Source organism: Longimycelium tulufanense, from assembly GCF_014645795.1.
Classification (GTDB): Bacteria; Actinomycetota; Actinomycetes; order Mycobacteriales; family Pseudonocardiaceae; genus Longimycelium; species Longimycelium tulufanense.
In genome coordinates this window covers 248,538-293,849 of the sequence record NZ_BMMK01000004.1, presented here as the reverse complement: position 1 = coordinate 293,849, position 45,312 = coordinate 248,538, and the positions used below count along the sequence as shown (strand labels likewise).

General features: G+C 67.3%; 46 protein-coding genes, 1 tRNA gene and 4 pseudogenes. 45 read left to right on the top strand and 6 right to left on the bottom strand.

The window, feature by feature from the left end:
* Positions 1 to 472: 472 nt before the first annotated feature.
* The 8 genes and pseudogenes from IEY55_RS07525 to IEY55_RS07495 all read left to right on the top strand — a co-directional run bounded on the left by IEY55_RS07525 (position 473) and on the right by IEY55_RS07495 (position 5,361).
* Entirely contained in the window at positions 473 to 694 is a 222-nt protein-coding gene (locus tag IEY55_RS07525; RefSeq protein WP_189055298.1) for a hypothetical protein, read from the top strand.
* Between the two features lie 6 nt (positions 695 to 700).
* A complete protein-coding gene (locus tag IEY55_RS07520) occupies positions 701 to 937 on the top strand; it encodes a hypothetical protein (RefSeq protein ID WP_189055296.1) in 237 nt (78 codons plus the stop codon).
* Positions 938 to 1,075: 138 nt separating this feature from the next.
* Positions 1,076 to 1,474 carry a hypothetical protein gene (locus IEY55_RS07515; protein WP_189055294.1) on the top strand — a complete coding sequence of 133 codons (399 nt, stop codon included), beginning with the start codon at positions 1,076 to 1,078 and terminating at the stop codon, positions 1,472 to 1,474.
* Between the two features lie 652 nt (positions 1,475 to 2,126).
* Complete coding sequence (locus IEY55_RS33285; protein WP_505735176.1) at positions 2,127 to 2,558, top strand: DUF8317 domain-containing protein; 432 nt, start codon at positions 2,127 to 2,129, stop codon at positions 2,556 to 2,558.
* A 58-nt stretch (positions 2,559 to 2,616) separates the two neighbouring features.
* Positions 2,617 to 3,249, top strand: a complete 633-nt coding sequence (locus tag IEY55_RS07510; protein ID WP_189055292.1) for a hypothetical protein — start codon at positions 2,617 to 2,619, stop codon at positions 3,247 to 3,249.
* Between the two features lie 84 nt (positions 3,250 to 3,333).
* Positions 3,334 to 3,633, top strand: a pseudogene (locus tag IEY55_RS31925) (histone-like nucleoid-structuring protein Lsr2); the annotation flags it as partial.
* Positions 3,634 to 3,848: 215 nt separating this feature from the next.
* Positions 3,849 to 4,169, top strand: a pseudogene (locus IEY55_RS31920) (histone-like nucleoid-structuring protein Lsr2); the annotation flags it as partial.
* 394 nt (positions 4,170 to 4,563) lie between these two features.
* Positions 4,564 to 5,361: an alpha/beta fold hydrolase gene (locus tag IEY55_RS07495; protein ID WP_189055286.1), complete on the top strand. Its 798-nt coding sequence runs from the start codon at positions 4,564 to 4,566 to the stop codon at positions 5,359 to 5,361.
* Here IEY55_RS07495 and IEY55_RS07490 read toward each other — a convergent pair.
* Positions 5,351 to 6,136, bottom strand: a complete 786-nt coding sequence (locus IEY55_RS07490; RefSeq protein ID WP_189055284.1) for a helix-turn-helix transcriptional regulator — start codon at positions 6,134 to 6,136, stop codon at positions 5,351 to 5,353. The genes IEY55_RS07495 and IEY55_RS07490 overlap by 11 nt on opposite strands.
* Before the next feature lie 373 nt (positions 6,137 to 6,509).
* On the opposite strand from IEY55_RS07490, the gene IEY55_RS07485 reads away from it, so the two are divergent.
* From IEY55_RS07485 to IEY55_RS07420, 15 genes and pseudogenes are all read left to right on the top strand, one after another.
* A complete protein-coding gene (locus tag IEY55_RS07485; protein WP_189055282.1) occupies positions 6,510 to 7,040 on the top strand; it encodes an XRE family transcriptional regulator in 531 nt (176 codons plus the stop codon).
* 42 nt (positions 7,041 to 7,082) lie between these two features.
* Complete coding sequence (locus IEY55_RS33280; protein ID WP_505735175.1) at positions 7,083 to 7,388, top strand: hypothetical protein; 306 nt, start codon at positions 7,083 to 7,085, stop codon at positions 7,386 to 7,388.
* Positions 7,340 to 8,173 (top strand): RecB family exonuclease, encoded by an 834-nt coding sequence (locus IEY55_RS07480; RefSeq protein ID WP_308424732.1) that lies wholly within the window; start codon positions 7,340 to 7,342, stop codon positions 8,171 to 8,173. The genes IEY55_RS33280 and IEY55_RS07480 overlap by 49 nt, the downstream gene beginning before the upstream one ends.
* Before the next feature lie 356 nt (positions 8,174 to 8,529).
* Positions 8,530 to 9,288 (top strand): AAA family ATPase, encoded by a 759-nt coding sequence (locus IEY55_RS07475; RefSeq protein ID WP_229686145.1) that lies wholly within the window; start codon positions 8,530 to 8,532, stop codon positions 9,286 to 9,288.
* Positions 9,264 to 9,677 (top strand): endonuclease VII domain-containing protein, encoded by a 414-nt coding sequence (locus IEY55_RS32935; protein ID WP_373289974.1) that lies wholly within the window; start codon positions 9,264 to 9,266, stop codon positions 9,675 to 9,677. The genes IEY55_RS07475 and IEY55_RS32935 overlap by 25 nt, the downstream gene beginning before the upstream one ends.
* Positions 9,678 to 9,692: 15 nt before the next feature.
* Positions 9,693 to 9,911: pseudogene (locus IEY55_RS32930) on the top strand (CHC2 zinc finger domain-containing protein); the annotation flags it as partial.
* 22 nt (positions 9,912 to 9,933) lie between these two features.
* Positions 9,934 to 10,593 (top strand): toprim domain-containing protein, encoded by a 660-nt coding sequence (locus IEY55_RS07460; RefSeq protein WP_229686144.1) that lies wholly within the window; start codon positions 9,934 to 9,936, stop codon positions 10,591 to 10,593.
* Positions 10,590 to 11,054, top strand: coding sequence for a hypothetical protein (locus tag IEY55_RS07455; protein WP_189055274.1), 465 nt, complete (start codon positions 10,590 to 10,592; stop codon positions 11,052 to 11,054). The genes IEY55_RS07460 and IEY55_RS07455 overlap by 4 nt, the downstream gene beginning before the upstream one ends.
* Positions 11,047 to 11,823 carry a metallophosphoesterase family protein gene (locus IEY55_RS07450; RefSeq protein WP_189055272.1) on the top strand — a complete coding sequence of 259 codons (777 nt, stop codon included), beginning with the start codon at positions 11,047 to 11,049 and terminating at the stop codon, positions 11,821 to 11,823. Before IEY55_RS07455 ends, IEY55_RS07450 begins: the two co-directional genes overlap by 8 nt.
* Positions 11,824 to 11,843: 20 nt before the next feature.
* Positions 11,844 to 12,440 carry a hypothetical protein gene (locus IEY55_RS07445; RefSeq protein WP_189055270.1) on the top strand — a complete coding sequence of 199 codons (597 nt, stop codon included), beginning with the start codon at positions 11,844 to 11,846 and terminating at the stop codon, positions 12,438 to 12,440.
* Positions 12,441 to 12,486: 46 nt separating this feature from the next.
* Positions 12,487 to 12,987 (top strand): D29-gp49 family protein, encoded by a 501-nt coding sequence (locus IEY55_RS07440; RefSeq protein WP_189055268.1) that lies wholly within the window; start codon positions 12,487 to 12,489, stop codon positions 12,985 to 12,987.
* A gap of 71 nt (positions 12,988 to 13,058) precedes the next feature.
* Entirely contained in the window at positions 13,059 to 13,223 is a 165-nt protein-coding gene (locus IEY55_RS07435) for a hypothetical protein (protein WP_189055266.1), read from the top strand.
* Positions 13,220 to 15,052, top strand: a complete 1,833-nt coding sequence (locus tag IEY55_RS07430) for a DNA polymerase (protein WP_229686143.1) — start codon at positions 13,220 to 13,222, stop codon at positions 15,050 to 15,052. The genes IEY55_RS07435 and IEY55_RS07430 overlap by 4 nt, the downstream gene beginning before the upstream one ends.
* A gap of 426 nt (positions 15,053 to 15,478) precedes the next feature.
* Positions 15,479 to 15,685, top strand: a complete 207-nt coding sequence (locus IEY55_RS07425) for a hypothetical protein (protein ID WP_189055264.1) — start codon at positions 15,479 to 15,481, stop codon at positions 15,683 to 15,685.
* A gap of 197 nt (positions 15,686 to 15,882) precedes the next feature.
* Positions 15,883 to 16,443, top strand: a complete 561-nt coding sequence (locus IEY55_RS07420) for an NUDIX hydrolase (protein WP_189055262.1) — start codon at positions 15,883 to 15,885, stop codon at positions 16,441 to 16,443.
* A gap of 2 nt (positions 16,444 to 16,445) precedes the next feature.
* Here the strand turns inward: IEY55_RS07420 and IEY55_RS07415 are convergent, their stop codons facing one another.
* Positions 16,446 to 17,729: a helix-turn-helix domain-containing protein gene (locus tag IEY55_RS07415; RefSeq protein ID WP_189055260.1), complete on the bottom strand. Its 1,284-nt coding sequence runs from the start codon at positions 17,727 to 17,729 to the stop codon at positions 16,446 to 16,448.
* Between the two features lie 337 nt (positions 17,730 to 18,066).
* On the opposite strand from IEY55_RS07415, the gene IEY55_RS07410 reads away from it, so the two are divergent.
* From IEY55_RS07410 to IEY55_RS07360, 11 genes and pseudogenes are all read left to right on the top strand, one after another.
* Positions 18,067 to 18,273: a hypothetical protein gene (locus tag IEY55_RS07410; RefSeq protein ID WP_189055258.1), complete on the top strand. Its 207-nt coding sequence runs from the start codon at positions 18,067 to 18,069 to the stop codon at positions 18,271 to 18,273.
* A complete protein-coding gene (locus tag IEY55_RS07405; protein WP_189055256.1) occupies positions 18,270 to 18,545 on the top strand; it encodes an HC3 family zinc finger protein in 276 nt (91 codons plus the stop codon). The genes IEY55_RS07410 and IEY55_RS07405 overlap by 4 nt, the downstream gene beginning before the upstream one ends.
* 98 nt (positions 18,546 to 18,643) lie before the next feature.
* Positions 18,644 to 19,081 carry an NUDIX hydrolase gene (locus tag IEY55_RS07400; RefSeq protein WP_229686142.1) on the top strand — a complete coding sequence of 146 codons (438 nt, stop codon included), beginning with the start codon at positions 18,644 to 18,646 and terminating at the stop codon, positions 19,079 to 19,081.
* A gap of 4 nt (positions 19,082 to 19,085) precedes the next feature.
* On the top strand, positions 19,086 to 21,245 hold the full coding sequence (locus tag IEY55_RS07395; RefSeq protein WP_189055254.1) for an aminotransferase class I/II-fold pyridoxal phosphate-dependent enzyme: 2,160 nt from the start codon (positions 19,086 to 19,088) through the stop codon (positions 21,243 to 21,245).
* Positions 21,246 to 21,353: 108 nt separating this feature from the next.
* Positions 21,354 to 21,620, top strand: a complete 267-nt coding sequence (locus tag IEY55_RS07390) for a hypothetical protein (protein ID WP_189055252.1) — start codon at positions 21,354 to 21,356, stop codon at positions 21,618 to 21,620.
* A complete protein-coding gene (locus IEY55_RS07385) occupies positions 21,607 to 22,125 on the top strand; it encodes a DddA-like double-stranded DNA deaminase toxin (protein ID WP_189055250.1) in 519 nt (172 codons plus the stop codon). The genes IEY55_RS07390 and IEY55_RS07385 overlap by 14 nt, the downstream gene beginning before the upstream one ends.
* Positions 22,122 to 22,550 carry an Imm1 family immunity protein gene (locus IEY55_RS07380; protein WP_189055248.1) on the top strand — a complete coding sequence of 143 codons (429 nt, stop codon included), beginning with the start codon at positions 22,122 to 22,124 and terminating at the stop codon, positions 22,548 to 22,550. The genes IEY55_RS07385 and IEY55_RS07380 overlap by 4 nt, the downstream gene beginning before the upstream one ends.
* Positions 22,551 to 22,880: 330 nt before the next feature.
* A pseudogene (locus IEY55_RS32515) lies at positions 22,881 to 23,000 on the top strand (DUF4244 domain-containing protein); the annotation flags it as partial.
* Positions 23,000 to 23,398, top strand: coding sequence for a TadE family type IV pilus minor pilin (locus tag IEY55_RS07370; protein WP_189055246.1), 399 nt, complete (start codon positions 23,000 to 23,002; stop codon positions 23,396 to 23,398). The pseudogene IEY55_RS32515 and the gene IEY55_RS07370, both read left to right, overlap by 1 nt.
* Entirely contained in the window at positions 23,395 to 23,745 is a 351-nt protein-coding gene (locus tag IEY55_RS07365) for an Rv3654c family TadE-like protein (protein ID WP_189055244.1), read from the top strand. The genes IEY55_RS07370 and IEY55_RS07365 overlap by 4 nt, the downstream gene beginning before the upstream one ends.
* Positions 23,746 to 24,703: 958 nt before the next feature.
* Positions 24,704 to 25,345 carry a bifunctional DNA primase/polymerase gene (locus IEY55_RS07360; RefSeq protein ID WP_189055243.1) on the top strand — a complete coding sequence of 214 codons (642 nt, stop codon included), beginning with the start codon at positions 24,704 to 24,706 and terminating at the stop codon, positions 25,343 to 25,345.
* Here the strand turns inward: IEY55_RS07360 and sftH are convergent.
* Positions 25,326 to 27,659 (bottom strand): DEAD/DEAH box helicase, encoded by a 2,334-nt coding sequence (gene sftH / locus IEY55_RS07355; protein ID WP_229686141.1) that lies wholly within the window; start codon positions 27,657 to 27,659, stop codon positions 25,326 to 25,328. The two genes, IEY55_RS07360 and sftH, sit on opposite strands and share 20 nt — an antisense overlap.
* Positions 27,660 to 28,049: 390 nt before the next feature.
* On the opposite strand from sftH, the gene IEY55_RS07350 reads away from it, so the two are divergent.
* From IEY55_RS07350 to IEY55_RS07320, 7 genes are all read left to right on the top strand, one after another.
* Positions 28,050 to 30,344, top strand: coding sequence for a sodium-translocating pyrophosphatase (locus IEY55_RS07350; protein ID WP_189055242.1), 2,295 nt, complete (start codon positions 28,050 to 28,052; stop codon positions 30,342 to 30,344).
* Between the two features lie 364 nt (positions 30,345 to 30,708).
* Positions 30,709 to 31,329: a hypothetical protein gene (locus IEY55_RS07345; RefSeq protein WP_189055241.1), complete on the top strand. Its 621-nt coding sequence runs from the start codon at positions 30,709 to 30,711 to the stop codon at positions 31,327 to 31,329.
* A gap of 116 nt (positions 31,330 to 31,445) precedes the next feature.
* Positions 31,446 to 32,030: a hypothetical protein gene (locus IEY55_RS07340; RefSeq protein WP_189055240.1), complete on the top strand. Its 585-nt coding sequence runs from the start codon at positions 31,446 to 31,448 to the stop codon at positions 32,028 to 32,030.
* 394 nt (positions 32,031 to 32,424) lie between these two features.
* Positions 32,425 to 35,136 (top strand): type I DNA topoisomerase, encoded by a 2,712-nt coding sequence (gene topA, locus IEY55_RS07335; protein ID WP_189055239.1) that lies wholly within the window; start codon positions 32,425 to 32,427, stop codon positions 35,134 to 35,136.
* A 350-nt stretch (positions 35,137 to 35,486) separates the two neighbouring features.
* Entirely contained in the window at positions 35,487 to 35,912 is a 426-nt protein-coding gene (locus tag IEY55_RS07330; protein ID WP_189055238.1) for a hypothetical protein, read from the top strand.
* 329 nt (positions 35,913 to 36,241) lie between these two features.
* A complete protein-coding gene (locus tag IEY55_RS07325) occupies positions 36,242 to 38,248 on the top strand; it encodes a bifunctional MFS transporter/dTMP kinase (RefSeq protein ID WP_189055237.1) in 2,007 nt (668 codons plus the stop codon).
* Positions 38,245 to 39,462, top strand: coding sequence for a DNA polymerase III subunit delta' (locus IEY55_RS07320; RefSeq protein WP_189055236.1), 1,218 nt, complete (start codon positions 38,245 to 38,247; stop codon positions 39,460 to 39,462). The genes IEY55_RS07325 and IEY55_RS07320 overlap by 4 nt, the downstream gene beginning before the upstream one ends.
* Positions 39,463 to 39,652: 190 nt before the next feature.
* Here the strand turns inward: IEY55_RS07320 and IEY55_RS07315 are convergent, their stop codons facing one another.
* Positions 39,653 to 40,444 (bottom strand): SDR family oxidoreductase, encoded by a 792-nt coding sequence (locus tag IEY55_RS07315; protein ID WP_189055235.1) that lies wholly within the window; start codon positions 40,442 to 40,444, stop codon positions 39,653 to 39,655.
* Between the two features lie 165 nt (positions 40,445 to 40,609).
* Positions 40,610 to 42,202, bottom strand: coding sequence for a hypothetical protein (locus tag IEY55_RS07310; protein WP_189055234.1), 1,593 nt, complete (start codon positions 42,200 to 42,202; stop codon positions 40,610 to 40,612).
* Positions 42,203 to 42,439: 237 nt separating this feature from the next.
* Here IEY55_RS07310 and IEY55_RS07305 point away from each other — a divergent pair.
* Positions 42,440 to 42,513 (top strand) — tRNA-Thr (locus IEY55_RS07305).
* 371 nt (positions 42,514 to 42,884) lie between these two features.
* Here IEY55_RS07305 and IEY55_RS07300 read toward each other — a convergent pair.
* On the bottom strand, positions 42,885 to 43,301 hold the full coding sequence (locus IEY55_RS07300) for a TIGR03668 family PPOX class F420-dependent oxidoreductase (protein ID WP_189055233.1): 417 nt from the start codon (positions 43,299 to 43,301) through the stop codon (positions 42,885 to 42,887).
* 70 nt (positions 43,302 to 43,371) lie between these two features.
* On the opposite strand from IEY55_RS07300, the gene IEY55_RS07295 reads away from it, so the two are divergent.
* The 3 genes from IEY55_RS07295 to IEY55_RS07285 all read left to right on the top strand — a co-directional run bounded on the left by IEY55_RS07295 (position 43,372) and on the right by IEY55_RS07285 (position 45,295).
* Positions 43,372 to 43,746, top strand: coding sequence for a hypothetical protein (locus tag IEY55_RS07295; protein WP_189055232.1), 375 nt, complete (start codon positions 43,372 to 43,374; stop codon positions 43,744 to 43,746).
* Positions 43,747 to 43,893: 147 nt separating this feature from the next.
* Positions 43,894 to 44,271, top strand: coding sequence for a hypothetical protein (locus tag IEY55_RS07290; protein ID WP_189055231.1), 378 nt, complete (start codon positions 43,894 to 43,896; stop codon positions 44,269 to 44,271).
* 43 nt (positions 44,272 to 44,314) lie between these two features.
* On the top strand, positions 44,315 to 45,295 hold the full coding sequence (locus tag IEY55_RS07285; protein WP_268239285.1) for a 2-hydroxyacid dehydrogenase: 981 nt from the start codon (positions 44,315 to 44,317) through the stop codon (positions 45,293 to 45,295).
* Positions 45,296 to 45,312: the final 17 nt, after the last annotated feature.

Genomic DNA, 45,312 nt, shown 5'->3' with positions numbered 1-45,312 from the left:
CCTTCCCCGAAACCATCTCAGCCGTGATCGCCCTACACTTCTACTCCCTCGCTGAATAAGCCTCTTTGTGCGGGGAAGCCGATTGTGAAATCGGCAATGGCGAGTGCCAGCGGGACGATGCTTGCGAGCTTGTGGAGGTGTGACAGTGTCGGAATTCATTGAGCTAATGGTGTGCGAAGTCTGCATTCACCTTCTCGCTAATGGTGAGTATGTGGACGGCACGGACGCTGCCGATAAGGCTGGACAAGGCATGGCGAAGAGGTGGCAGGGGTATCACCTGATTCCGGGTAGCGATGACTTTGGTTATTGCATGAGTTCCTGCGAGGGGTGTGGAAGCTCCGAGCACGGGAACCGGTTTCGGGCATTCGCGGACAAGTTTTGATCTCTGATCTAGGCGTCACGGCTCACCCGTGGCGCTGAATGAGGGATCAGTACCAAACGGAGTTAGGCGGAGGGAATGAGAATGTATACCATGGGTACTCGCGTCATGGTCAACGCGATGCTCGAAAAGTTGATTGAGGGTGGCGAGTCCTACGATACGTCCCTCTCTCCTAGAGACATGGGCGCGCTCTTGGTCGCTCTGTCGACGGCCGTTGGATTCGTAGGATGGAATGATTTCGATCCTGAGTACCAGGATCGCGCGGAAGACCTCTTCTCGTCCATCGCCGAGACTCTAGGTGTTGAGGGGTTCTGACACGCAATGAGAAACGTCAGCACACCTGCCGCCTTTGCAGTCGAATGGGTCGCAGGTGAAAGCGAGAACCTGTATCAGCTTATCAATTCGCGCGGAACCACCTCGCTGTTCTTTGGTATCCAACGTAAGGATACCGGAGAGTGGAGGACGATGTCGGTGCTTGATCCATCCCGGTACATGGACAAGCCACCCAAGAGCTTTCACGAGTTTGAGAAGGTAGCGCGTTCCTATATTGAGGCTTGAACCGCCGCGATACGCCGTGAGGCACGGTCCAGATGCTGTGTCTTCTGCCCGCCATCTAGGGGCTTGAGTGTGGTTGCCATGGGCACGTCGTGCACGTGCCCATCCATCCCCGCTCAGCCAACAGAAAGGAATGGTGCAGTGAGCGACGAAGCGAAGATTAGCAAGCTCGTCCAAAAGCTGCCCAAGCTGCCAATCTCGTGGGAGATCGGACGCTATGGGTACGACTGGATGGACGCGGTCGAGGAGTCAGGTTCGGGCTGGTTCGTCGTGCCGCTGTGGGGCTCAAAGGGTTGGAATCTCGGCTCGTGGCCGCACGTGATCGTTCTTCACTACAACGGCGATGAAGTGTACGGGGTTGCGACGTACGTCGAAGGCGATTTAACCATTCGAGCATATGCGACACCGACGCAACGTGAGGTTGCAACGGACATGATTGCCCACTTCTATTGGCTCCATAACGACAGTGGTCCGGAAGATTTGCCGGAGCGATTCGGGGATGTTCCGGCGAAGTACTTCGGCCCGTACCTGGGCTGGTAAGGCCACACGAGATTGATCCTTGACCACTCCGCCCCTGTTTCTAGGCAGGGGCGGAGGAGTGGGGGAATCAAGCCGATTACTGGAAGGTATGGCGCCTTGTACGTGAAGCGTGTTGCGAGGGATGGGGAAATTATCAGTATCAGGCTTCCGCATTCGGAAGTGTGCATGCACCTGCGGGTGGCCGGGCAGGTTCGACGGGTACAGGTGTTGGACCGAACGGCGCAGATTCTGAATGAGGATGGTACGCCGTTCTCCAGTCCGATTCTGTTGAGTGAGTCGGGGATCTTTGTCAACTACGACTCGAACCCCCGTACCTACTACTTCTTCGTGGAGGCGTGAATAATGCCCCGTTACCGGGTCTTCGTGGTGCAAGAGGAGCTTTACGCGGTCGACGTTGAGATGCCCGACGAGCGTTCCGCGAGACATGAAGGGTTCGACTTGGTGATGGACGATAAGAACAGGCATTTTTTCGATGTGCTGAAGCAGTCCGTCATTCACGTGGAGTGCTTGGACAACTAGCCAATTAGCAACGGAGTCGTTGTTTCTTTTCGAGAGCCTTGAGCGTGGTTGCCGTGAGCAGGTCGTTGCACCTGCTCACCCATCCCAGCTCAACGCGGGAAAATAGGTAAGCCATTGGGAAAGGGTTCATGCTGTGACCTGTCGCGGACTTCTTCTCGGCGTGTATAAGCATCAAGGCGCATCGTACTCGAACGGCGGAGTTTCATCTCGGGTGGACTCCGTCACGCTGACCCACGTTATCTACCGTGACAACTGGGGAGAGTACGGCAAGCCCTACCCGCTGGATCGATACTCGCGTGTGTTTTCTCCGAGCGATGATGCTCCGGGGTCTTGGCTCGTTCGCTGGTCGTGTGGAAATCAGTTCCTGGTTCCGGTCCCGGACGTCTGGTGTCGAATCATGGATGAGCACGGCAACCATGCGGTCGACGCCAACGAGTACAAGCGGTGGTTCTCACAATTCATGTTCGGTGGTTGCTTCGTCTCGTCAAGCGACAGCCGGTTTAGCGAGCTAATTGGGGGAAGAGGTACCAGCGCTCTTCGTCTGCATGACCGTACGGAGAGATAAGGCCCTTCCGGAGCGGCCCGAGGGGCGCACCAACCCTCGATACTTCGATGAGAAAGGCATGATTCCGGTGCCCATGAATGAACGGATGCAAGCAAAGATCAAGGCGCTTCTTGCTCTGATCGAGCATCAGAGAACCAGCGAGGAGGAACGGGACGCCGCACGTCGTGCGCTGAAGCGGATCAACGACCAACGCGAGAAGCACGAAAAGGCTTGGCCGACTGGGCGTCTCTACAACCCGGGTGCGTGGAAGGGCAGCAAGTACGAGCAGGCCAGGAACCTGACGCTGACAGAGATCGCAAGGCTCATCCGGGCCGATCTAAAGCTGGCGCGGAAGATCGGGCAAAGTGTTGATGATCCTGCCGTGCTTGCCGTGCCGGATCCGATTGCCGACGCCCCGGAACAGATCAAGTACAGCGTGCGGACGCGGTACTACTCGGGTGGTGGATCTATCGACCTGGTGATCAAGAACGTTCCCGAGATTTGGGGTTGGACGGTCGAGCCCCATCCGCTCTACGGGGAACAAGAGCGTTGGAAGATTGCCACGGCAGCCATGGCAGCGCTGTACCACGAAGTTGAGACCATTTACCACGCATACAACTACGACAACTCGGACGCCATGACCGACTATTTCGAGCGCCACTACTGGGGTCATGTCGAGACCGAGCCACGGATTCACATTCCGCGCCGGTAAGGCGGATGGCACTCGCTCGTTGAGCTAGCGACGCTGCCCGGATGTCTATCCGGGCAGCGTCATAGTCCCAACGAAAGGAGAGCAATGGCTACCAAAGTTGTCCTGATCGACGACCTGAACCCTGAGTTGGAGGCCGACGAGACGGTGAGGTTTGGCCTGGACGGCCAGATGTATGAGATTGATCTGACGGAGGAGCACGCGGACGCGTTGCGGGCGGCGTTGGCGGAGTTCGTGACGGCGGCCCGCCGTCTCGGTGGCCGTAAGGTTTCGTCTGCACCGGATCGCGGCAATCAGCGGGAGGTTCGGGCGTGGGCTCGCTCGCGAGGTTTGAAGGTTTCGGATCGGGGACGTATCCCGCGGGACGTGATGCTGGCCTATGAGCGGGAAGCGTCAGCGCAGGTGGTTCCGCTCGGTCACGCACACGGCGGGGAAGGCGGCGGCCAGGCTGCGGGAAAGACCGTGCAGGAGTCGAAGATGAGAAGGGTTCAGCGGCAGCGGGGTGCGGCCAAGCGCCGGGTCGGTGAGCAGCGCCGTGGTCGACGGGTGTAGTTGGGTCGCCAGGTGTGGTCCGCTACGAGTTCTGGAAGGAAGGGAGAGGTATGGCACGGAAGATCAGGGTGGAACTTGTTGATGACCTCGATGGGTCTGAGGCGACCGAGACTGTGAGATTTGGTCTCGATGGTGTGGTGTACGAGATCGATCTGTCGGCCGTGAATGCGGAAAGGCTTCACGCGGTCTTGGCCGCGTTCATTCCCCATGCGCGACGGATGACGGGGAAGTTGGGGCGGCTTGCGCAGAGCGGGACGCGGCCCGCGGTGATGGATCACGAGCAGAAGCGGGTGATCCGTGAGTGGGCACGGAAGGAAGGCTTGAAGGTGTCGGACCGGGGTCGCATCTCGTCGGAGGTGATGGAGGCGTGGACGGCCGCCCGGCCTGGGCACCGGGTGCGGGAGTTGCCGAAGTCAGCGCCCGGACGAGCCACGGAAAACCGTCGTCCCACGCTTCGGGTTGTCGCCCCAGTGGAGAAGGAAGCCCCGGTGGGGTCGGAGGCGACCAGGAGCCACGTCCCGGTCGAGCCGAAGCGTCCGCGTCGCCGACCGGCCGCGGTGCCGGTCCCCGTGTTCTCTGCAGCGGAGCCCGCGCCGAAGCCGATGCGGAAGCCGCGATCGGCGAAGGCATGAGTTCGCCGCTAGAGGATGTGAGCCAGTCCTCAGCAGTGCGGTGTGTTGCGCGGGGTGAGGTTACGGTCTGGGGGCTTGGAGCTAGGCCAGTCCGTACGCCGGCTGGGGCCGGCTCTGGAAGTCAAGGAGCAGGATGCCAACCGCAATCATTGATGGTCGATGTCTGTCCTACGAGGACACCGGTGGGGACGGACCGGCGGTCATCCTCGGTCACGGGTTTCTTCTGGATGGCTCGGTGTTTGAGCACCAGATGGCGGCCCTGTCACCACAGTGGCGCGTGATCGCATGGGATGCCAGGGGGCACGGTGGAACACCGGATGCCGAGGTCCCGTACACCTACTGGGACCATGCCCGAGACGCGCTCGCGGTGATGGATCACCTCGGGATCGAGCAGGCCGTCGTCGGCGGTGTGTCACAAGGTGGGTTTACCGCATTGCGGACCGCGCTGCTGGCGCCTGAGCGTGTCCAAGGCTTGATCTTGTCGGACACCGAGGCGACCGCCTGTCACCCGGCCGATAAGGAGGGGTATGGGCAGATGTTCGCGGCGCTGCGCGAGCATGGCCCGATCGACGACCTGGTGGTTCAGTTGTCGCGTCAGATTCTCGGGGAGCACCCGGCTGCCGACGAGTGGCGCGAGCGGTGGCGGCACCGCTCGCTGCCCCTCGGGCAGGCTGCGAACTGCCTGTTGGAAAGGGATGACGTCAGCGGGAGGCTCGCCGAGATCACTTGTCCGGCTCTGCTGCTGTGGGGTAGTGAGGATCAGTCGCTGCCCCGGGACCGGATGGAGCTGCTGGCTGACCGGCTCCCCGGAGCGACGCCGGTCCACGTGATCAAGGGTGCGGCCCATACACCGATGCTGACGCACGCGGAGGCGGCCAACCGGGTGTTGGTGGACTTCCTCAGCGCGGTGCCGGTTCGCGTTACCCGTTGACCCGGAGCCCGACGTAGAGCTGGAGGGCCTGGGTGGGGTCCGGGGTGGGGTACACCTCCGCGCGCAAGGTCAGTACCTCACCCCGGTCCAGGTCCCGCACCAGCATGTGTCGCTGATGCCGCCCCATCGATACTTCCTGACGGTTCCACATGGTGACGAACTCCGGGCAGCGGGACAGCGTGTGCAAGGTTTCGTCAAACAGCGGGTTCCGACGCCTCGCCATGTGGGCGCGGAACCACGAGACCGTGAGCCGCGCCTCGGTTTCCCACTCCACCATGATCCGCCGTGCCTGGGGCTCCTGGAAGAACCAGAGGAGCACGTTGCCGATGTCCGGTGCGTCGATCCGCCGGTAGATGCGGCTGTACTCGGCGTTGGCGTAGATCACGTTCCAGCATTCGTCGACATATCCCGCCAGGTGCGGAAGGTGGCTGTCGACGAGTTCGGTGTCCACATCGGCCGGAGTCAGTCGGGTGGGCGATGGCGTGGGCTCGGGAAGCTGCGGGTAGATCGCGAGGTCTCGCAGGTGCGCTCTCTCCAGCGGGGTCGCCTGGAGTGCGTCCGCGAGTCGCTCCACAACTTCCGCCGCAGGATTCTGTGCGTGCCCCTGTTCCAGCTTGATGAGGTACCCGATGCTGATGGCCGCCGTTGAGGCGAGCTGGGTGCGGCTGAGTCTGGGGCGGGGTTTGGGCGGCTGTCCGAGAACTTCCTGGGCTTCTCCCGAGGTACGTAGATGCCGGAGGAAGTCACTAAAGGTCGGTCGTCGGACGGTGATCATAGCCACAAGTTTAGGCGCGGATTGCGGTTAGGTTCCGGCAGGGTTGTTGCTGTATGTGGCGGTCGAAATGGTCGAAAATCTTACTAGCTGGTGACATGTTGATCACTGTCCGCGATCACCTCCCCTCCCAGGGGTATCCCTACCAGGGATACCCCTGGGAATAGTAGTTGAAAGGTTCGGTCAATGCCCTCCAGAATGTTGCTCGTCGCAGCACTATGGCCACCGGGTGTGATTGGGGGGTGTGACTTCATGAGAGGGTTGGGCGGCTAGGAGAGGGGGCTGGGCCGCACGGGCGGCCGTGTGGCGCGTCCAGAGACTTGACGTCTGGGTGTGGCCTGGCTACCGTCCACCTCCTTGGTAGGAGGTATCGCGCATGGCTCGTAGAAACCGCTCAGGCTTGACTCCGGAAAAGGTCGCCGCCTGCATGCTTCGCGGCGACACACAGGCGAAGATCGCGCGTGATCATGGTGTAAGTCCGCAGTATGTCAGTCAACTCAAGCAACAGGTGGGCGATAGGCTGAAGACACCACGCGAAGAGGCCCTTGAACATTTCCCGTGGAGGCCGGTTCCTCGAAGGTTCAAGAACTCGCATCCACTCAGGATGTTGCGTGACCACTTTGAGTACATGGCGACCGGAGGTCGAGACTTCAGCGATCGGCGTCTTCGGGAGCTGGCCAGTTTCTACAACTACCTGGAGCGGGAAGACGTCGTCGTGGAGTACGACCCAGAAATCCCGCCGCACGAGGTGGACAGCGTGGGCGGGTTTGCCTACCGGCGCCGGCAAGGAAGCGATGGGGATCTCCTCATCAGGGTGAACGAGTACACAAACTTGACAGAAAGGGGACGAAGGCTCCTCAAGTTCCCGAAGATACGACCAGAAAGTTCAACAACGATGTCACGCTGAAGGCCCTTGCCCTTCAGCTTTCGAGAGGACCACCGCTCACGCATGAGACCGAGGTGCCAACTCGCCACACTCGCCTACGAACCCATGTTCTTGGAAGCTCACCTCTGGAGTGGTAATAACGGTTTCAGGGAGCTGGGTGTTTATGTTAGCCCTTTGGTGGACTCCGCTGATCCATGGCTTCTTCCGGTAGCCGAGTTCCTCAGAATGACCTGCTTTGAGGAGACGTCCAGGATCACCGTTCCAGACGAAGAAATGATGTTTGGTCAGGCCGAGAGAATCACGTACCGTATCTTTCCGGAGTGCCCGGGAGACGTGCTGCACAACTGCATGATAGAAAGGCAGCGGTGACCGATTATAGATCAGCGAGCCAGCTCGGTGAGTTTAAGCTGTGCCCGGAGAGGTATCGCCTGCATCGGATTGAACGTGTCTGGGAGAGGCCCGCTGCGTGGCTCCCGCAAGGGTTGGCCGTACACGAAGCTGCGGAGGCATGGGAGCGGTCGGGGCGAACGATGAGCCTTGACGAGGCACACGAGGTTTACAGGGAGAGCTACACGAAGCACACCAACCGCCTGTGCGAGGAAACGCCCCGCTGGGACTATTGGTTTTCCTCGGGGCCGTATCATGGGGAAGCCGATATCGAACGCCGGCACCGGCTCGGCTTGGAACAGGTCACCCGGTATGTCCACTACTACACCGTCACCGCACCCCAGGAAGTCGTGTGGACAACTCCGGCCGGGGACCCCGCGATCGAGCTGGGGTTTGAGATCAACCTCGATGGCGTTCCGGTGCGCGGCTACCTGGACCAGGTGACCACGTGTCCCGCGCGTCCCACCCCCTGGCCTCGCGACCTGAAGACCGGCAATCTGCCGGGCGATGCGTTCCAGCTCGCCGTCTACGCGATCGCGCTTCTCCTCAACTACGGCATCTCCGTGACGATCGGTGACTACTGGATGGGTCGCTCCGGCAAGCCCACCCTTCCCTACGCGCTCACCGAGTGGACGGTGGAGCGGGTTACCGAGGAGTTTCACCAGATGGACGCCGCAGTGCGGGCAGGCAGGTTTGAACCGAAGCCGGAGCCGGCGAAGTGCCGCTTCTGTCCCGTCCAGGCGTCGTGCGCGTACGCCGCAGCGTAGCTTTTCTTGTGCCCAGTTACTTGATGTATGGGAGTTTGGATGGTGGGGGAGATCGAGGTCTCAGGTTTGAGGATTCGGCTGAGGTCCGGGGCGTGGCCATGGACGGCGAGCCGTGGTTCGTCGCGGCGGACGTGGGTGCGGCGTTGGGGATCGCGGCAACCCACCGCGCACTCGCGCCTCCATGAGGAACCGGCTGATTGTGCTTGCCGGGGGACGGTAGAAGGCCCAGGGCTGCCTGGCTCCGACGGGTGTGGGGCCGAGTCATTGTCAAGCTCGCGAGCCTGTAGAAGGGATCACCGATTCACAGCCTGATTCAGAGCCAGTTGGTACGGGGCGCGGCAGGGGAACCCCTTCCGGTGGTGTGGACGTCGTTGGAGGAGAAGGGCATCCGGTTCCTGCGCGGTCAGCTCGTGCTCGTCGCCGCGGGGCCGGGAACCGGAAAGAGCATTATGGCGCTCAACCTGGCCCTGCGCGGCGGTGTCCCTGCGCTGGTGTTCAGTGCCGACTCGGACGCATGGGTGCAGCTCACCAGATCCATGGCGATCCTGTGTGACCGAACGATCGAGGAGGCGTCCCAAGCGATCCTGGAGGACCGCATTCCCGGTGAGGACCGCGAACGCCTGGCGCGGGCACCGATCCGGTTGGACTACGACGCCAGCCCCGACACCGATGACCTGGAGGAAGCAGTGGAGAGCTACGAGGAGGTGTACGGCGACTTCCCACACCTGATCATCGTCGACAACATCACCAACGTTCGCGGAGGGGCGGATGACGACGATCCGTTCAGTGGACTGGAGTCCATCCTCGACTACCTGCATTCCATGGCACGAGCGACGAACGCGTGCGTGGTGGCACTGCACCACGTCACCGGCCCCTACGTCGACAGCGACAAACCTATCCCACTCTCGGGAGTCAAGGGGCAGGTGACCCGTGTGCCCGAGCTTGTGCTCACGCTGCACGGCGCGCTGAACGTCTCGCCGGTCAAGAACCGTTCCGGAAAGGCAGATCCCTCGGGACTCACCTACGCCGAACTGGAGTTCGTAGGTGAGCGAGCACTCGTCCGCGATCCCTCGCCGACGGCCGGCAGCCCGTGGAGTGCACCGTGGGGCGGGTGAGACGATGTCGGGACTGCCGCGGCGGGAAACGCCCCGCTCCCTACCCCGGCCCCCGTTGCGCCACCCATCACCGTGCGGCACGGGCCGCCCGTCGTCGAGCCGCCCACAGCAGGCACATCCAGCGGACCTACGGCATCACACTGGACGAGTACGAGCGATTGTATGAAGCACAAGGAGGTGCTTGTGCCATCTGCCAACGCGCCAAGGGGACCGGTCGGCGACGCCTCGCGGTCGACCACAACCACCGAACCGGAGAGGTACGAGGACTCCTGTGCGGGCCGTGTAACCGGGGTGTGCTGGGCCATCTCCACGATGACCCGGACGCACTCCAACGCGCCATTGACTACTTGATCAACCCACCGTCTCGGCGCGTTCTCTCAGCCAAATAACTTGATGTATGGGATGTGGATGGTTTGGATGACACATCGGTGTCTTCTGCGCCCATCGCCGTCGTGATCCGCCACTGGTTTCCCGGTTGGGAGCTCCCGCCGGACCGACGCGAATGGAACTCCTGCCTTTGCCCGTTCCATGGTGAGACACGCGCGTCTGCGTCCATTAGCTATCGGCGGGGCGCGTTCCGGTGCCACGGCTGTGGAATGAAGGGCGATGTGCCAACACTGATCCAACGATACGAGGAGGTGAGTTTTGCAGAAGCTGTGCGACGCGCAGCGGAAATCGCTGGTGGAAGCGACGACGTGCTACCACGCCAGTCTCGTAGGAAGTCCAGCAGAAGAGTATTTGGCCAAGGAGCGCGGACTGGCGATGGAGGAGGTCGGCCGGTTTCGCCTCGGTTTCGTGGCTGACCCGCTTCCCGGGCACGAGCGGTACCGGGGGTGGCTGGCGATTCCTTACCTGCGCTGGTCCCCGACCTCGGGGTGGACCGTGGTGGCGATGCGGTTCCGCTGCATCGAGAATCACGACCACAAGGAACACAGGCACAGCAAGTACATGTCCCTGCCCGGGATGACGACCCGCCTGTTCAACACCCCTGCGGTACTTCAGACACACGACGAGATCGGCGTTGCTGAAGGTGAGATCGATACTGTCACCGCCTCCGTCACGGGCGTCCCCACGGTCGGGGTTTCCGGTGCGGATGCTTGGCTTCGGCGGTTCCGTCGGATCTTTCTCGGCTATCGGCGGGTGTGGGTTTTCGCAGACGGCGACGTGGCGGGACGCAAGTTCGCCGAGCGCGTGTGCGGTGACCTGCCCAACGCACAACCTGTGACCTTTGCCGACAACGAGGACGTGAACTCGGTGTTCGCCGCGCACGGCAAAGCTGGCCTGTTGGAAAGGATGGGAATTTGACTTTCGAGACCGGTGAGCGAGTGCTCATCATCGCCGGGGAGGGCATCGGCGGCATCGGAGTCGTCCAGGGCCATGAACTCGGGGTGTATCTCGTGGACGTGGGCGGTGTTCTCCACGGTAAGCGCGCGGACGAGCTGATCCGCATCCTGATCGTGGGCGAGACCGAAGACCCCGACGAGGAGCGGGACGACGAGGAGGAGCTGGACGGTCCACCGTTCGGCCTGACGACCGACCAGCTCAGCGGATTCGTCGAGCGTTTCATCGTCCATTGCGTGTCCCGCGTCCGTGGTGTCGGTCGTGACCAGTACGCCAGGGCCGGGTTCCAGCAGTTCGAGGGCCTGTCCCCGGTCGAGGTTCTGGGGATGCTCCAAGAGGAAATCATGGACATCGCCAACTACGCGGCGATGCTCTTCATCCTCACCGACCGGATGCGGGGTGCTCTCGGGGAGACGAGTGACTAACAGCAAGCGCATCGTCGTGATTAGTGACCTTCAGATTCCTTATGAGGACCGCCGCGCCGTCAAGGCCCTTCTCCGGTTCCTCAAGGAGTACCAGCCCGACGAGGTTGTGCAGATCGGTGACCTGATGGACTACCCGCAGCCAAGCCGGTGGTCGCGGGGGACCGCTGCCGAGTACGAGGGGAGTGTTTTCAAGGACTCGGAGTACGCCCGGAAGAACTTCCTCGCGCCCCTGCGTGACGTATTTTCGGGTCCAGTGGGGGTGATCGAGGGAAACCATGATCTCCGGCCGCGCACCTACCTGTCGAGGTATGCACCCGCGCTGGCTGGTGCCGGAGCCTTCGACATGGAGACCCTGCTGGACTTCGACGGGTTCGGGATTCAGCGCCTGCCTGACTTCTACGACCTCGCCCCCGGTTGGGTCGTAACCCACGGCCACCTCGGTGGAATCCGTCTGAGTCAGATTGCCGGTAACACCGCCCTGAACGCGGCGAAAAAGTTCGGCGCCAGCGTGATGATGGGCCACACCCATCGGCTCGGGATGGGCAGTCACACCACCGGGTACGGCGGAAAGGTCACCAAGACCGTGACCGGAGTCGAAGTCGGCAACCTCATGAACATGAAGGCGGCCGGATACCTCAAGGGCGGTACCGGGAACTGGCAGCAGGGCTTTGCCATCGCCCACATCAACGACAAGAAGGACGTGCGTGTCGACCTGGTGCCCGTCCGCTCCGGTCGATTCACCGTCGACGGCGACATCTACTCAGCCTGACAAAGCAAAGGAGACCAGACATGGGCACTGTTGACGCTGGCCTGATCTACGGGGACGTGCGCCGCGCAGCCCGGGACGTGGCCACCGCATGGCCCGGCGTGATCGAGGCCGACGACGCCGAACAGGAGATCTGGGCCAAGCTCATGGAATCCCGAGACTACGTTCGGCAAGTCACCGACATGGATCCGCCGGACCGGTACAACGCGCTGCGCCGCATCGGAACCCAGGTCGCAGCCCAGTACCGCGAGGATTACGCCCGCTTTTCCGGGCAGGTCCACTACGGGACCGAGGAGGTCAAGGCCCTCCTGGAGGGCGGCGCGCTCACCCGTGGGCACACCGACACCGCCACCGAGCGGCTGGACCTGGGAGAGGGGCTTGAACTGCTCCGCAAGCGGAACCAGGGCTATGCCGATGCCCTCGTGGAGGCGTATCTGCTGGGCACCTACCCGCTGGTGACAGGCGCCGGCCGGAAGCGACTCAGCCGGGCACGGCTCGCACTGACCCAGGCCATGAACAACGTCCACCGCAACCGACGCACGGCCTATCAGGACGGACCCGGCACCCGCGAGGTCCTGAGCAACGACACCGCCCGATATGTCACCTCCCGGCCGCGGTAATCGCTCTCTCCGCCCACATTCGCCGAAATCTCACGAAGGGACATCGATGTCTGTCGACCCGTTCGCTGACCCTGCGCCCACCACCGCGACCAACGAGAACACCACCGTCAAGCCACCGTGGGACGAAGCCGCGGTGCCCGCGTCCACCAACGGCGAGGTCTCAGTAACCCTGAAGGGCGGCAGCGGTTATGACGCGCCGTGGATCGTGATCAAGGCCCCGACGGTTCAGGCCGCACGGGAAGCCCTGGACGACGAGAACAGCCTAAAGGCACTGATCGACAAGACCGCGGCCGTCGGCGCGTACTTCTCGGCCAAGGGTGGCGGGACCCCACGACCGCCGAAGCCGGCCACCGGAAGCCAGCCCCAGGGCAAGCCCCCGTACCAGCAGCCCCCGGGCGGCGAACAGCGCTACTGCCGCCACGCGGCCGAGCTGGGGCCGATGGTGTGGCGCTCCGGCATCAGCAACGCCGGCAAGCCGTATGCCGGCTGGTACTGCCCCAGCCGAGACCGCAGCGACCAGTGCCGGCCGCAGTACCCCACCAAGTAAGCGAGCCCACCAGGGGGAGGGGCCTTCCTGGCCCCTCCCCTTCCCCTCGCCCCTGCACCGACCGGAGCACCGTGCACGAGAACACCAACACCACCGAACTGACGAGGAAGCTGGCCTTGGCCGAGATCGAGCGCGACTCCTGGCAAGCGATCGCCGCCGGCTACCAGCGGCAATGGCTCGCTGCCGAGAAGGAGCTGGACGAACTTCGCAACGCCCTGCGCGCCCTGGCCAGATGAGATCACCCTGGGGGAAACAGTTGCGGCAGATCACCTACCACGTCCAGGGCGAACCTGTCGTGATTAACCAGGCTGAGCGTCCGGACGACCTTGACGAATTTCGCCACTTCGTCCGGCGCAACCTCCGCCTACTGGCCTGCGACAGCGAAACCACTGGCCTGGACGTCTACGCACACGGGTTTAGAGTGCGCCTAGTCCAGCTCGGCACACCACGCGAAGCGTGGGTGATTCCCATCGAACTGGGGGAAACCTTCACCCAGGACGTGCGCCGAACGCTGATGCACGTCGAGAAGCTTGTGTTGCACAACGGATCCTACGATCTCCAGGTCTTCGACCGGTGCCTTGGGATCAAGCTCGAACACCTGTGGCCCAAGGTCATCGACACCAAGATCCTCGCCCACCTCGTGGACCCGCGGGGCCGTGACGAGGGCGGCACCGGTCACAGCCTGGAAGCGCTCACCGCGCACTACCTCGACGAGAGGGTTGCCGAGCACGTCAAGGGACTCACGACCCGCCTCGCCTCCCGCTACAAGACCACCAAACAACAGATATGGTCCACAGTGGATCTCGATGACGAGGAGTACAATCTCTACGCGGGGATGCACCCGATCCTCGCGGCACGACTCCTCACCACCCTTCAGCCACTGGTTCCCCGATCAGCGCACGGCCTCGTTCCCTTCGAACACCGCATCGCCGAGATCTGTAGCTACCTGGAGCGAACCGGGTTCCTGCTGGATGTGCCCTACACCGAGGGCCTGTCCACGCAGCTACGCGAGGACGAAGAACGATACACCGAGATCGCCCGCAAGCACGGATGCGACAACGTCAACTCGACAGACCAAGTCGCCGACGTCCTGGAGCACCGCAAAGTCCAGATCACCGGTCGAACACCCACCGGCCGACGCCAAGTCAACAAGGCCCTGCTTGACCAACTCGCCACGAACGGCGACAAGTTCGCCATCGCCGTGAAGGAAGCCAAGCGTGCCAGAAAATGGAGAACCACCTGGGTCGATACGTTCCTGAAGAACCGGGACGAGCACGACCGATGCCACGCCTCCATCAACGCACTCCGGGCACGCACCGCACGGATGAGCATCACCGGCATCCCCGCACAGACCCTGCCGGCCGGAGACTGGCTGATCCGCAGGTGCTTCGTCGCTGAGGAGGGCCACCGCATCACCAGCGTGGACTACCAAGCCCAAGAGCTACGCGTCCTTGCGGCACTCGCCGGAGACACCACCATGATCAGGGCCTTCCGGGAAGGCGCCGACCTACACCTGATCACCGCGCGAGCAGCGTTCGGCCCGCACGTCACCGCCGACAGCACCGAACGCAAGCACGCCAAGGTCGTCAACTTCGGAAGGGTCTACGGCGGCGGAGCACACACAGTGGCCCAGCAGACCGGGCTGAACCTGGAAACCGCAACGAGAGTCGTCAAGGCATTCGATGACCGCTACCCCGCGGTCGCCCGACTGTCCCGCCGACTCGCCCGCGAGGCCACACACAACGGGGCGATCACCACACCCTCCGGCCGCGTCCTCCCCGTGGACAAGGGACGACGGTATGCCGCCCTCAACTACTACATCCAGTCCGCCAGCCGGGACGTCACCTGCCGGGGCCTCCTCCGACTCCACCAAGCCGGCTACAGTCCCTTCGTACGGCTACCCATCCATGACGAGGTCGTGGTCTCACTCCCCGCCGAACACGCACACCGGGCAGCACAACACATCGCCGACCTCATGCGAGACCAAATAGGACCGGTCGTCATCGACACCGACGCCGAGGTAGGACAACGGTCCTGGGGATCGCTGTACGGAGCCGACTACTGAGACGACGGAGGCACGTTGACCACCACAACCCCCGTAGTCCTACGGGTCACCTCCCCGTGCGAACACGGGATCGAGCACCACCTGAAAGAACTGCCCCTCGGAGCAACCGCCTTCTCCGTACCCGAATGCCGGGACTCCCGCAGTGCCCCTCGGGTCCACCTCGTCACCGACGAACAGTACCCGAAAACCGTGAGAAGGCGCTGAAACAAGGTGGAGGAGGGGGCACCACCACTAAGGGACCCTCCTCCACCAGGGGATCGCTCTCTTCTGCATCCCCTGCACAATGCTTTCCCGTAATCACCACCGTAGCCTCCCCATCAAGATTCCCCGACACCGATAAATGGACTCTGGGATCGTGACTCGATGGACCACCCGGGATCACCCCGGTAAGATCAACAAGGTTCGTCGGCAGCGAGGAGGCACCTCATGACCTACCCCGGGTACCAGCAACAACCACAGCACCCCGCGCCCCAGCCGCGGGTGACGATCGTGAAGCGACGCAAGGACACCGCACACACCTTCCACATCATCATGACCATCCTGACCTGCGGCGTGTGGTTCGTGTTCATCTACGCGCCACTGCTGGTCGTCAGATCGATTTTCAAGAAGAAAGAAAAGCACATCCACTACTGATGCAGCGTGCAAAGATGTAGCCTCCTGTTGAGGCTTTAGGTTGTAAAGTAGGAGGTCTCCGTGAATTCGAACTTGCGGGGACCCCCTTATTTCTCTGGGTAGAAATCTTCTATTGGGGCGAGTCGTTCGAGCGCGCTGTCCGCGATGTTGTCCGCCATGGTTCACTCGTCCTGGTCGAGCCGGTAGCGTGCGGGGTCATGGCCTCGGAGGAGACGTGCAGTGAGCTGACCCGATGGACGATCCATGGTGAGCGGGTGGTGGATGAGACGCGCCGGCTGCGGTTGAGCATCGCGTCCGTGGAGCTGCCGGATGGTGTGCAGTTCGAGCAGTACGTGTTGCGGATGCCGAAGGCGGCCATGGTGGTCGTGGTTGATGATGCTGACCGGGCGCTGATGATGTGGCGGCACCGGTTCATCCTTGACCGTTGGGTGTGGGAGCTGCCCGGCGGCTATGTGGACCCCAACGAGGACCCTGCGGTGACGGCGGCGCGTGAGGTCGAGGAGGAGACCGGCTGGCGGCCTCGCAACGTGGAGTTTCTAACCAGCTTCCAGCCCATGGTGGGTAGTGCGGATGCGGAGAATCTGCTCTACGTCGCTCGTGGCGCGGACTATGTCGGGGAGCCGGAGGACATCAACGAGGCTGAGCGGGTGGAGTGGGTCCCGCTGGACTCTGTGCGGGATCGGATCGCCAAGGGTGAGATCGTTGGCGCTGCGTCCCAGATCGGGCTGTTGCACGTGTTGGCCTTCCGGGGCTGGTGACGTCAGGCTGGTACGGGGATGCCCGACCGTTTCATCAAGGCATACAGCGTGATCACCGCCGGCTCACTTCGGTACGGTGCTAGTCGTTGTCCGACGTCGGCGAGGTATGCCAAGGTTCGGACGGAGCTAATCATGGGAGTCATCGCCACGGCCTCAGCGCCGGTGGCGCAGGCTTCCTCGATACGTCGTTGGTCAGCGAGGATCGATGCCAATAGGGCGGTGTTGAACAATTTGCCCCGGTCGTAGCCCTCGCTCATCTCCAGGGAGCGGCGCGCGTAGCGTTCGGCCTCAACGGGACGGCCCAGTTCTCGGAAGGTGTGCGCAAACTTTGCGGCCAGGTAGGCATCATCGAAGTATTTCAGCCAGTCGGGACGCTGTTCATGGTCGGCCTTGGCAAAGGCACGCTCGGCATCTGCGAGAGCGGCCAGGCAGCCCGGGGTGTCGCCGAGTTGGGCTAGGCCGTGTGCTTCCATCACCGCGGTCTCGGCTTGGAGAGCAGTCAAACCGGTGCGGGCTGCGTTGGCACGGGCGGCGCGGGCTTGGTCCACGGCAATGGTAGGCGTGCGGTGGAATGTGGCGTGGTGGCTCATCCCGGCGAGCATTTCGGCGGCTAGGGCCTTGTCACCGGCCTCCTGACACAGCCACAACGCTTGGTGAAGGTGCCGGTGACCGGAGTCAGTGTCGCCGATGTCGTAGGCGATCCACCCGGCGAGTTGGTTCAGCTCGGCCACGGCCGTGAACAGGTCTTGACGCACGCCTTCTCGGAGGCGACTCTCGCCCAGCAGCGGCGCGATCTCGTGAGTCAGATAGCTGTGCACGGCGGATCGTGCGTGGCCACCCCCATGGCGATTATCGATTTCCCGGAAGGTGCTGATCATCTTCCGAACTATGGCCATGTTCGCGGCCTTCGTCTCTGGAGGCGTACCTGCCGCTGAGGAAGGGTTAAACCAGCCAAACGCCGAGGTTCCCAACGCGAGCGCCACCGCTTGGCCGAACTGTCGCCGACGCACCTCGTCACCCTCTCCGTCGTACGTGGCCTCGGTGGGCGAAGCGTGCGTCCCCGAGTGCTGGCCCGAGGTGTTTGGGTCGGTGAACAGCGCGGCCAGCTCAGCTCGGCTCAGCCCGAGCAAACGTGCCAGCAGAGGCCATCGGTATGGCTGGGGTTGGTGTTCCCCGGCCTCCCACCTCGCTACTGTCGACGGCGCGACGCTTAGCCTGAGCGCCAACTCTTCCTGGGTGTAGCCCGCGCTTCTGCGGGCCTTGGCCAGAGCCGCCCGCTTCGCCATGGCAGCCATCCTCCCCACGCGCACCACGAGGCGGTCAACCTTAGCGGAACGTGATCACTGCTGGTCAGGGCCGACAGTGCCTAGTTCGTGCGGAGAAACCGCGGGATTCCCGCTCTGGTTCGGCGCCGCCGCATGTCGCTTTGATCACAGGGAGGCGCCGGCCCGGTCCCCCGGGGCCGGCACCCCTTTCCGGGACGGGAACGCTGCGCTCCTGCTTCTCCCCGACATTCACCGCCGGGGCGCAGACTCGCTGGTCCCTCCGCGCGCCAGCCCCGGCCGTATCGCTTGCCGGCCGGGGATGGCGCGTCCCCCAGCCCGCCAATCCTCGGGACTAGCCATGACTTCAGCATTGATCATCACCTGCGTCATCGTTTTCGGGCTCATCCTGCTGGTCTGGTGGGAGAGCCGCGGCGATGAGGACGGCGAACCGCCCCGGCAGCTCGTCCACGTCACCTCCAGCCCCCCGCCTGGCTACGACCCCGACGCCACCGATTTGATCCCTCGGGTCGATTTCACCCGCCCGTACGTCGGTGGTGGCCAATGACGTCCAACGACCTGGTGCCGTGTTGTTGGACCCCGCACGACGGCAAGCGGCACGCCTATCGCGGCGATCTTCGCGACGAGGGGGTAACCGTGATGTCGTTGTGTTGTCGGGTGATTGTGGTTCGCCACTATGCGATCAACGCCGAAGAGCGGTGTTGGCCGGAATGCGAGACCTGCGCACAACGCGCCCGTGAGCTCGCCGCAGAGCACCAGATGCGTGGGCTGATCGGACCGATCGAGGTGTCACTACCCGCTTACGGGTCATGTCACTAGTACAGGTTCGGTCCTACGAGGGGTGCCCACGCACACGCTCCTGCCAACGCTAAGTTCGCCGCCGACCAGTAGTTGATCACGTGGAAGGACATGGCCCGGTGGCTGAAGGAACCAACATCATCCTGTTCAATTCCGACGAGCACGTGCTGATGTACCTGCGAGACGACAAGCCTGAGATCCCCTATCCGGGGATGTGGTCCCTACTGGGTGGGATGGTCGAGGCGGGGGAGACCCCGCAGGAGTGCATTCTCCGTGAACTCTACGAGGAGATTGGGCTACGTCTGGACCCGAATCGGGTCCGGCACTTCCGTACCCGCCAGCTCGACGGTGAGCTGACCGAGCACACGTTCGTGGCCACGGTCGACCTTGACCTCACCCGCGTGACCCTGACCGAGGGGCAGGCCCTGCGCTGGTTCAGCGCCGATGACATCCAGCGGACCACGTTGGCCTATGGGGACAACGCGCTTCTCGACGACTTTTTCACCGCGCTGCGCGCAGAAAGGCAGGCAAACCCCAGTGACTTCTCCCCACGATGAGACCGTGCTCGTGACCGGTGCGGGCGGCTATGTCGGTGCGCTGCTCGTGCCGCAACTGCTGCGCCTGGGGTACCGCGTCATCGCGCTGGACACGTTCTACTTCGGCACCAAGGTGCTCTTCCCAGTTGCGGCGCATCCACGATTACAGCTCGTCCGCGGCGACGTCCGCACGATTGACCCGGCCCTGCTCGACGGCGTGGAGGCGGTCATCTCCCTGGCCGCGATCAGCAATGACCCCTCCGGGGCGCTCAGCGCACGCTGGACGTTCGAGGTGAACACCCACGCCACCCTCCGTCTCGCCGAAGCCGCCCGGACATCTGGGGTACGGCGGTTCCTGCACGCCTCTTCGTGCAGCGTCTACGGCTGCGGCGGTGACAACATCGTCTCGGAAACCTCACCGGTCGCGCCGCTAAGCGTATACGCCCAAAGCAAGGTCACCGCGGAACAGGAACTCGCCCAGCTCGACACCGAGACGTTCCGCACCGTCTCGCTACGCAAAGCGACCCTATATGGGGCCTCCCCCCGGATGCGCCTGGACTTGGTGGTCAACACGATGACCGCCGCCGCATTGCTGCACGGGCGGATCACCGTGGATGGCGACGGCACACAGTGGCGGCCCCTACTGCACGTGCGCGATGCGGTCCGCGCGTATCTGGCGTGCCTGGCCATCCCTGATGCTGAGCTGCCCCGTGCCGCGGTATTCAACGTCCTCGGCCGCAATACCACCATCGGGGACCTGGCCTGCCGGATCAGCGACGCCGTAGGCAGTTGCCCCATCCACCATGCGGGCAGCACTGCCGACCCGCGCAGCTACCGCGTCAACGGCGACCGCTTCGAGAAGGTCACCGGCTTTGTCGCCGAGTATTCCCTCACCCACGGAGTCCGTGACGTCCACGCCGCCCTCGCCGGCCTCCGTGCCGAGGCCCTGAACCATCCCTGGTATTCGACCGTGGCCACTCTCAAGGCGCTGCTGCACCGCCCCGCTGCTGCGGGGGGTGAACCCGTGCGCCGCCACCCCCTGCCGTTCGCGCTGCCCTCCCTCGGCACCGAGGAGGAGCACGAAGTCCTCGACACCCTGAGATCGGCCTGGTTGACCACGGGTCCCAAGGTGAAACGGTTCGAGCAGCGGTGCGCCGACTATCTCGGTGTCCGCCATGCCATAGCGCTGAACTCCTGCACCGGGGCGCTCCACGTGGCGCTGGCCGCCGCCGGCATCGGCCCGGGAGATGAGGTGATCACCAGTCCGATCACCTGGCCCGCGACCACCAACGTCATCCACCATCTCGGTGCCACACCGGTATTCGCCGACGTTGAACCCGACACGCTCAACCTCGACCCGCAGCAGGTGGAACGCGCCGTCACCCCGAAGACGAAGGCGATCGTGCCGGTCCACATGGCCGGACAACCGTGTGACATGGACGCCTTGGGCGACATCGCCCACCACCACGGCCTCGTGGTGATCGAGGACGCGGCCCACGCTCTGGGCGCCCACTACAAAGGCACCCCTGTGGGTCGGCTCAGCACGGCGACCGCTTTCAGCTTCTACCCGACGAAAAACATTACCGCCATCGAAGGCGGCCTCTTGGCCACCGAAGACGATAGTCTCGCCGAACACGCCCGCATCCTGAGCTCGCACGGCATCACCCGGGATGCCTGGCGCCGGTACTCCACCACCGGCTCACCGCACTGGCAGCTGATCGAACCGGGCTACAAGTACAACATGACCGACGTGCAAGCCTCGGTCGGTCTGCACCAGCTTCCGCGCCTGGAAGGGTTTATCGCCATCCGGGAGCGATACGCCGCCTTCTACGACGAACACCTCGCCGGGATACCGGCCCTGATGCCGCTCGCGCGCCGGGCCTACGCGCGCCACGCCCATCACCTCTACATCGTCCAGCTCGACCTGCGCAGGCTGCCCCTCACCCGAGACGAGTTCATCCAGGCCCTACGCGCCGAGGGCATTGCCACGGGCATCCACTTCCCCTCCCTCCATCTCCAGCCCTACTACCAGCAGCAACACGAAATCCCGGAGGACGCACTGCCGGTAGCGCGAGACATCTCCTCCCGAATCGTCTCCCTCCCGCTCTACCCAACAATGGCCGCCGACGACCTCCACGACGTCGTCACCGCCATCAAGAAAGTTATTACCGCCTACGCGGCGTGAAGCCGCCACTGTCCTACCTCGACGTTATCCGCCTCACGCAGCAACCACGTCACCATCGACGTCCAACACCTCCACGCCCAAAAATAATCGTGACCAAGGAGAATTCCCGTGAGCAGCATGGAAGAAGCCCTTCAGAACCTCATGGCCGCCAAGGACAACGTTCCCCAAGGAATTGCGCAACATGGCTTACAGATCCTGGAACAGATCAGCGGCCAGTTAGCCCAGGCCGGCGTCACCGACAACCTCGCCGGCCTACTGGAACACACCCGCGGCGGGTTCGAGACCGCCCTCCAAGGCTGCGCCCAACTCGCCCAACAACTCGACGAACGTATCGCCCACCTCCAAGCCGCCATGGGCGGCGGTGGATTTCGCTAGCAGTCAGACACCGCAAAGACCACGGGAGCAGTCGGCGAGTCCACTGCCGCACCACGACCGATTCCCTGACCACCGCATTGGACTCGATGAGGCCCGGCGGCTCTGGGACAGCGACCTTCCACCCCGAGTCACCTCGGGCACGGGTGCCAAGACCCACAGCCGGTGGATTACACCCGACGGCGCCACCCGCTCCATGGTGAGTGGCCGCGACGCGGACGCAAACCACGCTGCCAAGCTGCTAGCCGACCGCGGCATGAAGCGAACACCGATGGCGGTAGATCATGTCGAAACCAAAGTCGCCGCACGCATGGCCCGCGACGGCATCAGAGAGGCCACAATCGTCATCAACAACAAGACCTGCGAGAGCCGAGGCCCCTGGGGATACGGTTGCAAAGACCTGCTACCCCTGATCCTTCCCGCCGGCTACCGGCTAACCGTGTGGGACTACGACGAACACGGCAATCCGCGCCGCATCACCTACACCGGAGGAGCCACACCGCCATGACCCTCGAAGCGTTCGACCAGCAAGGCACCATCCCCGTCACCACCCAGGCCGAACTCACCGAGGTCATCGATCGACTGATCGCAAGAACCGCCGACGTCGAGATCGGCCTGTCCCTGGGCTTCGCCCCGTCCACCGAGAATGATGGGCGCCACCAGGTCGTCATCGGCGTTGGCAAGAACGGCCACGGGTTCCTCCAGTACGTCGATGACGCGGGAATCTTCTGGACCCGCGCCGAACAGCCCCGCCACGGCACAACCGCCTACTACTTCCCCGGCCATCCATTCTCCGCACCCAGTGAGGTTGAGGTACCCCTGGAGACGGTGCGAGCCGGGGTGCAGGAATACCTGGATACAGGACAACGTCCCTCGTGCGCGGCCTGGTGCCCCGACCCAGGTGTGGAATGGAACATGGTCCTTCTTCCGTAGCCGCTGTTGGCATCGGCCGCTGTCTATCGGATAGGACCAGTGAAAATCGGACTCCCCCGTTCACGCCCAGCATGGCTTCAACTGGGGGCGAAGACATGCTGAAACCAGCCTGGCAGTGGCTCTCTGGGGCTGAGATGCCTACTCGGAGGGTTCACGGGGTCGGGGAGGAGACAGGAACCCCTCAGACGTATCCGTTCGTCTGAGGGGTTCCCTGGTCGGAGCGGCATCAGGTCAGGTCAGCCAAGCCGGGAGCAGCCGAGCCCAAGTAGTGGGCTGACCAGGCAAAATCCCCAAGAGGCTGGCTGTTGCTAAAGCTGAACTTGCGCGTACGCCATCGGCACCATCGCCGCAGCCGCCTTCGCCGCCGTGCTCTACGCCGTGGTCACGGGGGACGGAATCGTCTCCGCACTAACGTCGCTCGTCGAACGCGCCCTGTCGGTGAGCTTCTGATGCCGCCGGCCAGCCGGGCCGCAGCAACTGGCCAACGAGCGCGTCGACTGCGAGGCGACAAGGGCGCCGTCACCGTGGAGGCTGCTCTCGGGGTCTGCGCAGTCGTCATCGTGCTCGCCCTCGCTCTTGCCGGGGTCGCCGCGGTCCTCTCTCAACTGAGATGCACCGACGCGGCCCGCGAAGCAGCCCGGCTGGCCGCGCGCGGCGAAGCGGACCGCGCCCCGGAGGCCGTCCAGCAAATCGCTCCCAAGGGAGCCCACCTCGCCCTGCACACCGAGGGCGACACGGTTCGCGTCGAAGTCACCGACCAGCCCAGCCCACTCCTGCCCGGCCTGACCATCCGCGCCGAGGCATACGCAGTACTGGAACCCGGAACCCCACAGGGAGGCACGGAATGACGGACAACGACCGCGGCACCGCGACCGTCCTCGCGGCCACGGCGGTGCTCGCGCTACTGCTCATCACGGCTCTCGTCATCCAGCTCGCCATCGCTGTCACGACTAGACGCCGGGCCGAAAGCGCGGCCGACCTCGCCGCTCTGGCCGCGGCGGCCCATGCCCTCTCCGGACCCGAGCACGCCTGTGCCCACGCCCGCTGGATCACGGACCGCATGCGCACCAACCTGGCCAGCTGCCGGCTCGAGCAATGGGACGCCCTGGTCGAGGTCACCGCCAAGCCGAACGGTCCACTCGCCAACTTCGCCGCGGTCCACGCCCGCTCGCGTGCGGGCCCCACCGATCCCTGACCTCAAACGCGCCCGCGCGCCGCCACAAGGGCCAGCGCCCGAACAACGAAAGGAGGTGATCTGACTCGGGCGCACCGGTCACGCAACCCATCCACCCCAGGATGCGGCGTGACTGCCGCAAAGGTCGTCTCCACGAGGAGACGGGGAATGGCGGCAAAAACTGGGGATAAGTGTGTGGGGGTCCAGTGGGGAACGGGGACGCCGCCACAAACCATGACGCCAACCGGCCCACCAGGGCCAGAAAGGAGTTGCCACAAACGGAAACAACAACGGTAGCCCGGTGGCAGGCTGTCAAGTATGCCAGCCTGCCACCCGGGCGGCCCAAGCATGCCCACACCTCATCCTGTGCCCGACCGTAGCCGAGCAGGGGGAGAGAGAAGCGACGCCACCACCCACAAAGGCCGAGTCTTTCAACAAACGCGCCGCACACGCGCTGACTCAACCGCTCCACTGCCCAACTCGGCCCCAGCAGCCCCAGCCCCGCCCCAGCGCCCCTGAACCAGCAGTTCCAGCCAGGCCGGGTCCTACCAAGCGACCCTGTCGCTCGCACCGCAGCCTCCGGCGACCTCGACCGGCACGAGTGGACCAAGGTCGAACGCCCAGCTACCGCCAGGCCGCACCACTTACCCAAGCCTCGACCAACATCCGGCCCGTCACCAAGCGCGCCCCCCGCGCCTCAGCTCCCGCAACCCGACAGACAACACGGCCACCCGGCCCGACAACCCGCACCAGCGACGAGCGGTCGTCCACCAGCGCCGAACGGCCACCGGACCGGGCGGTGCGCTCAGTCACAACAGGCCCGACCGCATGGGACCGTTCGGTCGCCCGATCCCGGGAAGCCTCGTTCACCGTTCCGTAGCGACCGGTTGTCGACTCGGCATCACTCACCACCCGCCCGGTGCCGTTGATTGGGTGACGGCACGGAACCGTGCCTGCCGAGCAGAGGAGGCGACTGGAGATGGATTGGTCGGATAGTTGGCGCGGGGCGTTCCGCATCGAGCTGCGTGCCGAGGCCATCGGGTTGGCCTGGCGCGGTTGGCCGGTGCTGCCCGGTACCTATCCGGCGGGAGCCCGCTGGGCGGGCCGAAACGGGGCTCAGAACGAAGGGCCGGTTCCGGTGTACCAGGACTGGGCCAGGCGTGTCGGCATGGAGCCCGACCAGGTGGCGAGCTGCTGGAATGGCCGGCAGTACACGTTGTTGGTCGCCACCGGCCACGTGGTCGATGCGGTCGAAGTGGGCAGCGAGCTCGGCCGGCGCGCCGCGGCAGCCCTGCGCGCTGCGGGCGTTCCCGTGCCCATCGCGGCGACGCCGACCGGACAGTGGCTCTTCCTGATGGAACCCGGCCTCGGACTGGGTGCGGAGTTGTCGAGCTACGAGGGCATCACCCTGCACAGCAAGGGAAGCTGGATTCCCCTGCCGCCGTCGCCTTTCCAGCACGGCGTGGTGCACTGGCGGGTCAAGCCGCAGGTGTGCAACTGGGAGCTGCCGCACCCGCACATCGTGCGGGACGCGTTGCTCGCGGCCGTGCACGACGAGGCGATCCAGGGCGCCGCCGCGCGCGGGGCGAGCCCGCAGGGGGTCAGGCTCCAGCCGGTGTGATGGCGCGGAGCACCACATCCAGGACCGCCACCGCGCCCGTCTTGTCCAGCGGCTCGTTTCCGTTGCCGCATTTGGGTGACTGGACACAGGACGGGCACCCAGCCGGGCACTCGCAGAACGAGATGGCCTCCCGTGTCGCGGTGAGCCAGGGGGTAATCGCGGCGAAGCCGCGGTCGGCGAAGCCGGCGCCACCGGGATGACCGTCGTGCACGAACACCGTCGCCTCCCCGGTGTCGGTGTGTGCGGCAGTGGAGACACCACCGATGTCCCAGCGGTCACAGGTGGCGAAGAGCGGTAGTAGGCCGATCGCCGCGTGCTCGGCGGCATGCAGCGCGCCGGGGATGTGCGCCGGCTTGAGGCCGGCGCCCCCTGGCGCGCTGTCATGTAGCAGTGGGCCACTGACCGTGTACCAGACCGCGCGGGTGTGCAGGGTCTGCGGCGGAAGGTCCAAGGGCACGTGGTCGAGGATCTCGCCCGACGGGAGGCGACGCAGGTAGCCGACCACCTGGGTGGTCACCTCGACCTCGCCGAGGCACACCGAGACCCCGGGGTAGCGGCGTTCCTCGAGGGTTCGGACGACACGGATGTCGACGACGTCGCGTGCCGAGGTCGTCCATTCCGGATCCTCGGCGTGCACCAGCGCGAGCCCGGTGTCCAGGTCGAGGTCGTCCACCACGTAGGAGGCACCCTGGTGCAGGTAGACGGCTCCGGGATGGACGGTCGCGCACGCCGACGACGGGTCCACCGTGCCGAGCATGCGCCCGGTGTCCGCCTCAACGACCGCGACCTGCTCGCCGCCGGACCCGCGAATGTCGACGCTTGCGTGCGGCCGATCCCGCGCGACCCAATACCAACCGGTCCGACGCCGACGCACAACGCCGTCCGCAGCCAGCTCCTCCAACGTCTCGGCGGCGGCTGACCCACCGAGCTCGTCAATGTCCTCATCGGTGACCGGAAGTTCCGCTGCCGCACACGCGAGCTGTGGCGTGAGCACATAAGGGTTGCCCGGGTCGAGGACCGTGGCTTCGACAGGGCGCTCCAGCACCGCGGCGGGATGGTGTACGAGGTAGGTGTCCAGCGGGTCGTCCCTCGCGACGAAGACGACCAGCGCGCCGTCGCCGGCACGACCCGCCCGGCCCGCCTGCTGCCAGAAGGAAGCCAAGGTGCCCGGGTAGCCGGCGATCACCACCGCGTCCAAACCGGCGATGTCCACGCCCAGCTCCAGCGCGTTGGTCGTCGCCACCCCGAGGAGCGCGCCGTCGTCCAGCGAGGACTCCAGCGCTCGCCGTTCCTCGGGCAGGTAGCCGGCCCGATACGCGGCCACCCGCCCCGCCAGCTCGTCATCCACTTCGGAGAGCTGCCGACGCGCCCCCAAGGCGGTGAACTCGGCCCCGCGCCGGGACCGGACGAACGCCAAGGTCCGTGCCCCCTCCACCACGAGGTCGGCCAGGATCCGGGCGGCCTCCGCGCCCGCCGAACGCCGGACCGGTGCCCCGTTCTCCCCGGAGAGCTCATCCAGCAACGGGGGCTCCCACAGCGCGACGGTCCGGGCGCCGCGCGGCGACCCGTCGTCGACCACGGCCTGGCACTCCACCCCCGCGAGCACGCTGGCCGAACGCTCGGGCGCCGCCACCGTCGCCGACGCCAGGACGAAGACGGGATCGGCCCCGTACCGCCGGGCCACCCGCCGCAGCCGGCGGAGCAGCAGCGCCACATGCGAGCCGAACACCCCGCGGTAGGCGTGGCACTCGTCGACGACGACATACCGGAGCCGGCGGAAGAACCCTGCCCACCGTCCGTGAGAGGGCAGGATCCCGCGGTGCAGCATGTCGGGGTTGGTGAAGATCCACCGCGCGTGGGCCCGCGCCCAGTCCCGCTCCGCCGGAGGGGTGTCACCGTCGAAGGGGGCCGGCCGTACCCCGGGCACACCGAAACCAGCCGCCGCCCGCAACTGGTCGGCGCCGAGAGCCTTGGTCGGCGCCAGGTACAGGGCGGTGGCCTTGTTGTCGGCGAGAAGATCCGCCAGCACCGGGAGCTGGTACGCTAGCGACTTGCCGGAGGCCGTCCCGGTCGCGACGACCACGTGCCGGCCCTCCCGGGCGAGATTGGCAGCGGCGACCTGATGCACCCACGGACGGTCCACACCGCACACCCGCAACGCGGAGATCAGCTCGGAGGGCGTCCACTCCGGCCAGTCGACGGTGCGCGGAATCCGCTGCGGAAGTTCCGCCACGTGGGTGACAGGTGACTCGCCGGCCGGGATGCCGGCCAGCACCCGGTCCAGTAGCACGCGCCCGCGGTCCTTCCCGCCCACGCGGAAAGCGTGGCATAGCACACCGACATCCCCGACCGCCGGCCGAGGGTTCTCCGCGAAGGTGAACCGCGCAATGTAAACGACCGCCCGGGTGATCTCTCAATCGTGACCAACCGTCGGATCCGATCCAGCCGGACCATTGCGGACTCCCCGATGCGGAACGCGATCACGTGCTTCCGCTCAGGTGATTCTGGATCGATACAAAGGCGCATTCTTGGTCCGTACGGGAGCGGCGAGGGTCACACAGTGAACTGAGCCACTGGCACTGTGAATAGACTGCCGCCTCGTGACGCCGCCCACACGGGCGGCGTGCTTCTTCCCCGGCGTCGGAGCCGGCGCGCCGCCAGAGCGGCTCCGGGCGCCACAGTGCAGTCGTCACCAGGAGGACGGATGTCCCGGCTGATCCTCGCGGAGGGCCTCGAGCTCTCCGGTGGTGATCGCGGCATGGTCGCCGTGGTCGCCGTGGTCGCGCTGGCTGCCCTCGCCGTCGGCTACGTCCTGCTGCGGGAGGTGCTGGCCGCGGGCCAGGGCACTTCCAAGATGCAGGACATCGCCAAGGCGGTGCAGGAGGGCGCGGCGGCCTACCTCAATCGCCAGTTCCGCACACTCGTCGCCTTCGTGGTGCTGGTGTTCCTGCTGCTGTTCCTGTTGCCCGCCGACGACATCGGCGAACGGATCGGCCGCTCGTTGTTCTTCGTCGTCGGTGCCGTGTTCTCCGCGTCGATCGGCTATCTGGGCATGTGGTTGTCCACTCGGGCCAACGTGCGCGTCGCGGCGGCCGCGAACGAGACGGACGGCCGCGGCCGGGAGCGGGCGATGAAGATCGCCTTCCGCACCGGCGGCGTCGTCGGCATGACCACGGTCGGCCTCGGCCTGTTCGGCGCCGCCCTGGTGGTGCTGGTGTACGCCGGGCAGGCACCGAAGGTGCTCGAAGGCTTCGGTTTCGGTGCCGCGTTGCTCGCGATGTTCATGCGTGTCGGCGGCGGCATCTTCACCAAGGCCGCCGACGTGGGCGCCGACCTGGTCGGCAAGGTCGAGCAGAACATCCCCGAGGACGACCCGCGCAACGCCGCCACGATCGCGGACAACGTCGGCGACAACGTCGGCGACTGCGCGGGCATGGCGGCCGACCTGTTCGAGTCCTACGCCGTGACCCTGGTGGCGGCCCTGATCCTCGGCACCGCCGCGTTCGGCGTGCAGGGGCTGTTGTTCCCACTCATCGTGCCGGCGATCGGCGTGATCACCGCCGTCATCGGCGTCTACATCACCAACGCCAGGCCCGGCGAGAACGGGCTGGTGGCGATCAACCGCTCCTTCTACATCTCCGCGATCATCTCCGCGGTGCTGTCCACGATCGCCGCCTTCACCTACCTGCCCGGCACCTTCTCCGCGCTCACCAACGGGCAGGACGTGGAGGGCAACCCCGCCCTCATCGCCGCGGTCGCAGTGATCATCGGCATCGTGCTCGCCGGCATCATCCTGTGGCTGACCGGCTACTTCACCGGAACCGAGCACCGTCCGGTCCGCGACGTCGGCAAGAGCTCGCTGACCGGCGCGGCCACCGTGATCCTCGGCGGCATCTCGGTCGGCTTCGAGTCGGCGGTGTACACGGCGATCGTGATCGGCGGCGCCGTCTACGCGGCGTTCCTGCTCTCCGGTTCGGTGACGGTCGCGTTGTTCGCCGTCGCCCTCGCCGGTACCGGCCTACTGACCACCGTGGGCGTGATCGTCGCGATGGACACCTTCGGTCCGGTCAGCGACAACGCGCAGGGCATCGCCGAGATGTCCGGTGACGTGCACGGTGAGGGCGCCCGGACTCTCACCGAGCTCGACGCGGTCGGCAACACCACCAAGGCGATCACCAAGGGCATCGCCATCGCGACCGCGGTCCTCGCCGCGACCGCCCTGTTCGGCTCCTACACCGACGCGATCGGTGCCGCGCTACGGAAGGCCGGCGAAACGCTCAGCTTGGTCGACTTCCGTGTGTTCAGCCCGAACATCCTGGTCGGTGTGGTGATCGGTGCGGGTGTGGTGTTCTTCTTCTCCGGGCTGGCCGTCAACGCGGTCTCCCGGGCAGCGGGCGCGGTGGTGTTCGAGGTGCGGCGCCAGTTCCGGGACAACCCCGGGATCATGGACGGCACCACGCGGCCCGAGTACGGCAAGGTCGTAGACATCTGCACGAAGGACTCGTTGCGGGAGCTGGCCACCCCGGGTCTGCTGGCCGTGCTGGCACCCATCGCGGTGGGTTTCGGCCTGGGCGTCGGCCCGCTGGCCGGCTACCTGGCCGGAGCGATCGCCGCGGGCTCGCTCATGGCGATCTTCCTGGCGAACTCGGGTGGCGCCTGGGACAACGCCAAGAAGCTCGTCGAGGACGGGCACCACGGCGGCAAGGGCTCCGAGGCCCACGCGGCCACGGTCATCGGCGACACGGTCGGCGACCCGTTCAAGGACACCGCCGGCCCGGCCATCAACCCGCTGATCAAGGTGATGAACCTGGTGTCGGTGCTGATCGCGCCCGCGATTGTCACGCTCTCGGTGGGTGCCGACGCCTCCACCGGCCTGCGCATGACCATCGCGCTGCTGGCGGTCGCGATCATCGTCGCGGCGGTCGTGGTGGCGAAGCGGCGGAGCACGGCGATCGCCGAGTCATCCCCGGCCGAGGAGCCCGACGACGCCAGGGTCTGAGCCGCGAAGCCCCTCGAGCCGCATGGCCGGGGAGCCGGGCAACGGTCCTGTTGGCTGGTCCGTCCCGTCGCCGTGAGGGACCCTGTTGGCTCATCCGTCCCACCGGAGTCATCCGGTGGGACGGATGGCTGTCAGATGGGGTGTTCGGGCGGCGGGACGGGTTGCTGCGAAGTGTGAGGAGCGGGCGCGGGCCGACCTGGCCGGCAGCCCTCACTGGAAAACGGTAAGAGGGCGCGCTGAGCGGTTGGCCCGGTGCGACCGGCCTCGAACCCGTCGGCAGGGTGAACGCCGGCCGCCGGATCGCACGGGTGCGCTGCGGCAGGGGTAGGTTCGCGGTCGTTTCCGGCAGTGACAAGGGGGCCTCATGCGACGAGGGCTGATCTCCACCCTGTGCTTGGTGGCGTTCCCGTTGGCGGCGTGCACGGCGAACCAGGGACCGTCGGACATGACGTCGCCAGCGGACCGACCGAGTCCTACGGCGGACGCCCGTGTGCAATGGGTGGACAGGTACTGCGGCACCACGCTGTCGCTCACCGAGCTGGTATCGCGGCCCCTACAGACGTCCGGCCAGGACAACGCCGAGACCAAGGCCGCGCTCAGCCAGTACCTGGGCGATGCCTCGAGCGGCCTGGACAGGGCCATCACGGACATGCGGGAGTTGCAGCAGGCCCCGCCGGAGAAGGCGGCGGGCGACGCGGCCAAGCGGACCGAGGAGACGCTCACCAAGATCAAGCAGGGCATGGATGACGCCAAGGCCAAGGTCGACCAAGCCGACCCGGCGAACGCCGAGCAGTTCGCCGAGGCGATCCAGGCCGCCGGTGCCGAGTACACCAAGCAGCTCGGGCAGTTCCGGGATCCGACCGAGGAGCTCCGGGTCAACCGGGAGCTGGAGCGGGCCTCGCAGCAGGCGCCGAAGTGCCGGGAGCTGTCCGCCAAGCGCACCGCGACCCCCACCAGCCCGACGACCCCGTCACCCACGGGCTGACGCGCGACCTCAGCCGCGGTGGGGCACCCGCCCCGGCCTGGTGAGGAGGAGCGCCATCTGGCGGAGCACGGCGTGCGAACACCGAATTCGTCGGAACGTCGCCCTACGCTCGCCCCGTGGGGCAGCAGTTGTCCTTCTTTTCCGCCGAGGCACGCGAGCCTCGGCTTGCCGACCTGGCCGGGTTGCTGTGTGGCCCCGGACAGGCCGTGAGCTTCGGAAAGGGCAGTGCCGCGCGGGTGTCGGCGGTGGTTGACGAGCCGTGGCGGGCACACGCTCTCCTGGCGGCCTGCGCCGAGCGTGACGTGGCGGCGGAGATCGCCGTGTCGGACGAGGGGCGGCCGCTGGTCCGGAGCGCGTTCCGCGCCGACCTCGCGTCCCTGGCCGCCCAATGGCTGCGGGGCGCGGTCAAGGCGGTGCCCACCGGGTTCGCGCCGGACGGCGCCATCCTCCGGCTCTGGGCGCTGACCGCCGGAAGCGGGGTTGACGGCGGCTACCTGCTCGGCCTGGACCCGCACGCCCCGGACACCCACGAACCGCTGGCCACGGCACTGGCCAGGGCCGGGCTACCGGCGACCCGTCTCGGGCCCCGGGGCGGCGGCCCCGGCCTGCGCATCGCCGGTCGACGCAGGCTCAGCCGTTTGGCGGAGCTGTTGGGACCGCCTCCGACCGCGGTACCGGTCCCGCACTGGCCGGCCGGGTAGCAGGAGCTGGCTCGCGCCACGGGTCGTCGTGCCCGGATGAGGCGGGCACGACCCCGGCGACCGGCCCGATGGAGCGCCACTGGTCCGGACCAGCGGGCGGGGGTTCGGGTGCCCGTGGCCTGGAAGCGGGCAGCGCGCGTCGCCCCGGGGCCGGTTCGGGTGCCGGTCGGGGTGAGGTCGGGTGGTAGTCGGGTGGGGTGACAGGGTCCCCGGGTACACCAGAAGGGGTGGCGCGGAACACTCGCGCCACCCCACCGGGTGGTTGACAAGGGCTCCAACCTGCCGCTTGGCCGTGGCTGTGCGAGCCTTCTCCGTCACCCGGCGCAGCGAGTTGGGCCTCCTCCGGTGCACACTGGCGGGCCGGGACATAGGCGACAGCAGAGAGCAGGGCAGCGTGGCAGGGTCGGCACGGACAAGGAGAAGCGGCGGGAACGGGGCGTCCACCGGTCGCCGGCTGGTGATCGTGGAGTCGCCGGCCAAGGCCCGCAAGATCGCCTCCTACCTGGGCAGGGACTTCGTGGTGGAGTCCTCGCGCGGGCACATCCGGGACCTGCCCCGGGGCGCGGCCGACGTGCCGGCCAAGTACAAGGGCCAGTCGTGGGCGCGGCTGGGTGTGGACGTCGACCACGACTTCGAGCCGCTCTACGTGGTCTCCCCGGACAAGAAGGCCACCGTCACCGAGCTCAAGGCAGCCCTCAAGGGCGTCGACGAGCTGTACCTGGCCACGGATGGCGACCGCGAGGGCGAGGCCATCGCCTGGCACCTGATGGAGACCCTCAAGCCCAAGGTGCCGGTGCACCGGATGGTCTTCTACGAGATCACCGAGCCCGCCATCCGGGAGGCCGCGGCCAACCCGCGTGGCCTGGACCAGCACCTGGTCGACGCCCAGGAGACCCGGCGCATCCTGGACCGGCTCTACGGCTACGAGGTCAGCCCCGTGCTGTGGAAGAAGGTCATGCCCAAGCTGTCGGCCGGCCGGGTGCAGTCGGTGGCCACCCGCATCGTGGTGGAGCGGGAACGGGAGCGGATCCGCTTCGTCCCGGCCAGCTACTGGGACATCGCCGCCGTGCTGGACGCCGGGGCGGACGCCACTCCCCGTACCTTCAACGCCCGGCTGGTCGCCGTCGACGGCGCCCGCGTGGCCACCGGCCGCGACTTCGGCCCGGACGGCCGGCTGCTGCCCAAGTCCGCCGACGTCCGCATGCTGGACGAGGCCGAGGCGCGCCGGCTGGCCGAGGGGCTGGCCGACGTCCGGCTCAGCGTCACCAGCGTCGAGGAGAAGCCCTACACCCGGCGGCCCTACGCGCCGTTCATGACCTCCACGCTCCAGCAGGAGGCCGGTAGCAAGCTGCGATTCTCCGCCGAACGCACGATGCGCACCGCGCAGCGGCTGTACGAGAACGGCTACATCACCTACATGCGGACCGACTCGACGACGCTGTCCGACACGGCGATCGCGGCGGCCCAATCCCAGGCCCGCGAGCTCTACGGCGACGCCTACGTCTCGCCCAAGCCCAGGCAGTACACCCGCAAGGTCAAGAACGCCCAGGAGGCGCACGAGGCGATCCGCCCGGCCGGCGAGAACTTCCGCACCCCCGGGCAGGTCGCCGGCGAGCTGGACGTCGACGAGCTCAAGCTCTACGAGCTGATCTGGCAGCGCACCATCGCCTCGCAGATGGCCGACGCCAAGGGCACCACGCTCAGCGTGCGGATCACCGGGGTCTCCGCGACCGGCGAGGAGTGCACGTTCGCCGCCTCCGGCCGCACCATCACGTTCGCCGGCTTCCTCAAGGCGTACGTGGAGGCGGTGGACGCCGAGGCCGGCGGTGAGGCCGACGACGCCGAGACCCGCTTGCCGCGGCTGGCCCGCGACCAGGCGGTGACCGCCGCCGAGCTGGACCCGGACGGGCACACCACCAACCCGCCGCCCCGCTACACCGAGCCCAGCCTGGTCAAGGCCCTGGAGGAGCTGGGCATCGGCCGGCCCTCCACCTACGCCTCGATCATCAGCACCATCCAGGAGCGCGGCTACGTCTGGAAGAGGGGCTCCGCCCTGGTGCCCTCCTGGGTGGCCTTCGCCGTGGTCGGGCTGATGGAGCGGCACTTCGGGCGGCTGGTGGACTACGACTTCACCGCGGCGCTGGAGGACGAGCTGGACGCGATCGCGGCCGGCCGGCAGGAGCGCACCACGTGGCTGTCCGGGTTCTACTTCGGTGGTGACGTGGGTCCGACCGGCTCGGTGGGCCGCTCCGGCGGGCTGAAGAAGCTGGTCGGTTCCGGCGTGGAGGAGATCGACGCCCGCGAGGTGAACTCGATCCCGCTGTTCACCGACGACGCCGGCCGCACGGTGATGGTGCGGGTCGGCCGCTACGGGCCCTACCTGGAGCGCGAGGTCGACGGTCAGTCCCAGCGCGCCAACCTGCCCGACGACCTTCCGCCGGACGAGCTCAGCCCGGAGATCGCCGAGAAGCTGTTCGCCACCCCGCAGGAGGGGCGTTCCCTGGGGACCGACCCGGCCACCGGGCACGAGATCGTCGCCAAGGAGGGCCGGTTCGGCCCGTACGTGACCGAGATCCTGCCCGAGGGTGTCAAGGAGAAGCCGCGCACCGGCAGCCTGTTCAGGTCCATGTCCCTGGACACGGTGACCCTGGATGACGCGCTGCGCCTGCTCTCGCTGCCCCGGCTGGTCGGTGTCGACCCGGAGAGCGGGGAGGAGATCACCGCACAGAACGGCCGTTACGGCCCGTACCTGAAGAAGGGCTCCGACTCCCGCTCGCTGGGCACCGAGGAGGAGATCTTCAACATCACCCTCGAGGAGGCGTTGAAGATCTACGCCGAGCCGAAGAAGCGGGGCCGGCGCACGGCCGCGGCCACCCCGCCGCTGAAGGAGTTCGGCGCCGACCCGGTGTCGGGCAAGCCGATCGTGGTGAAGGAAGGCCGGTTCGGTCCCTACGTGACCGACGGCGAGACCAACGCGTCCCTGCGCAAGGGGGACGACGTCGAGGCGATCACCATGGACCGTGCCGTCGAGCTGCTCGCCGAGAAGCGGGCCAAGGGGCCGACGAAGAAGAAGCCTACCCGTCGCAAGGCGACGACCAAGTCCTGATCACGCCCGAGGAGCCCGAGTTCCGCACCGCGTGTTTGGGAAAGAGGTTGGAGGAGGGTCAGCTGTGGGTGGGCAGGCGGCGCGAGCTGCCGTGGGCGAAGGCTCACCCCGGCTGAGCCTTCCTTGCGCATCCGACGCACACCCGCAGGGGTGGGTGAAAGGTCCCGCATGGGCGGGCGTAACTGACCGCGAGGGGCTCCCCCTGCGTGCCACCGCACGACGTCCATGCCGTCCGCGGCCGGTGCCGCACCTCCGGAGGCTGTCGAGACATTCGGCCGGGGCTGTCGGCATCCTGGCGCATTGTCACCGAAAGCGCGCCGCGACGCCGTGACCGGGCCTACGCTGGGACGGTGAGTTCGGACGCGCTGTTCGGCCCGGACGGCACGCAGCCACCACCGCCCCCGCGGTCGTTCCCGGATCCGCTCCTCGGGCTGCCCGGCGGGCCCGAACCGGGGCCCTCACCCCGGGGCGAGGTCCCGCTGCCGGTCGCGCCCCCGGCCCCCGCACCCGCTGCCGACCGGCGCCAGCAACAGACGGTGCGGCGGGCGATCGAGGCGGCGCTGAACGAGGCACCCCCGTTCCGCCCACCGGCCCGTCGCGGCCAGTACCAGCGGTCCGCGCCACGCACGCCCACCCCACCGGCAATCCCCACCACCGGAGAGCGGCCGAGAAAGAGCGGCGTGGGCAGCTGGCTGTTCCTGCTCCTGATCCTCGCGGTGATCCTCTACAACCTCGTTCAGGGCTGGCTGCAAGGCGTCTCGGACATCTTCCGGTAGCGGGCGCAACCGCCGTTGGTGGAATTTGTGCCGAGGCGCGCTGATTTAGTGGGAAATCGTGACCTGACGGTGTGCGCGGTGTGATGATTTCCGATCAAGTGGCCGTGGCCGGCCGATATCGTCCCTGCTCGGATGCTGGGTACGGCCCGACATACCCCCATTGACGGACCGGCGGCCCTCGATCCGGCGTCCCCCCAGCTACGCTGACCCCAGCGAGCGCCGGGTCGTGTGTCGGAACGGGGGTGAGCGACATCCGGGCAGGGGAGGATGCGACAGCGACGGTCGGTTCCACGGGGCCGGCCGAATCGCGTGCATCCACTGCGCATCGGATGCGCAGTGTTCTGGCCATTCCGGCATTTCGTCGACTGTGGTTCGTCAGCGCCCTGTGCAGCATTGGTGACTGGCTGTCGTTCCTGGCACTGTCGGCGTTGATCACCAAGCTCACCGACGTCTATCTGGTCCAGAGCTACGCGCTCAGCGCCGTGGTGGTCACCCAGCTGCTGCCCGCGATGCTCTTCGGCCCGCTGGGCGGGGTGCTGGCCGACCGGTTCGACCGGCGCAAGATCATGGTCGTCGCCGACCTCGCGCGGTGTGGGCTGTTCCTGTCGATCGCGCTCGTCGGCGAGCTGTGGTGGGTGCTGGTCGCCAACTTCATGATCGGCGTGTGCGCGTTGTTCTGGATCCCGGCCAAGGACTCCTCGATCCCGAACCTGCTGCGGCGCCGCGACCAGGTGGAGACGGCCAACCAGCTCAACGTGGTCATGACCTACGGCGGCGCGGTGATCGCCGCCGCGGGCCTGTTCTCCGCGGTCTCGGCCGTCGGCCCCACCCTGAACCTGCGCTCCGAGCTGGGCATCGCCAACATCATCGTCGTCATCAACGGCCTGCTGTTCCTGACCTCGGCGATCGTGGTCGCCACCCGGATCAGGGAGATCTCCGGGCACGGCGACCCGGCCCGCCGGCGCGCCAGCCAGGCCTCGACCGGCCAGCCAGGCGTGTTCGGCATGCTGCGTGACGGCCTGCGCTTCGTGCGCGCCACGCCACTGGTCCGTGGCCTGGTGATCGGCCTGGCCGGCGCGGTCGCGGCCGGTGGCGCGATCATCTCCTGCGCCAAGCTCTACTCGTCCAGCCTGTCCGGCGGCGACACCGCCTACGGCATGCTGATCGTCTCGGTCTTCCTGGGGCTCGCGCTGGGCATGGCCACCATGCCGCGGCTCGCCCGCCGGCTGCCGCACAACCGGCTGTTCGGCATCACCATCGTGGTCGCCGCCCTGGCGCTGATCGTGGTCGCGCTGGCACCGCACCTGTGGGTGGCGCTGGCCGCGGTCGCCCTCCTCGGGTTCTGTGCCGGCACCGCGTTCCTCACCTCGTTCACGATCATCGGCTCGCAGGTCGAGGACGCGGTGCGGGGCCGCACCAACGCCCTGGTCCAGCTGCTCATCAAGGTCATCCTGCTCGGCTCCACCGCGGTGGTGCCGCTGGTGGTCGGGCTGGTCCGGCCGCGTACGGTCACGATCTTCGGGGAGCCGATGCAGATCGACGGCACCCGGCCGGTGCTGCTGGCCGCGGGCGTGGTGGCCGCCGTGGTCGGCGTGGTCGCCTACCGGCAGATGGACGACCGGCGCAGCGAGCCCATCCTGTCCGACCTGCTCGCGGCCATCCGGGGCGGCGACCGGCTGCGCCGTGGTGGGGGTGGGATGCTCATCGCGATCGAGGGCGACACCGTCGACGACACCGCCACCCAGGCCGCCCGGCTCGCCGAATGGCTGCGCGTCGGCGGCCGGGACGTCGTGCTCGCCGGGGACCCCGCACTGGACGAAAGCCGCCTGCGGGGCGTCCTGGACGGCGCCTCGCTGTCGGGGGCGCGGGCCCATGCCCTGGTGGCTGCCGCCGTACGGGCGGACGTCGTGGAGCGGCGGGTGCGCCCGGCACTGGCATCCGGCGCCTTAGTGGTGATGGAGCGTTACGTGGACAGCCCGCTGGCGCACCTGGGTGCCTCCGGCGGGCTGGAGCCGGCCGACCTGGAGAGCCTGGCCGACTGGGCCACCGGCCAGCTCCGCCCGGACGTCACCGTGCTGCTCGACCGGGACCCGGCCAGTCTCGGTACGCCTCCCGACTCCGGCGGGTTCGGCAGTATGGAGCACCATTGGCGCGTGCAGCGCATCCTCACCGAGATGGCCGCGTCGGATCCTGATCGCTACGTGGTCGTGGACGCGGACGGCACCGAGGACGAGGTGGCCGAGCGGGTGCGGGCGGCCGTCCTCCCGGTGCTCGCGCAGCGTTGGCTGGCCGTGCCCGGGGGCTCGACCCCGCTGGCCGGGGCGGAGGCACCGTGACTCCGGCCGTGACCACGGGCGTCTGGGCGGACGTGGTCGGGCAGCCCGAGGCCGTGCGGGTGCTGTTGGAGGCGGCCCGGGCCGCACTGCACTTCACCAGCGGTCGGTCGGCCGCGCCCGGCGCGATGACCCACGCGTGGCTGTTCACCGGCCCGCCCGGCTCCGGGCGCTCGGTGGCCGCCCGCTCCTTCGCCGCGGCCCTGCAGTGCACCGGGGACGCGGAGGAACCGGGTTGCGGCGAATGCTCGGCCTGCCGGACGGCGGTCGCCGGCACACACGCCGACGTGCGCGTGGTCGTGCCCGAGGGACTGTCCATTTCGGTCAGCGAGATGCGGTCGCTGGTGCAGGTCGCCGCGCGACGCCCGACCACCGGGCGCTGGCAGGTCGTGCTGATCGAGGACGCCGACCGGCTGACCGAAGGCGCCGCCAACGCCCTGCTGAAGGCGGTGGAGGAACCGCCGGCCCGCACCGTGTTCCTGCTGTGCGCACCCTCCGACCACCCCGACGACGTGTCGGTGACGATCCGCTCCCGGTGCCGCGTGCTGTCGCTGGGCACCCCCTCGCCGGCCGCGATCGCCGACGTCCTGCACCGCCGGGACGGCTTGGACCCGCAGACCGCCGAGTGGGCCGCGTCGGTGTGCGGCGGGCACGTCGGCCGGGCGCGCCGGCTGGCCACCGATGATGAGGCCCGCCGTCGGCGGGAGTCCGTGCTGCGCATCCCGCTCGGCCTGCGTCGCTTCGCCGACGTGTTCCCCGCGTCCGACGACCTGGTCAGGTCCGCCGAGTCGGAGGCCAAGACGGTGAGCGGGACACTCGACGAGGCCGAACGGGAGGCGTTGCAGACCGCCATGGGTGCCGGCGGGACCGGCAAGGGCACCGCGTCCGCAACCCGGGGAGCCAAGGGCGCGCTGAAGGATTTGGAGCGGCGACAGAAGTCCAGGGCCACCCGGACCCAGCGGGACGCCCTCGACCGCGCTCTGGTCGACCTCGCCGGGTTCTACCGGGACGTGCTGCTGGCCGCGTTCGGCGCCGACGCGCCACTGGCCCACCCGGACAAGGCCGAGGACGTGCGGGCGGCGGCGGGCCAGTGGACCCCCGAGTCCGCGCTGCGCCGGCTGGAGGCGGTCCTGGCCTGCCGCGAAGCGCTCGACATGAACGTCAAGCCTCGCATCGCGGTGGAAGCTCTCGTCACCGCCCTGCACACCGGACGCTGAACGCGGCCGCGGCAGCATCTCCCGATGCCGCGCGGGCAGCGCCCCGCGGAGACCTCGAGGCCGCTGCCCGACAAACAGCCGGTGACCGACTGAGTGGTGCCGCCGGCGGTGCTGCTGATGACCCCGCAACCGTCAACGACCTCGACGACCCACCACGCCCTTCGTGCCATTGCGGACGGTCTCCGTGGCATCACCGCGCCAGCCAACCGCCGTCGACCACCAGGACGTGCCCGCTGACGTAGTCGGAGGCACGGGAACTCAGGAAGATCGCCGCGCCGACGAGGTCGTCCGGCCTGCCCCAGCGGCCCGCCGGGATGCGGGACCGGATGGCGGCCTCCCGATCCCCGTCGGCCCTGATCGGGGCGGTGCTCCGGGTGGCGATGTGCCCCGGCGCAATCGCGTTCACCTGCACGCCGTGCGGTCCCCACTCGTTCGCCAGCGACCTGGTCAACCCGGCCACCGCGCTCTTGCTGGCGGTACAGGCGGGCAGCATGATCCCGCCCTGGAAGCTCAGCAGCGAGGCGATGTTGATGATTTTTCCGTTGCTGGGCAACGGATGGTCGTTGACACCCGAGTGCCGGCGGACCAGCATCTGCCGGCCGACCAGCTGGCAGAGCAGGAAAACCGACTCCAGGTTCACCGTCAGTACGCGCCGCCAGTCGCCCAGCTCGACCTCGGTGGCGTGCTCGCGGTGCACGATCCCGGCGTTGTTGACCAGGACGTCGATCTGCCGCTCGGCCAACAGCCGGGACAACTCCGGCTCCACCTTGTCCGGCCGGGCCAGGTCCGCCACGACGAGGTCGACCTTGCGGCCGGTGGCAGCCACCTCGGCGGCGACGCCGTCCACGTCCTGGGTACGGCTCAACAACACCAGGTCCGCGCCCGCCTTGGCCAGCCCGATGGCGAGTGCCCGGCCGATGCCGGTACGCGCCCCCGTCACCAGTGCGGTGCGTCCCGTGAGGGAGAACAGCTCGGTGCTCATCACGCCGCCCCGCTCTCGCGGCCGAGGATCCGCCCGTGGACGCCCGGTCGGCCGCGTCGTCCGGGAACGCCCGCACAGCGCCGGAAAACGTGCGCTGGATCACAGCGAAGCACATCGGGGTGACGCTCTGTCGCCGCTGATCCGGTGATCGCCGTAACGAGTCAGTCAACCGTCGGTTCCGGCTTCACTCCTCCTGCGTCGTGTGGGGGATGGCAGGGCGGAAACCAGGATGGCGCCGGTAAGGAGAAGCCCGGCACCCAGCCAGAGGAGCGGGATCGCGTCGTAGGCGGCGTTGGTGTGGGCGAGCGGCGGGGTAGGGGCGGCCTGTGGCGGAACCGGTTGGGGTGCGGCGGGTTGCTCCGGGGCCCCGCACGTCACGCCCCCGCGTGGGGCGAGGGCGCGTGCCACCTGTTCGCCGATGGCGACTTGGGCCAGCGCTGGGGGCAGGTCGGGCAGGTTCAGGGCGTTGGTCGGGACAAGCTGGACGTCGAGCAGGCGGGCGACGGCACCGACACTCGCCCCGGTCCGTTTCTCGCTCAGCTGGCCGATGTGGAGCCGAAGAACCGCGATGTCGATCCGTCCCAGTGCGGAGGGGACTGGTGATCCGTCCGGCAGGAGCGCACCGATCACCGGGCGCTGGAGAGGTTCGTCGTCGGTGAAGATCGGAACGCCCACGGGGACGTCCAGTTTCGGGTTGGCCGCATCGAGGACGGCGAGTTCCTGGCCCGTCTGGACAACGCGCACCACCGGCGCGGCGTAGTGGAGTGTGGAGGTGTTCTCCTCACCGGTGGAGGTCGCCGTGAGCGTGGGCTGGCTGACGACCTCTGCCCGGATCTCCTGGGGTGTTCCGGGCAGCAGTCGGACGCTGGAAACCTCAACCGTGGAGGTCGCGCGCACCGCCTTTCCCGGCAGGCCCTCGACATCGACGAGACGAACCGTCGAACGCACGCCGAGCGTGCCGGGTGCGTGAACCAGGGAGCCAGAGCCATCCGCTTTCCCTTGCCCGGACAGCAGACCCCCGAGTTGGTGGAGTGGAGCGGAGAGCGCCTGGACGCCGTCGATCAGGGCTTTCGTGGCCTCGGGCGGCATCGACGGGGCGCTTTCCGGGAGTAAGCCGGCAAGGTCGGGATTGGCCGGTAGCGACGGGATGACGTTGACCGCGGAGAGACTGGCCAGCGACGTTCTGGCGTCGGCGATCGGGTCGACACACGCGCCGAGGAACTGGTCCCACCGGGCGTGGACGCTGCCTTCTCCGACGCCGGCCCGGGCCAGCGCGTCCGCCGGGGGCTCCGGAAGCTGATGGCCGCGCGTGAGTGGCTTGTCGTTGTCCGGGAGGGCGGTTTGGGTGAGCGAGCCGGGTGGGCGGGGAGCGCGGCCACGGACGGCGAATCCGAGCGGCGCGGACTCGGCGATCGCGGACTCGTAGGTCAGGTGGGCCTCGGAGTTCGCCTGGGCCGTGGCGAGGCCGAGGCCCACCTCGCCCGCGGACTGGCGGGGAAGGTGCTCGCTTTGGCCGGGTAACGACGTCTTCGTCTCCACCGAGCGGGGAAGCAGGCGGACGAGGGCCAGGCCGCTGCCGGCGTCGGCAACGACCGGGCGGGAGTAGGGCGGGCGGGGCGCGCTGTCCGGCGGGGCGCCGGGGTCGACCGGAAACGGAATCGGGGTGGTCGGAGGGGTGGCGGCGGCCGGGGGCGCGGACAGTGCGGTCAGGAGCGCGGCGGTGGGGAGGGCGACGGTGAGCGGTAATCGTCGGTGCATCGGCTCGGCCTCCTTTGGGCGACGTGCGGCCCTGCCAAGAAGCGTCTTGAGGCTGCGGGACCGCCCGCGAGCGGGGCGGGCGGCGCGCGAGTGGTGGCCGGGGGAAGCCACGGTCGTTCGGTCGCTTCCCCCGGCCCGGACCCTCCCCACACTCCCTGAGACGCGCGTCACGTCTGACCCAACGACGGGTGCCGGTAGTGGTGACGCCCCACGTGCCCGCTACACTGGTGCCGCCTCGCCGCCTTAGCTCAGTCGGCCAGAGCGACGCACTCGTAATGCGTAGGTCGTGGGTTCGATTCCCACAGGCGGCTCCGGAGAAGGACCGCAGGTCACCTTGCGTGACCTGCGGTTTTCGTTTTGCGAGCGGTCAACGATCTGCAGATGAGTCCCGCGCTTGGCGGGCTGTGAGCCCGAAGTGAGCCCATCGGTTCCTGATACGGCGTCCGGGGGACGAGCTTCGCTGCTGCTTCGGCCGCTTCCCGCGTCGTCTGCGGGAGCGATACGTCTGAGCCGATCGTGATCAAGTGCACGAACACGGTGCGGATCAGAGGGATCGATCGCGAAGCAGGTCGGATTCCCTTGCGGCAAAGGGAGAATCGGTTCACGGAGGTCGACGCCGGCGGGTACGGAACGTGCCGCCGGCCGTGTTCGGGATCCGCGTGGCAGCCAGGCCGGCACGGAGTCAGCTGGCTGCCCAGCCGGACCAGTGGTGCACGCGGATGTGCAGGACCGGTCCATCCGGCGGCTCCTGCTGGTACTGCTCGTACTTCTCGCACAGCAACAACAGGCCGTCCTCGGCATCGGGCCAGTCACCGGCGATCTCGGCGACACCGTCGGCGCGCACCCACCACAGCTTGCTCCAGTCGTCCTCGTAGTGGTCGACCAGAAGTGACACAGCGGGATTCGCGGCGATGTTCTCCACCCGGCGCAACTCCCTGCTCCGCTTGGGCTTGGCATCAACCGCCGTCCAGATGTCGTCCCCGGCGACCGCGAACACGACGGGCACCAGGTGGGGCGCTCCGTCCGGGCCCATGGTCGCCAGCCGTGCCACCCGCGCGGCGCCGAACCTGCCGCGGGCCTCCACCGGATGCAGCCGCACGACCCCACCGTAGTCCCGTCACCCGATCGGCCGCTTCCCGCCGGTCAACCCCGCGGCGATGCTGGCTGGCGTGGCTGAGCTCCTCGCCGTGCCGCACGATCTCCTGCCCGGGCTGGCCGGGCAGGCCGATCCGGCACGCGTGAAGCGGCTCACCGACCTGCTGCGCCCGGACGAACGGATCCGGGCCGTCGCAACGGGCCGTTCCACCGCCCAGGGCGAGCTGCTGCTCGCCGCGACCAACCGGCGCGTCCTCGCCCTGGCCACCGAAGATTTGGTCGACATCCCCCTCGCCGAGGTCGCCTACGTCGCCACCTCGGGCGACTCCCGGGCCGGCGCCGCGCTGGTCGTGCACGGCCCGCGGGACTCGCTGCGCGTAGCGGCCATCCCGTTCCGCATGGCGCAGGGCTTCGCGGCCGCGGTGCGCATGGGCATCGCCTCGGCGTGACCCACCGGCCCGACGAACCGGCCAACCGGAGGGACCGACCCAAGTACCGGCACGGACCCCCGTTGGGCGGAACAACCCGGCCGCCGATCGGTCTTCACCCGTTCGGATTATGGCGATCTGGCGTGTGACTCAAGACACTGTCCCGCCATGCATCCCGACCTGGAGCAGCGGCTGACGCTGATGCCCCGACGCCTCCGCAACCGACATAGCGACGACGTCCGGATCCTGGAGACCATGCTCGCCCCCGGCGAGCGCGTCCGCGCCCTGACCGCCGGCCCCCTGGTCGGCCGCGGACGCGTGCTCTTCGCCGTGACCGACCGGCGCATCCTGCTGGCCGGCTCCGGCTGGTCCGAGTCGCTGCCCTACTGGCAGCTCGCCGGCGTCACCGCCGGTCGCGGCTTCCCGCTGAGCACCACCCTGGTCATCCACACCGCCGGCCGGGTGCTGGAGCTGCGCTCGCCCCGGCAGGCCGTCGCGGAGTTGGTCGCCGCCGTCCGCTACGCCTCCGGCGTGCCCGAGATCTGATATCAGCGCCTACCACCAACACGGGTCGGGCAGTATCCGAGCCGTGTCGAACACCCGCGCGCACGTGTACGTCACCCGCCGGCTCACCCCGGCCGCCATGACGCGGTTGTCCGAACTGGACGCCCCGGTCGTGGTCCACCCCGACCCGGAACGCCCACCCACCCGCCGGGAGCTGCTCGAGTCGGTGCGGGGCGCGGTGGCGTTGGTCCCGCTGTTGACCGAGCGGGTCGATGCCGAACTCCTGGACGCCGCCGGTGAGCAGCTGCGCGTCGTGGCGAACGTGGCGGTCGGCTACGACAACGTCGACCTGGCCGAGACGGCCCGCCGCGGCATTGCCGTCACCAACACCCCCGGCGTGCTGGACGAGGCCACCGCCGACCTGGCGTTCGGCCTCCTGCTCGCGGCGGCTCGCCGGATCGTGGAAGCTGACCGGTTCCTCCGCACCGGGCGCCCGTGGGCCTGGGCGCCCACGATGTTCACCGGCCTCGACGTTTCCGCCGGCGCCACGCTCGGGATCGTCGGGCTCGGCCGAATCGGCATGGCCGTGGCGCGCCGCGCGCACGCCTTCCGCATGCGCATCCTCGCGACCGGACGTAGGGCGAGCAGTCCGGAGGCGGCTGACCTGGGCGTCGTTGCGGCCACCCTCGACGAGGTGCTGGAACGCAGCGACGTCATCAGCCTGCACTGTCCACTCACGCCGCAGACCCACCACCTGGTCGGCCCGGCCGAGCTGGCGCGCATGAAGTCCACCGCGCTGCTGGTGAACACCGCCCGCGGGCCGGTCGTGGACGAGGCGGCGCTGGTGGACGCCCTGCGGTCCGGGTCGATCGCGGGCGCCGCGCTCGACGTCTTCGAAGACGAACCACAGCTGCACCCGGGACTGCGAGAACTGGACAACGTGGTGATCGTGCCGCACATCGGCAGCGCGGGCGCCGCGACGCGGGACGCAATGGGCCTGCTCGCCGTCGACAACGTCGCGGCGGTGCTCGCCGGCCGGCCACCGCTGACCCCGGTCGAGCCCTGACCGGCCGCCGTGGGGGG

Coding starts and splice junctions, on each gene's coding strand:
- IEY55_RS07525 (WP_189055298.1), top strand. CDS start 473: ATGGGTACTCGCGTCATGGTCAACGCGATGCTCGAAAAGTTGATTGAG.
- IEY55_RS07520 (WP_189055296.1), top strand. CDS start 701: ATGAGAAACGTCAGCACACCTGCCGCCTTTGCAGTCGAATGGGTCGCA.
- IEY55_RS07510 (WP_189055292.1), top strand. CDS start 2,617: ATGATTCCGGTGCCCATGAATGAACGGATGCAAGCAAAGATCAAGGCG.
- IEY55_RS07495 (WP_189055286.1), top strand. CDS start 4,564: ATGCCAACCGCAATCATTGATGGTCGATGTCTGTCCTACGAGGACACC.
- IEY55_RS07490 (WP_189055284.1), bottom strand. CDS start 6,136: ATGATCACCGTCCGACGACCGACCTTTAGTGACTTCCTCCGGCATCTA.
- IEY55_RS07485 (WP_189055282.1), top strand. CDS start 6,510: ATGGCTCGTAGAAACCGCTCAGGCTTGACTCCGGAAAAGGTCGCCGCC.
- IEY55_RS33280 (WP_505735175.1), top strand. CDS start 7,083: ATGAGACCGAGGTGCCAACTCGCCACACTCGCCTACGAACCCATGTTC.
- IEY55_RS07445 (WP_189055270.1), top strand. CDS start 11,844: ATGGGCACTGTTGACGCTGGCCTGATCTACGGGGACGTGCGCCGCGCA.
- IEY55_RS07440 (WP_189055268.1), top strand. CDS start 12,487: ATGTCTGTCGACCCGTTCGCTGACCCTGCGCCCACCACCGCGACCAAC.
- IEY55_RS07430 (WP_229686143.1), top strand. CDS start 13,220: ATGAGATCACCCTGGGGGAAACAGTTGCGGCAGATCACCTACCACGTC.
- IEY55_RS07425 (WP_189055264.1), top strand. CDS start 15,479: ATGACCTACCCCGGGTACCAGCAACAACCACAGCACCCCGCGCCCCAG.
- IEY55_RS07420 (WP_189055262.1), top strand. CDS start 15,883: ATGGCCTCGGAGGAGACGTGCAGTGAGCTGACCCGATGGACGATCCAT.
- IEY55_RS07415 (WP_189055260.1), bottom strand. CDS start 17,729: ATGGCGAAGCGGGCGGCTCTGGCCAAGGCCCGCAGAAGCGCGGGCTAC.
- IEY55_RS07410 (WP_189055258.1), top strand. CDS start 18,067: ATGACTTCAGCATTGATCATCACCTGCGTCATCGTTTTCGGGCTCATC.
- IEY55_RS07405 (WP_189055256.1), top strand. CDS start 18,270: ATGACGTCCAACGACCTGGTGCCGTGTTGTTGGACCCCGCACGACGGC.
- IEY55_RS07380 (WP_189055248.1), top strand. CDS start 22,122: ATGACCCTCGAAGCGTTCGACCAGCAAGGCACCATCCCCGTCACCACC.
- IEY55_RS07370 (WP_189055246.1), top strand. CDS start 23,000: ATGCCGCCGGCCAGCCGGGCCGCAGCAACTGGCCAACGAGCGCGTCGA.
- IEY55_RS07365 (WP_189055244.1), top strand. CDS start 23,395: ATGACGGACAACGACCGCGGCACCGCGACCGTCCTCGCGGCCACGGCG.
- IEY55_RS07360 (WP_189055243.1), top strand. CDS start 24,704: ATGGATTGGTCGGATAGTTGGCGCGGGGCGTTCCGCATCGAGCTGCGT.
- IEY55_RS07350 (WP_189055242.1), top strand. CDS start 28,050: ATGTCCCGGCTGATCCTCGCGGAGGGCCTCGAGCTCTCCGGTGGTGAT.
- IEY55_RS07345 (WP_189055241.1), top strand. CDS start 30,709: ATGCGACGAGGGCTGATCTCCACCCTGTGCTTGGTGGCGTTCCCGTTG.
- IEY55_RS07325 (WP_189055237.1), top strand. CDS start 36,242: ATGCGCAGTGTTCTGGCCATTCCGGCATTTCGTCGACTGTGGTTCGTC.
- IEY55_RS07315 (WP_189055235.1), bottom strand. CDS start 40,444: ATGAGCACCGAGCTGTTCTCCCTCACGGGACGCACCGCACTGGTGACG.
- IEY55_RS07310 (WP_189055234.1), bottom strand. CDS start 42,202: ATGCACCGACGATTACCGCTCACCGTCGCCCTCCCCACCGCCGCGCTC.
- IEY55_RS07290 (WP_189055231.1), top strand. CDS start 43,894: ATGCATCCCGACCTGGAGCAGCGGCTGACGCTGATGCCCCGACGCCTC.